Here is a 57,671-nt window from a genome sequence, read left to right as displayed (position 1 = left end):
TGGCTGCCATTTTTGCATGAAAGTGGCCGGAGAGCTTAAAGGTGCATAGCCATATTGTTGGTAGAGGTTATGAGCGTCTCTGGTGGCCAGCAATATTCGTCGTAAACCTTGTAATGAAGGATGATTATGAACTTCCTGCATCAGCCATTTTGACAAGCCTTTACCTCGATGAGCTTCTGTAATAAACACATCCGCCAAATACGCAAAGGTCGCGTGATCCGTTATCATCCTCGCGAAACCAACTTGCTTACCTTCCGATGTAAATACACCAAAACACAATGAGTTATCTAACGCTTTTTTTAGCGTTTCTTTAGGGATACCCTCTGCCCAATAGGTACTTGAAATAAAAGCATGAATGGCCTCTAAATCCATTTCTTGACGATCACTACTGACTCGGTAACCTGATAACATTTTAGTCTCTCTTACGCCAACGACTGAATTTAGAATGCACTCCACGAGTAAAAGCCGACGAATACTCTTCAAGAATATCAACGCCGTACAGTATAGCAACAACAATAATGGACAACTTTATCGCCACATAGGAGTCAACAATGGCAATGCAAACACCAATCGCCGCAAGAGCCCATATCGTTGCCGCTGAGGTCACCCCAATGACAGCACCATCTTTTGATAACATGACACCCGCACCTAGAAAGCCAATGCCTGTTATGACTTGCCCAATAATCCGTGAAGGATCCGTGGTGTCAGCAGCGACAAACATCGAAGAAGCAATAAACACATAAGTGCCCAATACGATCAGCGCCGAGGTTCTAATCCCAACGGGCTTCCCTCGCAACTGACGTTCTAAACCAACAATAACACCACAAAAAATGGCTGTTATTATGGATCCCCAACGATAGGGCGCAATAGAAAATAATAATTCCAAATTCATACAAACTGTCTTAGGACAAAGTCCACGATCAAGAGAATAGAAGACATACAAACCGTTTTTAATGTACTAAATTTTGGGGATTAATACAGTTTTTAATGGGATATTACGTTTAGTCTGGTAAAATTTAAGAGAGGGCAGAAAAGAAGAATATGAGGATAAAAAAAACCTGCCATCCAACTTGGTGGCAGGCGAAAACATCAACTAAATAACCAAATCCAACAAGGCAGAACTCAAACTCTTACCATGTATATCAAGCGCTAAAGAACGAGTCACACCACCCCCTAATGCCTCATACATCACAAAATTCAAGGCTCCAATAGCTGGTAACTCATAGCGAACAACCTCTCCAAAGACAATATCGCTAAACCATTCTTTTACCTTTTCTACCGTAACGACTTCTTTAATAAAGTCATAATCCTTCATGTCATAAGCAATCAAAGAGATGTTAGAAATGTTCCCTTTATCACCGGTGCGAGAATGAGCAATTTCCCTTAACCTCATGATTCTCCCTCCTCTAAGACGGTAATGTTTGCAAGCACTTGATCTCGGGGAATCAAGCAAGAATCCATAGCCAAAACCGCTTTGGCAGACTTAGCCACGCCACCGCCCCCTGCCGGTCCATTGGTATATAAGGTCTCCACTTCGTTTCCCACAAAGATAGCATCCTCCAAGGTAGAGCAACGCACAGCCACACGAGCACGCACCTCGTAGGGGTCACTCTGAGCCGATCGAGTTGCACCATGCAGTGCGTTTAACCCAACCAAGTCATAACGGGCTTCTATCGGGTCAAATCCGCAAACGGTAAAACGCTCTTTTACGATATCAAGCGCTAATTGACCTCGGGCCACCGCATTTGGTCCAGCGTAAGAAATCTCTCCTTCGCCAATAAAACCATCCTTGTAACCAACCGACACTTTTAAGGTTTCAGTTCTAGGAGAACCACTCGCTCCCTTTACGGCAACACGGTTTTCACCTTGCTGCTGAAAAGAAACTTGAGAAAAATCGGCCACGACATCGGGCGTCAAATATTGATCTGGACGATGAATTTCATAGAGCAATTGCTCTTTACAAGTTGCCTCACACACTACGCCACCGGAACCTTCAACCTTGGTTATCACAGCATCGCCTGATGCATCAACTTCCGCTAAAGGAAAGCCAAGTCGGGCTAGCTCACTCACATTCTTTATCCCTGGATCGGCAAAATAACCACCGGTTATTTGTCCTGCGCATTCCAGCAAATGGCCAATGCAAGTACCTTTACCCAATTTGTGCCAATCTTCTTGAGACCAACCAAACTCATGAACCATGGGGGCTAGAAATAAAGAAGGATCAGCCACTCGACCAGCAATCACCATATTGGCCCCCGTTTCTAGTGCCTCAACTAAGCCGTCAATGCCCATATAAGCATTGGCCGATAAAATATCTTTACCACTTTGAGAAACTGCGATACCCGCTTCGTTCAACATAAGATCCAATTGTTGCAACTCAGTTAATACATCATCTCCAGTAACCACGGCGACTTTAAAAGATGCTAAACCTAACTCTTTCGCAACGCGCATCACCAATTGCCCCGCAGCAATGGGATTCGCCGCGCCCATATTAGTCACGATACGTATATTATTCTCATAACAACTTGGTAAAACAGCTTGCATACGCGCTTCTAACAGCTCGTTGTAACCTTTAGTGGCGTCTTGTTTTTTTTGCTTCTGACCGATCGCAATCGTTCGTTCTGCAAGACATTCAAATACCAAATAATCCAATTGACCTTTTTTTGCCAGCTCAACTGCTGGTTCAATTCGATCTCCAGCGTATCCTGCGCCAGAACCTATTCTGATTTTATTCATGCTCTTATTAGATCCAATAAAGTATTAGAAAAACATCGGGATAAGCGCACCACAAAGAGAGCAAATCCCTAATGAGGAACTTACTCTCTTTCAGCTTAAATGCTCAATGCACCTGTAATCACAGCAACTAACGTCATCACCAAAGTCACTAAGAACGCCAATGGAATGGTTTTCTTCTGATGATCCGCCAAATCTACTCCAGCTAAACCAACCAATAGGAAAGTCGATGCCGTCAGAGGGCTAACAGGAAAACCGGTTGTCATTTGCCCAAGTAATGCCCCACGAGCAACCTCGATACCGCTCGCTCCTAGAGCTTCTGCCGCATGAGATAGCACGGGCAACACACCGAAATAGTATGAGTCAGGATCAAATATCAAACTGGCTGGCATAGAAGTAATCGCAGTCAAAAGTGGGAAGTGCGCGCCTAGACTTTCCGGAACAATACTGACCAAAGAGGTAGCTAAAGCTTTAATCATTCCAGAACCTTTTAAAATCCCAGTGAAAACGCCAGCAGCAAAAATGATGGAGATCATCAAAATAGCCGCATGGCCATGAGCGTTAATACGAGCTTGTTGTAGCTTTACATTTGGGTAATTCACCAACAAAGCGATAGGTAAAGCAATGACAAATACGGCCGGTAAAGGAACAGCTTTGGTCACGAGAGCCGTCAAAGCTCCTACTGTGAGCGCTAAGTTAAACAAGAATAGCTTCGGGCGTTTTAAACTCGCTTTTTCTTCATCTTCATTATCATCAATTCCAACAAATGAAGCAGAGCTTCCTCCTAACGGGCCCGCATTTGCAATGCGTGTTTTCTCTTTTTTACCTAACCAAAAAGCCACAGCGAGAACCGTTAATACTCCCGCTCCAAACGCAGGAATGATTGGATTAAACAGCTCTGAAATATCAATACCTAATGAAGAAGAGGCACGTAATGTCGGCCCACCCCAAGGCAGTATATTCATCGTACCCGCACCCAATGCCGCAATACAGGCAAGCACTTTTCGGTCCATACCTAATCGATCATAAATCGGTATCATGGCTGGAATGCACACCAAAAAGGTCGAAGCACCAGAACCATCCAGATGTGCGAGCATGGCGATTAATGCCGTACCAATCGCCACCTTAGTTGGATCTTGACCACCGAATTTAATGATCCCTTTAATCATGGGATCAAACATTCCAGCATCATTCATCACAGAAAAGTATAAGATAGCGAAAGTCAGCATAATCCCAGTGGGTGCGACGCTTTTCAGTCCAGCTAGAATATAGCCACCCAACTCCGAACTTAAGCCCGCCAACAAAGCAAACACGATAGGAACCAAAACCAAGGCCACAACGACCGACATACGCTTGGTCATGATAAGCGTCAACAACACCGCTATGGTGCAAAAACCCCAAAATGCCAACATTGATCAACTCCTTTATTATTATATTTAGCAGCGACGCTCCCGCTTTCGAATTTGATAGCGGACAAAACGTGAGTTTATTTTTAGCATTAAACAATAAATAAAGACCAATCAAAAAAACAAATAAACTTACTCGACATTCAAATAACAAGAATCAAATAATTTATTTATAAAACAAATAAACATATTATATTTATAAATAGATTGGGGGGTAAGAGACCTTATATTTGACGATGAAAGCCTAGCTGGTTAATATCAGCGCGATATGACCGTTAAATAACGCGATTTAAAAACACAAAAAAGAAGAAAAATGAACCTATCAATAAAGCAGTTACGGGCATTTTTAGTGCTGAGTGAACATGACAGTTTTACCCAAGCCGCTAAGCGCTTTAACCTTTCTCAGCCCGCTTTTAGCACCATCATTGCCAGCCTTGAAGATGAAATCGGTTATCGCCTTTTCGACAGAGATACTCGCAAAGTAGAACTGAATGCAAATGGCATTCATTTTATCGAGATAGCGCGACGCCTCATACTAGATTACGACGAGGCCATCAATGAAATAACGGCCCGCGCCTCCGGAAAAAATGGCACATTAACCTTAAGTGTTTTGCCGTCATTAGCCGTAGAATGGCTACCTGAAATCCTCGCTCAATACAGTACGACTCACCCTCAGACGCATATAAAACTGAATGACACTCAATGGAATCAATGCCTTAAATCAGTTGTTAATGGGCAATCCGATTTAGCTCTAACCGCTAGCCAACCCGCAACCAACACCTTTTCTTCCCACTACCTGTTCTCGGATAAATTTTATCTCTTATGCCATGTAAATCATCCTCTGGCACAAAAAAAGAAAGTCACACTAGACGACCTTTATAAATTTCCGTTTATTGGATTTAGTCAACGTACCAGCATACGCCAATACACAGACAAACTTTTTGAAAGCCATGGGAGGCCAATTAAATACTCATTAGAAGTACAACAATTGACCACCATGATGGGGCTTATTTCTGCAAACTATGGCATTGGAATTACAAGTGGATTAACCTTGTTTCAATTTAGACACCAAAATATTGCCATTGTGCCTTTTGAAGATATCGATTTAGAAAGAGATATTTATTTAGTTAGTTTAAAAAACAAAGCGCTACCTAGCCATGTAAAACTGTTTTCAGATTTTATTATTAATGAGGCTCTAAAGTTCAACTCTAAAATACAAACCATACAAGAATAAACACCATAAAAAAGGAATACTATTTAGTATTCCTTTTTAGTCTACCTTAATAAAACAGTAACTAATTCCCCATTAAATCTGCCTTAATAATATAAAGGCGATTGGAATCTACTCTAGTATTATCAAGGTATTTTTGCTGCAGTTTTCCTTTGGTGGACCAAGTAGCAAAATCATCATCATTAAGTACCCCAACATGATTTCTATCAATCACCCACAATCCTTCCATTTTGTCATGTGGATAAGATACGGCCTTAACCATATTAACAACCAATGACTTATTTACCGGTTTTATACCTTTCTTTGCCAATTCAGCCCAGCCATTTTTATTGACAAACTGTTCCAAAGTCAGCCCATCAATCATCAAACCATAATGGGAATCTCGCTTGATTGAGCCAGACTCTACGACAGATGAAAGAGGCGTTCCTGTCATCAAATCAATACGATAAATATGCTTTTGAACATTCGCATTCGCCTTCGCTTCGCCCTTGGGACCACCGAGAAGAAAGCCACCATCTCGTTCTATGATTAAGAATTTATTCGATGTTAGTGTCGCAATTTCAGAATTGGAGTTTTCCGCTTTTTCCTGACGATAAAGATACTGCTCGGTTTGACCATTCTTTAAATTCACCGTGACAATACGCGTCAAATTACCTTTTTGCGCCGCTTTATCAGGATTTCTCATACTTGATTGCATAATGCCCACTAAAGTCGTCTCGTCTGGCGTAACCGCTAAGCCCTCCATGCCACGATTAGCGCGGCGGTTCTGGAATACCGCAGGCAAATGTAATGTGTCACGACTGTCTTCTTTAAAGGCATTAATGCGGCCAATCTCAACACCATTACTATCAAAGTGGACAATATGTGGTCCATACTCATCACTCACCCAAAAAGTCCCATCTTTTAGGGCAACCAGACCTTCACCATCTAATCCGTAATTATCTAACTTAATTGGATTAGACTCTTTATCGTAAGGTTTATTATCATTCATCAAAACAGGCTTGCCATTAGCGTGATATGGCGTTTCACCAGTTCCTCCTAATGCTGAAGTATTTGGTAAACCCGAAATCAAACTCCCTTCAGGTCGTTTCAACAAAATACTTTTGACCATAAAAACAGAACCATTTTCGGCTACTTCAAAGAGTCCAATACGAGGAGTGTAAGACGCCACAGGAAAGCTCTTACCTTTACCATATTCACCCGTATAATTTGCATTTGGTCCACGGTCAGTCAAAGCGTAAAATTGATTCGCTTGATTTGGATTTCCTGTCATTGCCGAGCCAAATCCCCCGTTGCGGATTTCGAAAGGCATATTCGTCTTACCATCCACCAAGTCATCGCGTAACACCGAATAAGGTAGCTCGCTTCCTTGAGTAGGAAAATTATCAACAAAATGCGATCTCGTAGCCGAGTTATTTGCACACCCAGATAAAACACCAACAGAAACCAAACCGACCAACCAAATCTTACTTATCATTTTTTCGCCCTTTTATGTGATAGCACGACCATGCTTTTATACTTCTTAACCAAAGTTAAAGAATAAAGGCATGCTATGACGATTTGATGAATCCATAAGCTTTAGCCATTCACGACTGAATCATTAATGAAAGTTTTTCTTATTTTTTATTACGCTTGTATTTTTAATTAGTGCGGAGTCCGCAACTTTGGTGGGATTGATAGAGGTGAATAGGTTGAACGGAAGGATTAGCTTAATCTATTGATTCGAACTTTATTAACCATAGACTCTAAATCTTCATATAAAAAAGGCTTGCTTAAAAATAAATTCATCCCAGATTCGAAACATTGTCGTTTTACTTTATCTTCTGCATGAGCTGTTAATGCAACGATAGGTGTTGGAATCAACTGTTCGCTATGCTCAATTTCACGAATAGCGGCCGCAGCTGTAAAGCCATCCATTTCAGGCATATTACAATCCATAAAAATTACGTCATAGCGATTCTTAGAACGATTGAACATTTCTAAAGCCATAGTCCCAGTTTCAGCCAAATCAACAGAACATCCAAGCTTGTTTAAAAATTGTTTACAAACCATTTGATTCACTCTGTTATCTTCAGCTAGTAATACATGCAACGCTTTAACATCTAAATCATTTTGTTCGCCGGGAGGAAAAACAGACTCATATGAATCTTCATCAAGAGGAAGTGTAAAAGGAAGCGCAACCGTAAAAGTGCTACCTACACCAACCTCACTCTCAACTGAAATAGTTCCGCCCATAAGCTCGACTAAACGCTGAGTAATACTCAACCCCAACCCAGTACCTCGAATATTTGGGTTAAAATGACTAACCTGATAAAACTGTTCAAAAATTTGCTGCCTGTCTTCAGGCGAAATACCAATGCCTGAGTCTCTAACAGAAAAAGACAAAATCACCGTATTTTCTTCTTGACCGTCCGTGCAAGACACGTCAATAGATATTTCACCTTCATCCGTAAACTTAAAAGCATTTCCAACAAGGTTATAAAGAATTTGATGAATTCTAAAAGGATCACCTTGAACTAACTCAGGAATATCTCCGATTGTAGACCGGAGCTTGATTGGCTTTTTCTCAAACTGTGGGGAAAGTAATAACATCACTTCATTGACGATATTACGCGAACTAAATGGAATTTTTTCTAGCTCAAGTTGCTCTGCATTAATTTTCGAATAATCGAGTATATTGTTGATAATATGCATCAAAGTTCGACCAGCATTATTAATGACGGTCACTTGCTGCTGCTGTTTTTCGTTGAGATCTCCCATTGATAGTAATTGAGCCATGCCAAGCACACCATTCATAGGAGTACGTATTTCATGAGTCATCGCAGCCAAAAAATCCGCCTTCGCCTGCCCAGCAAGTTCAGCGGCTATTTTTGCTTTTTCTAGCTCTTCAGCCTGAAGGGAAAGTTTTAAATTATCATTGAGTGCCTGCCAATAAAAACTGTTTTGCTGCTTTCCAGTAATAAAAATGAACATACCATAGCCAACCACTAAAGCGGCAATAAGCAAATTGCCAGGCTCGTTTAACAGTAAAGCAGCGAAGAAAGCATAGGGAAAACATATCAGCATGAAGTAACTACGCATGATTTTATAAGAAGGTGCTAATACTGTGATCCCCCCCATACTAATGCCTGCGGCAGCCATAACATTTACTGTTACAGCCAAATCTATAGTTGGGTTTACATAAAAAAGCCACGCAGAGCTGCTTGCCCACATAACCGCTGATGAATTGTAGATAAAAGCATAACGAGAAGCGAAAGAACCGATATTAATATTGCTGTCAGAAGTGAGTTGAAAAAATAAAACCAAACGGTAAATTTGCAAAAACAAAAAGCACCCTGAAAAAGCCCCTATAGTACTTAGATATTCACTGGCTGATCCAGAAGTAAAGACAGCGGCCCAAAACGCTAATAAATAAAATATCCCGCCATATCTAGAGCGCCTAGCTAAATCTTTTAAACTAATATCATTGAGTTGATGATCACCCAAGGTAAAACGTAAATTTTTCAATGATGTTCTCAAATTAAATGCACAATAATAGCTTAGGCTGCATCGGCTGCCATAGACTAATTAACTTCATAATAGTGCATTTCATAACTATTGAAAACTAAGCCCAAAAAAGCCAGCAGGGGGAAAACTGCTGGCTTTTCCAATTGCGATTTACCTAATCAAACCGCAAATTGATTCATGGTATTGTCTTTGCCAGAGGCTTTAAGGGCCTGCTCACCAGAGAAATATTCTTTATGATCATCACCAATGTTTGATCCAGACATGTCCTGATGTTTCACACAAGCCAAGCCTTGGCGAATTTCTTTACGCTGAACTTCTTTCACGTAACCCAGCATCCCCATCTCACCAAAGTAGTCTTTCGCCAAATTATCCGTAGACAAAGCTGCGGTATGGTAAGTTGGCAAGGTAATCAAATGGTGGAAAATCCCCGCTTGAGCCGCCGCGTCTTTCTGGAAACGACGAATACGCTCATCCGCTTCCTCTGACAATGCGCTGCCGTCGTAATCTTGAGACATCAGCTTGTCACGGTCATATTGACTCACGTCTTTGCCTTCTTCCATCCACGCATCAAACACTTGCTGACGGAAGTTCAATGTCCAGTTAAAAGACGGACTATTGTTATACACAAGCTTTGCATTTGGCATCACCTCACGAATACGATTCACCAAGGAAGCTATTTGACCAATATGCGGTTTTTCCGTTTCGATCCACAATAGATCCGCCCCATTTTGCAAAGACGTAATACAATCCAGTACCACGCGATCTGCGCCTGTGTCTGGCTTAAAGCGAACCAAACCATTAGCCAAACGCGTTGGTTTGATGAGACGATCCCCCAGTTTGATGGCCATATCACCCGATTTCATTTGCGCCAATGACGTCACTTCTTCACCATCAATAAAGGCATTGTATTGCTCGGCCAAGTCACCTGCTGTTTGAGATACAGGGATCTTTTGAGTCAAGCCCGCGCCCAAAGAATCGGTTCGCGCCACGATCACACCATCCTCTACACCAAGCTCAAGAAAGGCATAACGAACGGCATTAATTTTCGCTAAGAAATCCTCATGGGGAACAGTCACCTTGCCATCTTGGTGACCACATTGTTTAGCATCTGATACTTGGTTTTCAATTTGAATACAGCAAGCCCCCGCTTCGATCATTTTCTTCGCTAGCAAGTAGGTTGCTTCTTCGTTACCGAAGCCCGCGTCAATATCGGCAATAATCGGCACAACGTGAGTTTCAAAGTTATCCACTTTTTGCTGTGCCGCTTGCTCACGCACTTGATCTCCAGCGGCTCTCGCTTCATCCATTTCTTTGAAAAGATGCTGCAACTCACGGGCATCCGCTTGTTTTAAGAAGGTATAAAGTTCTTCTATAAGAGCTGGCACGGAGGTTTTCTCATGCATAGACTGGTCTGGCAATGGACCAAATTCAGAACGCATGGCCGCCACCATCCAACCAGACAAGTACAAGTAACGGCTACGGGTTGTACCAAAATGCTTCTTGATAGAAATCATTTTTTGTTGGCCGATAAATCCATGCCAGCAACCTAAAGACTGAGTGTAATTCGCTGGGTCTTTGTCATAGTTCGCCATGTCTTCGCGCATGATCTTAGCTGTGTATTTCGCGATATCTAGCCCTGTATTAAAACGGTTTTGCAATTGCATTCTAACCACAGATTCTGGGTTCATCGCGGCCCAAGTTGGACCTTGTGAATGGATCGTCTGGCTAGCTTGTTGCGTTTTATTTTTGTAAGTATGCATCGTTTTTCTCGCTCTTTAGGTTGTTTAAGTGGGTACAAATTCTTAACAATTCATTCGTTTTCAGTGCGTGTCCTTTACCTGTATTCGGTAGGCATGTAGCAAGGGCTCTGTATAACCGTTAGGTTGAATAGCACCTTTGAAGATCAAATCCTGCGCGGCTTTGAAAGCGACGCTATTGGCATTGTTCGCCATCGGACGATATCCCTCGGTGGCTTTATTTTGTTCATCGACCACCAATGCCATGCGTTGCATCACCTCATCAATTTGCTCTTTGCTACAGATTCCATGCAGAAACCAGTTCGCCAAGTGCTGACTGGAGATTCGCAAAGTGGCGCGGTCTTCCATCAAGCCCACGTTGTTAATATCAGGGACTTTTGAACAACCAACGCCCGCTTCTACCCAGCGCACCACATAACCAAGTAACCCTTGAACGTTGTTTTCGATTTCACGTTCGATCACTTGCTGCGACAAAGTAAGGTTGCTTGGAATCGTTGGGATAGTTAATAGATCCGTTAGATTCGCTTTTGGGCGGTGTTTAATACGCTCCTGCACTTCAAACACATTCACTTGGTGATAATGCAATGCGTGCAATGTGGCCGCCGTTGGTGATGGCACCCAAGCTGTATTGGCACCCGCTTTAGGGTGAGCAATTTTCGTTGTCATCATGGCCGCCATTTCATCTGGCATTGCCCACATGCCTTTGCCAATTTGTGCTCTGCCTGGCAAACCACATTGCAATCCAATGTCTACATTGCGGTTCTCGTAAGCTTGGATCCAAGGTTGATTCTTGATTTGCTCCTTTGGCAAAAAGGCACCCGCTTGCATGCTGGTGTGAATTTCATCGCCAGTACGATCTAGAAAACCAGTATTGATGAAGAAGACTCTTGATTGCGCCTGACGAATGCACTCTTTCAAGTTCAGGGTGGTGCGACGCTCTTCATCCATAATGCCGATCTTGATCGTGTTTTCGGGCAAACCTAGCATTTGCTCAACGCGAGAAAACAATTCGCAGCTAAACGCGACTTCTTCAGGGCCATGCATTTTTGGCTTCACAATGTAGATACTGCCAGTGCGGCTATTTCTCATTCGGCTATGGGCAGTACGCTGTAAATCCAAAGCGCCAATCAAGCTGGTCACCACGGCATCGATAATGCCTTCGGGAACAAAGTTTCCCAGCTCGTCTTGCATCAAGTCGCATTCCATCAAGTGGCCAACATTACGAACCAATAACAGAGAACGACCATGCAAACGGTATTCTTGGTTATTTAAATCCGTAAAAATACGATCAGGATTCATGCGGCGTGTTTGCGTTTGCCCATCTTTGTTAAAGCTGGCTTCCAGCGTACCTTGCATCAGTCCTAACCAGTTGCGATACACTTCTATTTTGTCTTCCGCATCCACCGCGGCGACGGAATCTTCACAATCAATAATGGTGCTTAGGGCTGACTCAATTAAAATGTCATTGATATTAGCTGGGTCATTTGCGCCATTTTTTCCATTACGATCAAATTGAATTTCAACGTGCAAACCATGGTTTTTTAGCAATATGGCTTCTGGCTCACTGCGCTGCCCATTCACGGCCACCAGCTGACAAGGCTGTTGCAAACCGGTTTGGCTACCATCTTGGAAAAAGGCCAATAAATGGTGGTAATAAACCATGTAACTGATGACGTCATGGTGAGAGCCAGACTCCAATGGAAACACTTGGTCCAAAAAGTCTTTCGCTTTGGCAATAACCGCTTCACCACGAGCAGGGTTGTAACCTTTATTGTCCAAAACAGTCGTTTCTAAGCCCGATGTTTTCGCAATCACATCCGTACCGTAAAAAGCGTCGTACAAACTGCCCCAACGAGCGTTGGCAGCATTCAGTGCAAAACGCGCATTTTTAACGGGCACCACCAACTGAGGGCCAGCAAGACTCGCGATCTCTTCATCGACATTTGAAGTGGTAACGGTGAAGTTTTCCCCCTCTTCGACTAAGTAACCAATCTTACGTAGGAAAGCGTCATACGCCTTGATGTCTATCTCTTGACCTTTGTGGTCAATATGCCATTGGTCAATCTGCTGCTGCATCGCATCGCGAGTCGCCAAAAGTTGACGATTAATAGGCGATAAATCAGCGATTAATTGCTCAAGATCACGCCAAAATTTTGTTGGTTCAATCGTGTGAAGCGGTAGCACTTCTTCATTGATGAAGTGGCAAAACCCTGGATGAATCACACTGTTATTTTTAGCTTGGGGCATATTCATCTCGCTTTCCTTCTTTCTCTTATCGTTCTGATTCTTAGGGTTAGCAATGCGTTTAAACTCTCTAACGATTGCTTGATTTATAGTCTATGCCCGTCTAATCTAAAATTTCACAATAAGAATTACACAGTGTAAATTTTACAAAAATGAAAAATAAAAATAGCCTCAACCGCAAGGCCCATTTTTTGGGCACAAAGATCCGCAACCTGCGTAAACGCAACCGTTTGACGATGGAAGACCTCTCGGCCCGCTGCATAAAAGTCGACGCAGAATCAGCACCATCTGTGTCATATTTATCCATGATCGAAAGGGGAAAACGCATCCCAAGTGAAGACGTTTTGGAAGTGATTGCCAGCGTTTTTCAAAAAGATGTTGACTGGTTTTTGGATGACATTCCGGAAGAAGAAGCCATTACCCCAACCAAAGGATCTGGCGGTGGTATCGATGGCATGGCGTTAGAGCCAAACTTTTTGTTTTCCAAAGAAATACTGCAAATCGCCATCCCTGAAATGCTTTCTCAGACTGGCACCAGCGGTCGTCAATTTGCTCATTTATTGATTCGCGCCCACCAAGAACATCATCAAAATCATTTCCCAGATTTAGAACGTGCGGCGGAAGAAGTGGGACTCAAACGCTTACCATTGAGCCTTGATGAAATTATCGCCATTACTAAACAGATGGGCTTACAAATCAAATGGTTCCGCAAAACACCACTGGCGGTTTTACAAGAAATGGGCATTGATGAAAGCCATGTAGTGACGTCTTTTTTTGATCCGCCAGGCACAATTTACATCAACCAAATCATGAAAAATCAGCCTCAGCGTCTGAAATACAATCTTGCGGTACACATAGGCCACACGGTATTACATGACAAAGACGGACTAAAGAACGTCTTAGTCACTGGGCGAAATGAGATATCGCCACTACAAGCGAAAGCCGCCAAAATTCAATCATCAGGTATGGATGCTCAGGATATTTTGTTTGCTTGGCGAGACTTTGAATGTAGCTTTTTTGCTGGTGCACTGCTGTGTCCTAAAGTGCCATTTAGGCAAATGCTGGACCGCAATGGCTACGAAATTAATACCGCACAACTGGCGGGGGTTTCTGAATCCGTGACCATGCGCCGCATGACAGCGGCGTCACCTTATCCCCACTGGCATTATTTCGATGCTTATGCGCCAGGTAAACTAAAGGCTGTGTATCGTGGTAATGGCATCCCTCTGCCTTGGGGCAATATGAGCATGGTCGAAGACCCGTGTCAGCACTGGTCTGTGTTTCGAAAAATCAGCGAACCAAGTACAGGCACGTCAGCACAAATATCGATTCTTAATGTTGGCGACGAGCCACGCATTTACGCTTGTGAGTCGGTCAAAGTGCAAGACCTTGCAGGCAACAGCCACGTACTTTGCTCTGGCATTGATCTGAACCCCGCCATTGATGCCCAAGGCAAAGACGCCCTCTCCATCGCCGCTGATTTACGGGAAGCTTGCGTTACCAAAGGAGGCTCATCCCAAATCCCGAGAAGCATTAAAAAAGACCTCATGAGCGTGGCGAAAATTCTCAATATTAATTGGGTAGAACGCGGCATAGACAATGACGCACGTTTGATTTGTTCACGCGGTGCCGTTTGCCCAAGGAAACCGAGCTGTTATCAACAGTGTGAAGCAAGATAAAAAATAAGACCCAAAAGACAATTCATTTTTTGGGTCTTATTCAAACAATCCATTTATTTGGCGAAAAGCCGTTTTAAGAACCCGCTTTTAAGCTTTCCAATTTCAAGCCACTTGCGCTTCTATTAGGAAAACCTTTCCAGTAGGTATTATCTGGTTTGTCCATGCCATTTTTGTCTTTGCTCCATTTCCCGTCATTGGATACGGGAACAAGATCAAAGTAACTCGACATGGTGGCATCCTGTTTTAAGTACTTGCCCAGCCAAGCGGTAATGAAATGAGTTGAAATATTGTTCATTCTTACATTGTCCCAAACAGGATCAAGGTAATGCATGCTTAGGTTAAAGCCCAAGTCCGGAGACAGCACATTGGCTTCTTTTGGTGGTGCCATTGGGGCACCTGCATTGTGATTGGCATATTCAAACGTCAGCAAAGAGCGATCCACTCCGCTTGCCGATTTCCATAATGCTCGCACACCCTCTTCGTAGCCGACCACATCGTCTTCTGAGCCAGCAATAAAGAGCATCGGAACTCGAATGCCTTTTGTGGTGTTTGAATCCATAAAGTGTCTTTTCATTCCAGCTGGGGCGAAAGTCACTGCGGTTTTAATTCGCTTATCAGCTAGAGCTAAATATTCTTTGCTGCCACTCAAGTACTGGTCCAAAGTGCCTTTTGGAGTAGAAAACAAGCCTTCTCGTTGATCCAAAGCGTATTGCGTTAAGCCACCGCCCACGGTCACAACCGTACCGTAGCCGCCCATTGAATAAGCAATGATTCCTGTGTTATCGGCATCAACTAAATTATACAAAAAGGACGTTTTATCTTTGGCTAACTGGCTAATTTGATCCAAAACAAACAACTGGTCCTTGGTTCTATTCACCAAACTTGAGCTGACTTTAGACAAGGTGCTGTAGGTAGAATCCGTATGATCAATTGACACGACCACATAGCCTTTTGAGGCAATATTTTCAGCGATCGGCGACATTAAAAAGCGATTACCAGGATAACCATGGGACATAATCACCAAGGGGAATGCTTGCTTTGTACTGGCAGGCTTCGCGCCTAAAATGGCCTTACCATGTAAATCAACGAGTGTTTTGCCATCTCGCATATAGGCTTTAAGCACCCGAGAACCGCTAGAGTTAGCCTGTGCAGGATACCAAACCTCAACAGTTAAAGGGCGATCATAATAGGGAAAGGCATCGCCTTCTTTTCTATTCATATCCGTATTCAAAATATCAATTTGATCTTTATGAATAAAATCTAATTGTCTAACACCAACCGTTTGTTCTCCATAGGCGGCCAGCTCGGGAGCATCCGCGCGTATTGTATCGATTCTGTTTTCCGCTCTTAGTGCAGAAAATGGGATACAGGATGCGACCAATAGAGTTAAGGCGCATCGGGTCATCGGCTTATTTATCATCATAACCATCCTTATTATCTTTATTTTTTGAAGACTAAAACGCTTACCAAGCAGCATTAAATTTCATCATTGGGTAATCGATTAACCAATCAAAGTATAAACAAGGTATTCCTTCCTGCTCAAGCCCTAAAGTATTCCCAACTCAATGAATCAAGCCGCTTGCTTGTTGCCCCAATCAAACGCAGTTAGAATCTTTACACGCCAAAACCTTTACTAAGGATATCTCATGCCGCCCAGCCAACGTCGTAAACAAAAACTCTCAACAAGCAGCAGAGTGTCTTTGGCTATGGTGGCGGCTCACGCCAAAGTATCGACGGCAACGGCTTCGCGTATTATTAACGGCATTACCAACAAGGCATCTGAACAAACCATCATACAAGTCAAAAAAGCGGTGGAAGAACTTGGTTACCGGCCAGCAAGTATTGGCAGAGCCTTGAGGTGTCAAGAAAGCCGCATGGTTGGCGTATTAGCAGCGAGTTTGGCAAATCCAACCATGTCTGCCATAGCCTCCTCAATAGAGTGGTCATTAAGAGACGAAGGCTACATCATGTCCCTTTGTGACACCCATGAAGAAGCCGACATTCAAGACGAATATTTGCGAGAAATGCAGTCTCAACTTGCGCGAGCCGTGGTCATTATTGGTGCCGTGCAAAGTGAACTGTTAAGCGATTATCGTGATAACGGTACTACGCTCCTTTTTGTTAATCGCCCTGCACCAGACCAAACGAACAGCCATTATGTCGGCATCAACAATTACCAAGCGGGTATTGATGTGGCCAATATCCTTTTGCAAAATGGCAAACAACACATTGGGATTATTCATGCGTCTTTGGCATTGACCGCGGCTGCCGAACGGCGAAGAGGTTTGCTAGACAGGTTGGCTGAGGCTGGCATTCTCCCAGAAGATATTCCTCATGCTCACGCAGAAGGACTTAATCATTTGGAAGTTGGCTACAAAAGTATGCAGACTTTTTTGGAGATACCCAAAAGACCTGATGTCATTGTTTGTCTAAGCGATATGCTCGCTTATGGCGCCTATCGTCTCACTCAGGAAATGGGGTTAGATGCTCTGGAAGATATCACTTTTTTCGGTTTTGACGACAACCCGCTTAACCCTTGGATTGCGAGCTGGCTCAACTCAGTTGGCGTTCCTGCTAGCTTGTATGGTCCAGCCACCGTAGCCACCTTAAAAGCCATTTGGAATCAATCACCTCCCACTGACCCCGTGTATCTAGCGCATCAATTTCGCTTGACGAAAAAGATCGTATTGCCCAACAAATAACTAAAAAATACCATTTATCCTCAATCAGCCCTATCGAAAAAAGCCTACAAGTATTAAAATCAGCGCAAATTCCCCTACCCTTAAGTTAAGGATCTCTCATGACTTTGTCGACCGGTCAGGCTACTAATGTCGTCGTTGTTAGTAACTCCTCCGATAATCCTTTTGCAATTGATGTTGCTTATGCAATGGGTCAACACGAAGACATCGCTGATTTGATCAGCATGAAGCAATTCATGAACTCAGAGTTTTGCCCACGTTTTATCTCAGACGAAGCCGATTTTGATAACATTGGCCGTAAACTCAAGGGAAAAGCTGTCATCATAGTAAGTACTGGCAGTCACGTAAAAAGTCGCCAAGAATTAGCAATGTCCAACCTGATTATCGCCCGCGCCGCCAAAGAAAACGGAGCTGACCGCGTTATTCTTGTCGAACCCGACCTTTTCTACAGCGCACAGGATCGTGGTCCTCACCAAAGTTTAGGTGAAACCAGCTTTGAGCGTGACATCCATGATGTGAAAAAATTCGATGGTCAGCCATTCACTGCCAAGCTTTATGCTCAATTATTGAAGCTTTCTGGTGTGGACACTGTAATGACGATTCACAACCATTCTGATTCCGTTCAAAAAATGTTTACCGAAGTGTTTGAAGGCGACTTCCATAACTTAATCCCTTATGAGATTTATGCCCACTACTTGTTAAATTCAAACATTCTAAATTACGGCAAAGATGGTGAAGGTTTGGTGCTGTGCGCCCCAGACAAAGGCGCTCGTGATTTCGTAAAAGAAATGTTTAAAACATTGGGCCTGAGCAAAGCGAAATTCATCATGCTTGATAAAGACCGTACGGCGGAGCGTAAAGTAGAAATCACGCTTCACAAAGAGAGTGAGCATACTTTCGACGGCCTAGATGGTGCGAGCATTGTGTTGTTTGACGATATGGTTCGCACCGGCTCTACCGTCGTGAAATCTTGCCAATTCTTACAACAAATCAACCCTGAGCGCATGGTGTTTGCCGTATCACACTTCTATGCCAGCGATGAAGGTCGTGAGCGCATGGCGCACCCAGCGATTGGTGAAATCTTAACGTTAAATACCTTACCGACTATTTTGAACCGTGACGAACAAGGTCGTTTGCGTAAGAAAATGGTGGTATTAAAAGTTGAGAAATGGCTTGCTCAAGAACTTTGCAACATCCTTGATTTGCCACAAACTCATGAGCCAAATCCATACAAAATTGATATGTCGTCTAAAAACCCTCGTTTTAAACGCAAAATTTGGTTTAGTGAAGAACTATCTGAATTGAAGAGCTAGCGTTAGATGCAGCTCAGCACAAGATGCTGTTGAGCTGCACTTTCTCTGATCAACTAACCTACATAGCTTTGCATCCCTACCACCAATTGATCAAAGACAGCGTTGCATGCAGCATTCTTTCTCAGGTCTTCGTGCATGGTGACCCACGACTCCATGTCAAAACAAAAGTCTTCTTCCAATAAGCGAACCAGATTATCGTCTTGTTCAGCTAAACCAACCTGACACAAACCAATTCCTACGCCCGCACGAGTCAAGGCCAATTGCGCCACATTACTGTCGGTACGAAAACGAAACGTATGTTTATCAATTGGAAAAGGCAGTGTTTTGGTTACATTGCGAATGTAATCGGTCAAGCGATCAAAGCCAATTAGACAGTGGTTTTCAAGATCAGCCAATGTTGTTGGAGTGGCATATTTTTCAAGATAGATTTTATGCGCAAAAAAACCAACGGGAATACGACCAATTCGCCGTGCGATTAATTGAGTTTGCGTTGGGCGAAATAAACGTATGGCAATATCCGCCTCACGATTAAGCAAATCTTGCACCTTGTCTGATAATAATAATTCGATATTGACCTGAGGTAATGTTTCAGCAATTTGGGCTAGAATATCAGGTAACACCTCAATGGCCAGTACTTCGCTGGTAGTGACTCTAACCGTGCCCTGAACACCCTCACCATGACAGGTTGCAACACGCTCCATTGAGGCGGCAACATTTGCCATTTCACGGGCTGGAAGTAATAGAGCATTTGCCGCTTCGGTAGGCATCAAACCGCCTTGAGTGCGGATGAACAAAGTCATATCGAAAGCGCGTTCCAATTCCGAAATATGCCGCCCAATAGTGGGTTGCGTTGAACCTAATGCTCGCGCAGCGCCCGACAACGAACCTTCCTGCATCACGCCCAGAAATGATCGATACCAATCCCATCCAATTTTTTCATTCATACAAAAATGTATAACCGCTCCATTGTTTTCAACAATTTCTTTTAACAAAGAGAATATCTAAGCTTGCTTGATCAATCTAGTTATTTAGCAATTGCCTCTGGAGAAACGATGAAACCACTACAAAACGAAAAACCTAAAGTACTGGTATTAGGTGCCACTGGTGGAATTGGTAGCGAGCTGACTCGTCAACTTAATCAAGCAGGATGGCATATCAATGCACTCAAAAGAGAGACTTCCCAAACACAAAAAAATGACCATATCACTTGGTTTCAAGGTGACGCACTTAATCAATCCGATGTAGAAAAAGCCGCACAAGGCTGTAGTGTAATCTTTCATTGTGTGAACCCTGCTGGCTATAAGAACTGGGACACCTTGGGGTTACCTATGTTAGAAAATACGATTACTGTAGCCAAGAAGACACAAGCTTGTGTGGTGTTCCCTGGCAATATTTATAACTATGGTGAAGACGCTTTTCCCTTATTGCAGGAAACCTCTCCCCAACACCCATCGACAAAAAAAGGTCGTATTCGGGTAAAAATGGAAAACCGCTTAGAAGATTTTGCCAAACAAGGTGGGCAGGTCATTATCGTGAGAGCGGGGGATTTTTTCGGAGCAACCGCGCCAAGCAGCTGGTTTTCTCAAGGCCTGATCAAACCGAACAAAGCAGTAAGAACCATCAATAATCCTTCTAAATCAAACATTGGTCATCAGTGGTCTTACCTACCCGATGTGGCAGCCACCATGGTCAAATTAATCGACACTCGCGATACGTTAAAAGCGTTCTCTACATTTCACATGGCCGGTTTTTGGGATGAAGATGGCACACAAATGGCTAACGCCATTCGTCGCTCAGTGGAAAAAAACACTGGCAGAACACCCAAAATTAGAGCTTTCCCATGGTGGATAATGTCTTTAATGGTGCCATTCAACGAAACACTAAAAGAACTGATGGAAATGAAGTATCTATGGCAACGACCTATTCGCATGGACAACAGTAAGTTAGTTCAAAAGATAGGAAAAGAACCTGCCACTCCCATTGATATAGCGGTAGAAGAAACCTTGAAAGGACTTAATTGCTTCGGTGAAAAACTAAAATAATGTATAAAAAATGCCGCGTATGCGCGGCATTTTTCTTCATTTCGTTTTGCGTTATTTATTAAGCACGAAAAGCTAATAAAAGGATGTCTTTGATTTTACGATCGATTTCTACTTGCGCCGTTTCAAAGTCGGCTTTTTCAACCTTGTATAAGAAAGGCTGAACACCACGCAACTTCTTAATGGCCTGAGGATCTTCTGCCAACAAAACCGCTACATAAGAAAAAGCATCGTAATAAGGAAACGCTTGTTCCTTCAGAGCATTCAAGTAGGAATCCACAGACTCCTCTCCAAACACTTGTTTAATAGCCGTCACCGCACCGAATACAGCCACGCCTTCACATAAAGCCGGTACTTTTGCGCCTTCGTAACCCACTGGATACTGGCCACGTACCATTTCTTGAATCACATCGGCTAGCAACATGACATCATTACTGAAAACTCTTGCTGGCATATGGATTTTGTAGCGATATGGCTCGTCAGCGTGCTCAAATACGGCACTTGGTTTCGCAATGTCATCCCAAACCTCAAAGCCATCAAATTTGGCTTCTTCTACGGCTTCACCAAATAGAAATTCGACAGCAGGCAACCAAGCCGCACGTAGTTTTTCTAATTTATTTACTTCTGTTGCGTAAGCGTCTGCCACAGTCTCACCCTTATTAATTCTGAAAGAAACAGAGTATCAAGCTCATGGCTAAGACACCCATTTATATAGGCGAAACCTTACCATAATGCGGAAGTTCAAGCAGGAAAAATTCATATTTAAATAGGCAGATTCGATGGAGAATACAGGAACGAATATCAATGAAATGTACAAAAATGAGTTGTCGTCGTTATCTTAACTGACTGTCTTTGCTACCTGCACGGTTATACAAAGACGCTCGGCCCTTCTTCTCTTGCTCAGATTGACACTGGATACACAAACGCACACCTTGAATGGCTTTACGACGAGGCTCCGGGATTATTGCGTCACACTCTTCACAATGAGTAAGACTATCACCTTTAGGCATGCTGTTTTTTGCGCGCTCTACTTCGGAATCAACCGTCGCGTCTATTTGATCTTGCACCGCACCGTCTTGCGCCCAGCCGCTTGCCATAATCCCCTCCTCTCCCGCTAAATTGACCTATCGATTACTCAACAATATGCCGCCGCCCATGCTAATAAACAAGCCACCCGTTATTTTAGTAATTTTGTTTTCCATTTTTTTGAGCGAAAAATGCTTTCCTAAACGTGCAATCCCAAAAGCATAACCAATATGTACACAAGTCACGATAGCGCAGATGCTAATAAACATGATCAAAAACTGCATATAGGCTGGCGATTCGAGCGTTAAAAACTGCGGTAAGAAAGCCGACAAAAAAATCAGTGTTTTAGGATTGCTGGCCGAGACCAAGAAAGCTTCACCAAACAATGCAAATCCCGTTTTCGTCGAATTAGTGATAGCCGCTTTATCGATCGAATCAAAAGTCGATGTCTTTTTGGATCTGAGGGCTTTAATACCAAGATAAATCAAATAACTTCCACCCAACACTTTCATCACCAGAAACCATACAGGCAAAGTTTGCAGCAAAGCGCCAACACCCAAAGCAACTAGGCAAACAATTAAAAACTGACAAAACAAATTACCAAAAATCGTGATAAAGGCCGATTCCCAACCGAATTGAATACTATTTTTGAGTACTAACAATACATTTGGCCCAGGTGACAAGGTGGTCACCAAGTAAGCCAAACAAAACAAAGTCCATAAATGAAAGCTCATATTGAATCCTTAAATTTGCTACTAAGTGGCACTCACTTTGTTTTTACCTTGCGCGAGTCTGTCTTTCTCGTAAATAAAGGTAGAGAGGTAACCCGCAAGAGACGCCTACGCTTAAAGTTCCTACAATAGCGATATATCGCCATTTCACTTGGTTCTTTTGACCATCATGGAGAATAAAACCCAACAGAGTAATGGCCGCAACAAACACATCCAACCAGGCAAAAATACTGATGGGATTTGCCATCATTTCAGTGAAAAACTGAGGAATATCAATCCCGTTTTGCATTAGCCAAGGAACAAAAGCGCCATAAGGAATCAAGGTTCCAAGAATAGCTAAGACTAAATAAAACATAACCATCGTTTACCTCCATGTATCTCTTATACATTTAATAAAAATCAACTAAGTATGAACACTCGTACTCACTCTAAAAACAATACCACAAACTAATATTCTCTTTATCTTAATTTTTTGTTTAACCTGAATGATTCGTTTCTACCTAATAACATCATTCAATTTACCCTAGTTTTAGGTGTGTTAGAATCCTCACACCCAGCCGCAAGAGCGGTGGTTCGAACAAACTATTTCGTAAGATCTTATTCATATTTATCTATTTGGAGACAATACCATGCGTTTATCTTCGCTTAAAATGGGATTAGCTGCCCTTGTTGCGGCACTACCTGCTCTTGCATTTGCTCACCCTGGACACGAACATACAACCAGCTTCATGACAGGTTTCATGCACCCAATGGGTGGTTTGGACCATTTACTGGCTATGCTGGCAATCGGTCTATGGGCGGCTAGCCTTGGCGGTCGTGCTTTATGGATTGTGCCTACGGCTTTTGTAGGGACTATGCTAATAGGAGGTGGCTTGGCTATTGCTGGCGTACAAGTTCCTTTCATTGAACAAGGCATTGTCCTATCAGTGATTCTAATGGGTGCTTTATTAGTAGGCGCGGCTCGTTTCCCTGTTGCTGTTTGCGCAGGCATTGCCGGTTTGTTCGCACTTTTCCATGGCGCGGCTCACGGTTTAGAAATGCCTCTAGATGCTAATGGTGCAGAATACGCCTTGGGGTTTGCATTAGCCACAGTGTTATTACACGTAGCAGGTATCGGCTTTGGTATAACAGTTGCACGTTTCCAAGCCCCTATCGTGACTCGTATAACAGGTAGTTTAATTGCCATTGCTGGATTATTTTTAGCACTGGGGTAATTAATCTTCGCTCGCAAAAAACGAGAATAAAAGCGACGATGTTTATGAAAATATCGTCGCTTTTTATTTTTCAAACAAGACACCGATGTTTCTTACTAACACCTAACTCGGAACTTTATAATGATAAAGTCTCAATACTTTTAAAAATTTTATGTGTATGATTTATCTCAATGTACGATTTATTTCAGTGTATCTCTTAACCATTAACTAAAGGGTTATTAGTTGAAGAAAGCAGAGTTTAAGCCGCCTTCCGCCGTGATTTTTTCCTTGATTGCCTTTTGCATAATTGCGGTATTGGGCTGTTATTGGACTCAATCAACCAATACCTCCATTATCAAACAACAAGAATCTCTTTTAAGTGGCCTATCTCGCACTCAAGCTTCTGTTTTAGAACGCCGTCTTTCTGCCGCCTTTACATCCGCACAAATTCTAGCTTATGAAGTAGAGCAGAATCGTGGCAGCGGTGAATGGTTTGACAATTTCGCCGATAAACTTATCAAATCCATTGGCGGCATAGAAAACCTTCAACTTGCACCAGACGGCATTATTTCTAATATCTACCCGCTAGCAGGAAATGAATCCGCTATTGGGTTGGACATACTAAGCAATGAACAATTTCAAGAAGCCGCTTTATTAGCGATTAAAAACCATCAATTAATTGCGATTGGACCCGTTTCCTTAGTACAAGGAGGCATTGCCGTTATTAGTCGAGCGCCTATTTTTTTAAATAAAGGAACTCAACACGAACTTTTTTGGGGATTTGCTTCCGCGGTTATTTATTTAGATAACCTTTTGGAAGCTACGAAATTGAAACAGTTAGAAAGCGAAGGCTATCAATACAGCCTTTCAAGAAAACACGCCACAACAAAAGAAACGATCCTCTTATCTTCTTCAATTACACCACTTGCTGAAATTCAGGCATCAACGAACCTTATTCTGCCTGTAGGTACTTGGACCCTTAAAATTAGTCGGGCATTAGATAATCAATTAAAAGAACGAAAGATAATAGGCTATATGATTAGCCTCATCGTAGCATTCCTATTATCCATTGCTTTATACGCCATCCTCCTACAGCCATTGAAACTCCGCAAATTAGTCAAAGAAAAAACATCTGAACTCCAAGAACTCGCTTACAAAGACCCCCTTACTGGTTTGCCAAATCGGCGTTACTTACAAGACCGTCTACCAGACATCTTATACAAAAATCAGAAACAGAAACGTGTATCTGCTTTTGTATACTTTGACTTGGATAATTTTAAACAAATTAATGACACCATTGGCCATGATGTCGGAGATCATATTCTGAATATTGTTGGAACAAGGCTCAACCAACTGACAAGCACATCAGATTTAGTTGTGCGATTGGGCGGTGATGAATTCGGTATCTTATTAAGTAATATCCTTGATTATAAACAAGCAGAAGAGCGAGCAAACCAAATCTTAGAATGCATTCGAATTCCAGCGAAAGTCGATGATAAAGAATTTATACTGAGTACGTCACTAGGGATTGCCATGATTCCAGAGCATGGCTATGACCTTGTTACCATTATGCAAAACGCGGATATGGCGATGTATCAAGCCAAGCTAATGGGTAAAAATCAGCATGCCTTTTATACTGAAAAAATGAAAATCAGCACCCATAACCTTGTTAAGGCTGAAAGTGATTTAACACTCGCATTGCAACGCAATGAATTTGAAATGTATTTCCAACCACAGTTTGATTTACATACTGATAAAGTATTCGGAGCTGAAGCATTAATTCGTTGGAACCATCCTGAAAAAGGCCTTATTTTTCCTGACGATTTTATTTTCCTTGCTCAAAATACCGGAAAAATTGTAGAACTAGGTTATTGGGTGCTCGAAAATAGCATTGCCTATTTAGCACAACGTCTAGAAGATGGCCGACCAGATATATTGCTTCATATTAACCTTGCTTCAGAGCAATTATCGGACCCAAAACTTGTTAAGGCAGTTCAAGAACTATTATCTAAATATCAAGTTCCGCCTCACCTGATTGGTTTCGAGATCACCGAAACATCGATTCTTCAGGACATCCATCTTGCTAGACATTTACTTCAAACCCTTAAAGATATGGGAATATGCATCGCCATTGATGATTTTGGTACTGGTTATTCGTCCCTTTCTCAGCTTAAAAACCTTCCTGTGGACTTGCTAAAAATTGATCGTAGCTTTGTAATGGACCTAGAAAATGACCCTGATGATCGAAAAATCGTTGAGGCCATTATTGCCATGGCTCACAAGCTAAACATCAAAGTGTTAGCGGAAGGTATAGAGACCAGAGAGCAATGGAAAATGCTTGAAGCATTCCAATGTGACTTTGGGCAAGGTTATTACGTCGGTAAAGCCGTTACAGCAAAAGAATTTAATGAAGGTAAACCAATCAAACATCAGAATTAAGCGCTGACAAAAAAGCCCCAAGTATCAGTACTTGGGACTTTGAATGACAAATAATTTTAGGTCATTAAGACGCTAAACAAATAGCTCGACCATGGTTATGCACTTCAACCAACTCTTTGTGAAGGCTGCAAATGGCTTTTTCGTAGTCTTCTTCATCAACCACAAACTGCATATCTACTTGACGCATAGATTGGTGCATTGCCAATACGTTAACTTCTTGTTCAGCAATCGCTTTCACCGCTTTCGCTAACATACCGGTCGTTTTCATATCACTGCCGATAGCCGATACAATGGCTACTTTACGCTGTGTAATTTCAGCGTCCTCAAAGCGCTCGTGGAGTACTCGCATCACTCGCTTCAAGGTTTTAAGGTTGATCGCCAAATAATGAGTAATGGTATTAGCATTAATATCTTTCGCGATGATATGAGCATTGAACTGTCTTAATACTTTAAGAATATCCACATCGAACTTATCGATATCCCCCGCCATATCTTGATCAAATAGCTCAACCGCAAAGACACCACGACAACCAGCAATAATCTCAACACAAGGCGCATCACTCACATAATCGCCCGTAATAAGTGTACCTGTGTGCTCTGGTTCAAAGGTGTTTTTCACCCGTAACGAGATACCACTTTGACGTAGACCTTTAGCCGCTTTCGGGTGGATGGCCTCCATACCCAGGTTAGCAAGTTGGTCAGCCACATCATAGTTAGTACGACCAATTGGTACGGCGTTGGTTTCGCCAACTAAACGCGGGTCAGCACTGCTTAAATGGAACTCTTTGTGGATAACGGCTTCGTGAGCTTCTGTCAAAACAGCAATTCGGCTGAACGTCATTTCGCTGTAACCACGGTCAAAAGTCGACATCAAGCCCGTTTCACTGTGAGCGTAGCCTGTTGCAATAGGTAATTCTTTGCTCAAATCAATGTCTTTAAACGCATCTAAAATTCGCTCATCTAATGACATATGACTTGGGCTGTTCCAGCCAGTCAAATCAACAAATACCGCATTTACACCATCACGCTGTAGCAAATGCGCGGTATTCCAAGCACTGTGTGCTTCGCCAAGACTCGCCAACATTTCTCGTACGGTAGCAAGATGCTCGCTAATCGAAAAATGGCCATGCTGGCAAAGGCGGTGAAGATCCTCAAGACACTCTTGAGCTTCTTGTAAACGACTGTTTAGAAAGGCGTCAGCTTTATCACGTAACTCACCCGCTTCAAACAAACTGTGGTTAATCTCTAACATGGCGGTACGAACATCTTGTAACGCAGGGAACCAGTTATTTTGCTTACGCTCTTGAGCGAATAAGGCAAACACACCAGCATCGCCTGTTTTCTTGTGTTCTAGCAGCTGATCAGTCATACCAGCGTAGGCAGAAACAACGAAAATACGCTGATATATATTGTTTATTAAAGTAGGTTTGAAAATGATATTGTCACGAACTGAACGGTAGTCACTCATGGACGTGCCGCCAATTTTTTCAACTGTATGTTGTCCCATGATTTTTCCAATTAGTTAAGGGGCTAAAAGCCAACGTATGCCGAAATCTAAAACTGCCGCTATATTGTCATAAGGTTGCGGAAAATTTAAGCATTAATCACATTTTTTAAGCGCTTTAATTAACTTCCTAGCCGTGATGTCTTCAGCCTTTAGTTTGCATTCCTAATGAGTAGATTCACACAATTCGATAAGGCAAGATGGACAAAAAATAAATTTGAGCGAGGCGCTGAGGTAATGTTGCTATTTGAGCAGTGCGAGGCATTACAATTAAACAAAATCATTCTGTCCTCAAAATCATTTTGTTCAATCAATGACGATAAAGAAACGTTATCTGACATTCCAACATTGTCTTTTTAAACAAAGGAAGGTCGTATTTTCATTACATTTCAGCGACTACATAAACCTCAAAAAGATGACTTAAAATCTATCTATTCCATTGAGCTAAAAGCACCGCTTGATGCGGCGCTTTTTGATCTTTTCAGATTAATCCAGCAGCTCGTAAGCGCCTTCTGAGTTGTGTACTTCTTTACCCGTGATTGGAGGGTTAAATACACAAGCCAATTTCAATTCTTTAAACGCGCGCAAAGTATGGGCATCATGCTTATCAAGTACATAAACGACGCCAGGTTTAATATGATGTTTTTGGCCCGTCTCGCGGCTTTCTACTTCACCTTCTCCTGAAATGCAGTACACAGATTCAAGGTGGTTTTGATAGTGCATATCAAAATCTTTTCCTTCGTAAATCGTGGTGATGTGGAAAGAAAAGCCCATATTGTCTTCTTTTAATAAAAGACGTGTGCTTTCCCAGTTACCATCTGGTGAAACAACACGGCGTTCGGTTTTCTCACACTCTGCTAGATCACGTGCAAACATTATTTTCTCCTTATGATCCGAAGATCGCTTAAATGTCGGTAAAGAGTTACCAATAGAAACCTGAGGTTTTTTACTTACAATTTGCTTCACTCAGGTAAAAGGCAAAAGCCGCTTCGCAATAAGACAGCGGCTTTAGTAGAGAAGGAACTAGACAGCGATGTCGTAGTTCTCATCAAAATAGCTTTTCGCTTCAGGCATATCCTCTTCTTTGGCGCAAACATCACGAATAGCTCGCTCCAGAATATCAATACCCTGTTTTAGGTCTTCATCGCTAATAATCAAAGGACAAAGGAACTTAACCACTTGATCATCAGCACCAGAGGTCTCGATCATCAAGCCGTTTTGAAAACATTTTTTGGTAATTTTCTCAGCCAGTTCACCACTTACACAGTTGATACCGCGCATCATGCCTCGACCTTGAACAACGAAATTACCCTCACCAAATTCATTAACAATGGCTTGAGTACGTTGATGAATGTATTCACCTTTACGCTTGATTTCTTTTTCAAACGCATCATCTTTCCAATAGGTTTCGATTGCTGCTTTTGCCGTTACAAAAGCCAAATTATTACCTCGGAAAGTACCATTATGTTCACCTGGCTTCCATTCATCCAATTCTGGGCGCATCAGTACCACCGCAAACGGCAAACCATAGCCACTCAATGATTTTGACATGGTAACAATATCAGGCTTAATACCTGCACCTTCAAAACTGAAGAAGGTACCAGTACGGCCACAACCCGCTTGAATATCATCAACTATCAACAACACTCCGTGCTTCTTACAAACGGCTTCTAAATTTTTCAGCCAGTCAAAGCTTGCTACGTTGATACCACCTTCACCTTGCACCGTTTCAACAATAACGGCCGCTGGCGTATCCACACCGCTACTAGAATCTGACAAAACTTTGTCTAGGTATTCGGTTGTTTCAATACCATCACCTAAATAACCATCAAATGGGACGGTAGAAACACCTGCACCTAAGGTGGTTCCGGCTGCGCCACGGTGGTGTGAATTACCCGTTACAGACAAGGCACCCAAACTGCAACCATGGAAACCGTTAGTGAAACTAATGATATTTTCACGACCTGTAACATTACGAGCCAGCTTAAGGGCGGCTTCAACCGCATTTGTACCTGTCGGACCTGTAAACTGCATCATATATTCCAAGCCACGAGGCTCTAAAATATATTGTTTGAAAGACTCTAAAAACTCCCCCTTGGCTTTGGTATGCAAATCAAGGCCATGAGTAATACCATCTTCCATAATGTATTCGACTAGTTTTTCTTTAAAGACAGGGTTGTTATGACCATAATTCAATGTCCCTGCGCCAGCCAAGAAATCTAAGTATTTATTACCTTCCTCATCAAACAAATGAGCACCTTGTGCACGATTAAAAATTCGAGGGAAAGAGCGGGCATAAGATTGTACTTCGGATTCGATTTCATCAAAAATTTTCATATTTATATCATCCTTATAATTAATAAAAGTTACTTAAGAGTGTGAGGTAGAAGACACATGGAAGAGCGAAAAAAGATTTCTCAAGCTCAACATAAATCTTCCCTTCTTATTAAATTGGGCCAATTGTGACAAGGTGCTCGGTATCATGTTTTCCTTGGAAATGTTCTTCTTTATCAAACATGACAGATTCTTTTAAAGGAGCACCTAAATGCTCAGCGAGACGTCTAAACAAAGCCCAAGAGCCTTCATTTGACGCTGTAATACTGGTTTCGATGTAATGCACACCTGAACAGCTGGATCGTTCAAGCAGTGATGAAACCATTTTTTTGGCTAAACCCTGCCCGCGAGCTTTTTCACTCACAGCGACTTGCCAAACAAACAGAGTATTCATTTTGCTGGGAAGGATATAACCAGAGACAAAACCGGCTAACTCTCCATCGTCCCACTTCGCAGCAACAGACGTATCACTAAAATGACTGGCTTGTAACAAATTGCAGTAAACAGAATTTGTATCTAGAGGAGGACATGCGGCCACCAACTGATTAACTGCCATTCCATCTATTGAACTAGGCTTCGACAACGTTATTTTGTCTGAATTCATAATCATATCCATTAGAAATCAAAGTATTAATATCCAGTTAAACTTATAAATCTAATCAGTAAAGATAGTAGTATCGACTGATATATAAGAACTTAATGTCAATAAACTGGTTCTAAACATCAAAATAATTTGATGTCTAATTATTCTACCTAAAAGCTTTTATATGTCCAGCTTTTATTTAGAGAACTAACCATTACAACCATAAGCTTATAAATTCATCCACTTTCTAATTCCTTAGAAAACCATTAAAAAACAATAGAATTCAGTATAAACATTCATTTTTTGTTGCATATGTAGGGTGAAATTCGGAAAATCCCGTCCCTATTCGGAGCTTTTGCCTTTTCGGTTAATTTTTACTGATTAAATAGGAACCGTAATAAAAGTTAAAAAAGGTACCGAACGCTGTTTATTTATAATAATTTCAACTACTTAGAGATAACTATGAAAAATAAAACTTCTATCCAAGGCTCATGGGCTAGCCGATGGATATTCATTTTGGCAGCAACAGGTTCCGCTGTTGGTTTAGGTAATATTTGGAAATTCCCTTACATCACAGGCGAAAATGGTGGTGGAGCATTTGTTCTTGTTTATCTAGCCTGCATATTATTGGTGGGTATTCCAATCATGATGGCTGAGGTATTTATTGGCCGTCGGGCACGTAAGAACCCTATTGATGCATTGGAAGATGTGGCGGAAGAATCCGAAGGTTCTAAATCTTGGGGCTTAATCGGTTTGATGGGAATGCTATCAGGCATCCTTATCTTTTCGTTTTATTCGGTTGTTGGCGGCTGGGTCCTTCATTACATTAAAGTAATGCTAACAGGTGAAATGAGTGGTATCTCATCTGATGATGCTGGTGCTGCCTTCGGCGCCCTACTTGCTGATCCATCCACCCTTCTAGGCTGGCATACTCTTTTCAGCATCATGTGTATCGCAGTGGTTGCTGCTGGCATCAACAAAGGCATTGAAACAGCAACTCGCATCATGATGCCTGCTTTGTTTATCTTACTTATCATTTTGCTTGGCTATGCAATGACAACAGGCGGTTTTGCGCAAGGTTGGAATTTCATGTTCGAGTTTGACTTCAGCAAGCTAACTTGGGGAGCTGCTTTGGTTGCTCTAGGCCATTCGTTCTTCACCCTATCATTGGGCATGGGAACCATCATGGCTTACGGCTCATACATGACCAAAGATGCTTCTATTGGTAAGACTGTCTTAGCCATTGGCGCACTCGACACTCTTGTGGCACTAGTCGCTGGTTTGGCTATCTTCCCAATTATCTTTTCGAACGGAATGGATCCTGCTGCTGGCCCTGGCTTGATGTTTATTTCTTTGCCTGTTGCGTTTGGTCAAATGCCTTTTGGTCAATTATTTGGTGTATTGTTCTTCGTATTAGTCGGTGTAGCCGCATGGACGTCTGCTATTTCTTTGCTAGAACCTACCGTTGCTTTCTTGGTAGAGCGTTTCAATCTGAAGCGTATTACCGCAACGGTTGGTTTAGGGATTGTTGTTTGGGGACTTGGTATTGCTTGCCTAGGTTCATTCAGCTTTATGTCTGACGTCACCTTCTTCGGTAAAAATACGTTCGACTTCTTAGACTACATTACAGCAAACATCATGTTGCCATTAGGCGGTATATTCATTGCTCTATTTGCTGGTTGGGTTGTTAAGAATAAGTTCGCACAAGAAGAGCTCAACATGTCTGGCGTCTTATTTTCGCTATGGAACCTATCAATGAAGTTCACAGCACCAATTGCGGTAGCTGTTGTATTATACTTCTTGCTAAATCCAATGAGCTAACACTTAAGTCTGCTTTAAAAACAGATAAAAAACCCACCAACGCTATGCGTTGGTGGGTTTTCTTTTTGCTCATAAAAATCACATGGAGCTTAAAGCGTAATTCTCTCCTGCTGATTGAATCGTCTTACTCAACTCGGAATCGACTCCAGCTTGCTGAACCTTATTCCATACAATCTCGTGAAAATAGAAAGCTACGGTATTAATGGCAGGCTCTACAATGGCCACCAAACCACCAACCAATACACTCCCAGTAATAATGTACGCAACAGAAAATGCAATAGAGAAGTGCATAACTGCAAATGTCATAGTCTTAGCCATGGTAAAACCCCTTCTTTAAATATGTTTACTATAGAAGAAGAATAAGCCGACCAATTAAATAAAAAAAATGTATTATAAATATAATTCTAATAGTTTTTCACTTTAAATGGTGTTTTTCTAGAAATTGAAGCACCCCCCTAAAAGGCTCAGAATAAATGCTCACACCATCCCTATCTGCCACATCTGACTCTTGGGCCGACAACCAAAAACCTGCACCGATAGCACCCACTGGCAGTTTCCATTGCTGCATTTGGTCCACCAGCTCCGTTGCTTTATTTGCTAAATCATTATCACAAAAGACTAGAACGAATTTAGCCTGAACCCCTTTAATTAAACTAAGCCAGTCATTACTGTGCTGAACATTAGCAACAACACAACATGACAACCCTTTGTCCAACAACATAGCCGCCGCCATGTAACACCACAAACTGCGTTGAGAGTTCAATCCAGTAACCAACACTTTAGCGGCGCTTTTATTCTGAGATTTGAACGTACTAACACGTGCGATTAAACATGAAAGTATAACCGACTCAGAAAATGCCAAAGCAGCGCCTTTTCCCATTTGCTCAAAACTGGGTAAGAGCCAATCTCGGATAGCAATTTCAGCAGGATATTGAGAAAAAATTTGCTGATACATCTGCTCAATTTTTTCTTCCTGAAATGACTCGGAGGCTTGCACCAAGGAGGTTTGCCAGTCTAGCCATTCGTTAGAATGCACTAGGCTATCTGACGACGCGCCCTTTTCTAACAAAGCACGCACTTTACTAACGGCCACCCCTTGTTGAATCCAACGCAATATTGATTCCACAAGCTGAACATCACTTTGATCATACAGTCGATGACCTTTGCCTGTGCGTTTTGGCTTTAATAAACCATAACGCCGCTCCCAAGCACGTAATGTGACGGAGTTCACTCCCGTTTTTAGAGATAACTCACGGATCGGAAAGTAAGCGGCGCTGTCCAATAACGCCAACTCATCTGGTGTTTCTTGCTGCTGTTTTGCTTTCACATCTTGGTTTGACTGACTCATATATCTTCCAACAAATCACCATTCATCTAAGGCAATAAATCCATTGTGACCTAAACTTCTATAACATCCAAAGATCAAAATAAAAATCTATACAAATATTTTTTTGTACAAGATAGTTGCTTTTCTTGTACAACTTTCTATATTGTATAAGAAAAGCCACTGCATTTCTGGGAAATAATAAAAATGAACACGTTATCGACAGGTCATACTCATATCCCAACCACAGACATTGCCATTATTGGCGCTGGCCTGGCCGGAAGCCTGTGTGCGCATTTGCTCTCACAGATGGGTCAAAGTGTGTGCCTGATAGATAAAAGTCGTGGAAGCGGCGGTCGCGCCAGTAGTAAAAGATTGGAAGGAAATGTCAGTTGTGATCTTGGATTACCTTATATTGTGATCAAACACCCAGATACGATACAACTCTTCAAACAACTAACAGAAGAGCATATAGCGGCCCCATGGAAGCAACTCAGCCACGAAAACGAACAAGCGTTTGTTGGTGTACCAAGAATGAGCGCCATTACACGTTATTGGGGACAAAATGCAAAATTCATCACTGGCACTCGCATCCATCATCTAGATCAAATCATGCCACAAGACGAAACAGAATCTAGCTGGTTGTTAAGAGACGATAAGTACCAACCTGTTGTTATCGCCAAGAAGATCATCATTACAGCTCCCGCTCCTCAAGCCGCCTCCATACTGGCTTCGAACGATAAGTTAGCTGTACTTTTACTTAGGGCTAACCAAGCCAGTAGCTCTTATCAATCACAATGGTCAATGTGGCTTGAAACAGCTCCGAGTGATTTAAACGCTCTACTGGAGCCACAAAATTCTCTGATAAAGCGGATGATTAAAGATAACTACAAGCCCATGCGACAGGATGAAAAAATCGACCGCTGGGTGATTCAAACAGATCCCAATTGGACGAAACAACACCTTGATGCGGACAAAGAATGGATCACACAAACACTAGTGCAAACCTTTGCCGATATTACTGAACATAGGGTATTGAAGCATGGTGAGCCTCATCGTTGGCTTTTAAGTCAGTTCACGGAAAATAAAGGCAATAAAGCCTTTGCTTGGTCCCCAGAGCACAATGTCGGATTGGCTGGAGATTGGTTGTATCAAGGTGACGCCGAAGGCGCTGTACTCAGTGCCATGTCCCTAGTTAAACAAATACAAGACACGAAATAGAACATTCACCTTGTCCATTGGAGGGTTCATCTATGCCACATTCTCACCCATCACCAGATCAGCTAAAAAAGAAAATCCCTGTCGGCATTAGCGCCTGCTTATTGGGTGATAATGTCCGATTTAATGGAGGCCATAGCCATTCTGATTATTGCGATAAAGTGCTCACGGATTATTTCGACTATCAAAAATTTTGCCCAGAAGTCGCCGCAGGGTTCGGAACCCCTCGCCCTACTCTTCGCTTAGAAGGCGATCCTGAGTCTCCCAGAATGGTCTTCAGCAAAAACTCAGAAGAAGATGTGTCTGAGGTGTTTATGGATGCGACCAACAAATACCTAGAAAACCTTTCTCACTTAGATGGCTATATTTTAATGAAAAACTCACCTAGCTGCGGCATGGAACGTATCAAGGTGTACCAAGAAAACGGCCACCCTCATATGCAAAGAAGTGCGGGCCTCTTTACCAAAGCGCTAAAGCAGCGTTATCCATTGTTACCTGTTGAAGAAGACGGTCGCTTAAATGATCCGGCATTGCGAGAAAACTTTTTATTACGTGTTTTCACCCATCATGACTTTCGTCACAGCATGGGAGAAGAAGCTCGTATGAAGGATCTGATTGCATTCCATAGTCGCTACAAATACATGGTCATGGCGCATTCTCAACCTATTTACCGCAAATTGGGGCGAATGCTTTCTGGGGATGATCCAAGACCCTTTAACGAACTAAAAACGGCTTACTTTGAGATTCTTATGACGACACTGTCAAAGCCAGCCAAACGAAAAAACCACTGCAATGTGCTCATGCATCTTGTTGGTTACTTAAAACACGCAGTGGATGTATCCGTTCGCAAGGACATTTTGGACGTAGTTGAACAATATCGTCGTGGCGAAGTCAATCTAGCAACCCCAGTGACATTGCTGCATCACTACCTAAAACACTACGGCAGTGATTACATTAATGAACAAAGCTATTTCATTCCATACCCATCGCCACTTGGCATTCGCAATACAGTTTAAGGTAACCCATTAGTATGAAAATCACACATCTGGTTTGGTTACGAAATGATCTTCGTTCGCTGGATAATCCAGCACTCTATTATGCAGACAAAGAAGCGAGATCAGCCAAGGAAGGCATAGCCGTTTTGGTCACACCCACGCCAAAGCAATGGGAAAAACACCATGAATCGGATGCCAAAACAGGACTTCGTTCAGGGCTGATCAAAAACTTAGCCGCCACTCTGGCTCCTCTTGGCATACCGCTCCACATTCTTGAAGCAGAGAGCTTTGACCAACTACCAGACAGCATCACTCAGTTTTGCCTTAGCCATGACATGAAACACCTTTGGTTTAACCATGACTTTCCAGTACACGAACAAGAAAGAGATCAAGCGGTCTGCGAGCAATTAAAACAACACGATATTGATATTCATATCCAGCCAGCAGATATCATTGTTTCCCAAGAGGTTCTCAGCCAACAAGGTACTCCCTTTAAAGTCTTTACCCCCTTTTTCAATCGCTGGATCACACTACTAGATAAACAGGATATTACTCCCCTTTCTGCTCCTGAAGCTCAGGCAAAAGCACTTCCTGATCCTTGTTTAGATTTTTCATGGGAAAAACCCTTTCGGGACGATCTATGGCCTGCCGATCACAACATAGCCAAACAAAAACTCTGGCAGTTTTGTCATCACAAAGAACGTTACTATCAAGAACACCGAGACTATCCGATTGAACCCGCCACCAGCACCTTATCGCCCTACCTTGCACTTGGAGCACTTGGTCCAAGGCAATGCCTAGAAGCAATCATTTACACCTGTAATAAAGAAGAAAGGCGCTGGCAAGATAGTATCTGGTTAAAAGAACTTGCATGGCGAGACTTCTATCGCCAACTAATGGCGCACTTCCCTTCTCTTTGTAAAAACCAACCATTCAAACCAGAGACCAATGCACTGATATGGCGACATAATGAAGAGGAATTTCAAGCATGGTGTGAAGGCAGAACCGGCTTTCCTATTGTCGATGCCGCCATGCGACAACTCAACCAAACAGGGTGGATGCACAACCGCCTAAGAATGGTCGTGGCCAGCTTCTTTACTAAGCTTCTTTTTGCAGACTGGCGCAGGGGCGAAGCCTATTTCATGAGCAAATTAATCGATGGGGAGTTTGCGGCTAATAATGGTGGCTGGCAATGGAGTGCATCCACAGGTTGTGATGCGGCACCCTATTTTCGAGTCTTCAATCCAACAAGGCAGTCCCAGAATTATGACAAAAATGGTGATTTTATCCGTCGCTTTGTTCCTGAACTCAAAAGCTTAGATGCGAAATCCATTCATGACCCAAAGCCAGAGCAAAGAAAGCAATGCCACTATCCTGAACCTATTATCGACTACAAGCCAGCTAGATTAGCGGCGATCGCAGCATTTGACGAATTAAAAGAGCGTTGAACTGATAGCGTTTATAAAGGGGGTCCATGTGATGTGTTGGCAAAAGCAAGAAAATCCGCCTATACTTTGAGCTGTAATATTTTTATATGAACCTTTTATAGGTCAAAACAAAATCATATAATCCGTCAAATTTTTTTGGATTAACTGCTATGCCTGAGTCACCACAACACTTACACGATGTCCTTGTCCACCTTCGACGCATTATCCGTGCAACGGACCTACAATCAAAACGCGTTGTAAAAGCCTGTGGCCTAACCATCCCTCAAATAATGGTACTTCGTTCCATTGAAGAACTTGGCGATGTCACTGTCAGAAAAATATCTGACAGTGTATCTCTCAGCCAAGCCACAGTAACCACCATATTGAATCGTTTAGAAGACAGAAAATACGTGGAACGAGTTCGCGGGCAAAAAGACAAACGTATCGTCAATGCTCGTCTAACGACACTCGGAATAGAAACATTAAAAACTACTCCCCCCTTGCTACACGAGAAATTTATATCAGAATTTGATTCCCTCGAGGGCTGGGAACAAACTCAGGTCCTGTCCTCGTTACAACGTATTGCGATGATGATGGATGCGGAAACGCTGGATGCCGCACCTCTGTTGGATATAAACTCTCCTGACGCGCTAAGCTAAGATCGCTTATAAAAAATGGCCGCAAAGTAGCGGCCATTTTTATTTCAATCAGATTGATTATTCTAGTACTGTAACCGTGAAAAATATCATTTGAGATTAAGCACGTCCTGCATATCATACAGACCCGCAGACTTCCCTTGAAGCCAACTAGCAGCACGAACAGCGCCTTTTGCGAAAGTCATACGGCTGCTTGCTTTGTGAACAATCTCAATTCGCTCACCTTCTGTGGCAAACCAAACACTATGCTCACCCACTACATCACCTGCACGAATGGTTTCAAAACCAATTTCTTTTTGAGTACGGGCACCAGTTTGACCTTCTCGACCGTAAACAGCGCATTCTTTTAAATCACGACCAAGCGCATCAGCGACGACTTCTCCCATTCGTAAAGCCGTACCTGAAGGTGAGTCGACTTTATGACGATGATGCGCTTCTACAATTTCCACATCATAATCATCACCTAAAATCTCAGCGGCGGTAGCCAGCAACTTCAAGGTTAAGTTGACTCCCACACTCATGTTCGGAGCAAAAACCACAGGGCAGTGCTGAGCCGCTTCGTTTAACTTAGCTTTTTCAGCGTCATTTAAGCCTGTCGTCCCGACAACAATGGCTTTTTGGTGTTGAGCACAAAAAGCCGCGCTCTCTAAGGTTAATGCTGGTGTTGTAAAATCAATAAGAACATCAAAATCATCGATACAATCAGCTAATGAGGCAACAGCGGCAACACCTAACTTACCAACACCCGCAATCTCTCCTGCATCAGCGCCAACCAAACTGCTACCTGGTTTTAAAATAGCCGCTCCTAAAGATACGTCTTTCGCATCATGAATGGCGGTGATTAAATTTTTACCCATGCGCCCTGATGCGCCAATAACTGCTACTCGCATTGATCTACTTCCTCAATTTTGTCTGCGCCAAACCATAACAAAAAAACATTCTAATCTCAGCATTAAATCTGCCTATAACATCATTAAAGCGATAAAAAAAGGGGCCGAAGCCCCTTTAAAACAATTTAAAAAATCTCATTTGGCTTTAATTCATCCAACATATTGCGATCAAACTCAATCACACCATCCGATGGAATGTCATCAACAGTCTTACGCATTTTTGGCCGTGAGGTATCATTTTGTTTAATCACAATTTCAACACGTCGGTTAATAGCACGGTGTGCAGGCGTATCATTTGCCACCAAGGGACGCGTATCTGCATAGCCTGTAACAGCAAATCGACCTTGATCCAGCTGTCCGGTAGCAAACAGCTCCTCTGCCACCGAAATAGCACGAGCAGACGATAATTGCCAGTTTGAACGGAAACGACGACTGTCTATTGGCACATTATCCGTATGACCTTCAACTGAAATGGTTCCTTGAATGCCAACAAGCACATCACGAATCAAATCAATAACAGGGATGAAATCATAATTTAACTCAGCCGAGCCTGACTCAAATGAACCCTGATCTTTAATACGAATAGTGATCGTCTCTTCTTGAGTTTCAATTTCTACTGTTCCCTTTGAGATTTCTTCGCGCATTACCGAGGCAATCATTTGAGCATCGCCTTCTGTTTCTTGAATTTTCTTCTCTTTTTCAAGATCTGCTTTCGATTTATCCACAAAAGTAACCGGCGAAGGAGAGCCTGATTTACTTTGCTGCTTTAATTCTGCATCACCCGGCTTACAAATTACTTCAAGCGTATTTGCAGGAATATTATCTACTTTTTGCCTTACTTCATTAATAGGAGTCGGTTCAGGACGACCTGGGCTAAACTCTTGCGCTATTATCGATGTTCCCATAGGAATAGAATCGGCCTTGATATCCCGCTGAACACCGAATGCCGATTTCATCGAACCCGCAAGTTGCTTGAACTTAATGACATCCATTTCTGAGAATGACAATAAAAGTACAAAGAAACACATCAACAAAGACATGAGATCCGCAAAGGTTCCCATATAAGCAGGCAAGCCCTCTACACATTCAGGGCAGTCTGATTCTTCTTCATCACTCATGCTGACATTCCGTTAACAACTAAAATATTATTCACGTTCTAATCTCTTGCTCTCAGCCATGTAAGCCTTAAGAGCACCATCAAGGATTCGTGGATTTTGGCCAGATTGAATAGCAAGCAACGCATCCAAAATAAGCTTTTGACAAATAAGCTCTTCATCAGCACGGACATTCAATTTAACTTGCATAGGTAGAAACACCATATTCGCCATCATGGCACCATATAGTGTGGTTAAAAGAGCCACCGCCATTGCTGGACCAATTGCTTTTGGGTCAGACATATTGGCAAGCATCTGAACCAAACCTACCAGCGTTCCTATCATCCCCATTGCAGGGCCAACATCACCAAAAGCTTTAAAAATCTTAGCGCCTGCTGTATGTCGAGCATAGGCTTGCCCCATATCCTTAGACAGCTGATTTTTCACTACACTACTATCATGGCCATCCACTAACATCTGAATACCTTTTGATAGAAAAGGATGACTCACTTCCTTCCCTTCAAGTGAAAGCAAGCCCCCCTTACGAGCTTCGTCCGCTAAGCCGTAAATTTCATCGATCAAAGTATCTAAAGGGACACTTTTAAACATAAATGCTTTCGCCGCAACTTTCCCTGCGCTAAGAAACTGACTTAATGGATATTGCATCAATACAACAAAGATAGAACCAACCAGCACAATCAATATCGATGGAATATTGACAAACATTCCTGCAGATCCGCCAACAAAAATAGCGGAAATAATTACTATAAAAGACCCAACAAGTCCTATTAACGTTGCGATATCCACACACGTCTCCTGACAAAAAAGCTATAATACTATCGATACGATTTAATGATTCTATACGAAACAAAGACCAAGAATGAAACCTTCTTGCATGATTTTTGTAATTTTCATCATCATGGGCTCGAACAGTAGGTCATTTTCTGTTACAAAACGTACGTTTAAACAAGAGTAACCATCATGTCTAGAAAAAATAGTGTCCGTCATTTTGAAGAAAACCTCAGTGAATTAGATACGCTTGTGACACAACTTGAATCGAATCAACTTTCTCTTGAAGAAGCGCTAAAAGCCTTCGAAAAAGGTGTTAAACTGAGCCAAGAATGTCAGTCAGTTCTCACCCAAGCAGAGCAAAAAGTTCAAATACTGTTAGAGAAAGAAGATGGTGAGCGCCTTGAAACCTTTGAACCGGAATTGAATTCGTGACTTTAGACGATTTTTCTCAGTACGCTCGCCGTAGAGTCGATGATTACCTTTCGCAAAATTTAAGCCAATATGAGCCAGCCACAAATTTGCAAGACGCTATGGCCTACAGTTTATTTAATGGCGGCAAACGTGTTCGTCCTATGTTGACCTATGCCGCCGCATCACTGTTTGGCGAACCTAATGATCTCACCGATGCCAGCGCAGCAGCGATCGAGTCAATACATGCTTATTCATTGATACATGATGACCTTCCTGCCATGGACGACGACGACCTGCGTCGTGGTAAGCCCACATGCCATATAAAATATGACGAAGCGACAGCGATTTTGGCTGGTGACGCATTACAAACCTTTGCATTTGAATTATTAAGCAGCCCAACCATTCAAAACACCAAGGTTCAACTGCAATTAATTCAAGAACTCGCTCATGCTTCTGGCCGTCATGGAATGGTCACAGGACAAATGATTGACTTAGTCAATGTAGGCAAAAACATTAACATAAGCGAACTTGAACAAATGCATCAGCACAAAACTGGTGCTCTTATTCGAGCAAGTATTCGTATGGGCGCTATCAGTACTGGTGTAAAAAATGAAACCGACCTAACGGCTCTTGATACATATGCTGCTGCTATAGGCTTAGCTTTCCAAGTTCAAGATGACATCATTGATATTACAAGTGATACAGCAACGCTGGGCAAAACCCAATTTTCGGATGAAGATGCGAATAAACCAACCTATCCTAAATTACTTGGTTTAGAAGGTGCCCAAACGCTTGCTCAAACACTTTATGAGCAAGCTATTACAGCAATTTCACCATTTGGAGACGCTGCTCGACCTTTAGTTGAGCTTGCGAACTATATTATTGGTCGTAACCACTGATATACTTACCCGCTTTTTTAGATTAATTAAAATGTGACCAAACCTGTGCCGATGTTCGAAGAGATACCTACTGCGCGACCTGACACGCCGCTACTTGATCAAGTCAACTCACCAGCTGACTTACGCGCCTTTAAGAAAGAGCAATTGCCTACTCTAGTGCGCGAATTACGAGAGTTCATGCTTTATAGTGTTGGACAAACTGGCGGCCACTTTGGCGCAGGCCTTGGTGTCATTGAGCTTACAGTTGCTCTGCACTATATATTCAACACCCCAGAAGATCGTCTCGTTTGGGATGTAGGCCATCAAGCCTACCCACACAAAATTCTCACAGGTCGTCGCGAAGCTTTACTCAATATTCGCCAAGAAAACGGAATCTCAGGTTTTCCAAAGCGTGACGAAAGTGAATACGACACTTTTGGTGTGGGCCACTCCAGTACCTCTATTGGTGCCGCACTTGGCATGTCCCTCGCCGCACGACAATTAAAAACAGACCGAAAAGCCGTAGCAATCATTGGTGATGGAGCGATGTCTGCAGGTATGTCATTCGAAGCATTAAACCATGCAGGCGATGTTAATGCTGACATGTTAGTCATTTTAAATGACAACAAAATGTCCATATCAAAACCCGTTGGCGCCCTATCAAGTTATTTTGCGCGTATTTGGGCAAGCAAAACTTACGATCATATTCGAGAAGGTGGTCGCAAAGTCTTCTCTGGTTTACCTTCTGCTCTGGAACTCGCACGTAAAGCGGAAGAACATATGAAAGGCATGGTATCGCCAGGCATGATGTTTGAAGAACTAGGCTTTAACTATATCGGGCCAATCGATGGTCATGATATGGATCACCTTCTAACCACTATTGCGAACCTGAAAGACCGTAAAGGACCTCAATTCCTCCATGTCATCACTAAGAAAGGCAAAGGTTTTGAGCCCGCTGAAGGCGACCCTATTGGTTATCATGCGATAAATAAAATCGAACCAGACCCAAAACCTAACGTAGAAAAAAACAAGCTACCTAAATACTGTAATATTTTTGGTCAATGGGTATGTGATGCGGCTGAACAAGACGAGAAGCTAGTTGCTATTACACCAGCTATGAAGGAAGGTTCAGACCTGATTGAATTTGCTGACCGTTTTCCAGAGCGATATTTTGATGTTGCCATTGCCGAACAACACGCTGTAACACTTGCTGCTGGAATGGCATGTGATGGTATTAAGCCTGTCGTGGCTATTTATTCCACGTTCTTACAACGTGCTTATGACCAACTTATTCATGATGTTGCACTACAAAATCTAGATGTCTTATTTGCCATTGACCGAGCGGGTCTAGTCGGAGAAGACGGCCCAACACATGCCGGTGTTTACGATCTCAGCTATCTTCGCTGCATTCCCAACATGGTTGTTATGGCCCCTTCTGATGAAGATGAATGCCGTAAAATGCTGCAAACAGGTTACGAATACCAAGGCCCAGCCGCTGTTCGTTATCCTCGCGGTACAGGCCAAGGCGTTGATATTGAAATGGAATTGAGCCATATTGAAATAGGCAAATCTCGTACACTACGCACAGGGCAGTCTGGCATTATCATCTGCGGTTTTGGACGCCCAACATACGATGCACTAGAGGCGGCCAACACTCTAGATGCCACCTTAATTGATATGCGCTTTGTTAAACCTATCGATGAAGAAGTGTTACTTTCACATAGCAATGCGAAGCTTATCGTAACAGTCGAAGAAAATGCCATCATGGGAGGCGCTGGCTCAGCAGTGAGTGAGTTATTACTAGCAAACAACATCACCATCCCAACACTTCACCTTGGACTACCAGACCAATATGAAGAGCATGCTAGTCATGCATCCATGTTAAAACGTGTCGGCTTAGATGCTGAAGGCATTCAGAAGTCCATCGAAACGAAATTAACCTGCCTATGAAGTGATATTTAAAATATCACTTTTGCTTGCTTTTAAAATAAAAATTCGTATCTGAAGTGTCCCCAGTAATTGGACTAATCCAATTACTGGGGACACTTCATTGAACAGCTTTTTTAATTCCCGACGATCAAAGCACTTAAATTACAAGGTTTTCAGTGCAGCCGTTAGCGCCGCCATTTCTTCGTCAGTACCAATAGTGATGCGAAGGTAGTTGCCGATGCGTGGTTTATTGCTGCCAAAGAACCGGACGAGAATACCCTGCTCTTTTAACGCTAAGTAAATTTGCTCTGCCTCTTTCTCGGGATGCGTTACAAACACAAAGTTCGTCGCAGACGGAATAATATTAAACCCGAGAGCTTCAAGGTCTTTAACCGATTGCTTACGCGTTGCGACGGTTTTATCGCAAATTTCTTTTAGATAGACTTTATCTTCCACTGCTGCAGTCGCGCCAGCCAAAGCAATACGGTCGATTGGGTAAGAGTTAAAAGAGTTTTTCAAACGCTCCAAACCTTCAATCAAATCAGCATGGCCTAATGCGTAGCCAACACGAATCCCTGCCAAGGCACGGGATTTAGACAAGGTTTGCACAACCAATAGATTTGGGTATTGGTTAATCAAGGACACCGCACTTTGTGCACCAAAGTCCACGTAGGCTTCATCCACCAATACCACCACATCAGGATTGGCTTGAAGAATCGCCTCGATTTCACTTAGAGGCAGGGCTTTACCTGTCGGAGCATTCGGATTAGTAACCACAACACCCGATACATCAAGATTTTCATAATCGGCGGGGACAATATCGAAACGGTCGTTCAGTGGAATTAATTTTGGCTCGATGCCATATAAGCCGGCGTAGACTTTATAAAAACTATAAGTGATGTCGGCAAAGGCCAATGGCTTACCACCAGTAAAATACCCCATGAAAGCCAACGCCAAGACTTCATCCGAACCATTTCCTACAAAGACTTGGTTCGCATCCAGTTGGTAGTTTTTTGCTAAGGCATTTTTCAGCGTGACACAATTCGGATCTGGGTAAAGACGTAAACGCTCACTGACCTCCAGTGTCATTGCTTCTAATGCTTTTGGGGATGGCGAATAGGGACTTTCATTCGTATTTAGCTTGATATACTTTTTATCTTGCGGTTGCTCGCCTGGTACATAAGGGTCAAGAGAAGCAATTTTATCTGTCCAAAAACGACTCATGGAGTGCTCCGTTCTGCGTCATAAAAAATAAAGTATGGAAACAAAATAAGGCCTCAATTGAGGCCTTATAAATACATTACTAAGTATCAGTGACTATATCCGGCCTTGGATTAGTCCTGAGGCTTCATATGTGGGAACAATAATACGTCACGAATCGAAGGCGCATCAGTGAACAACATCACCAATCGATCGATCCCAATACCTTCACCAGCTGTTGGTGGTAAGCCATATTCAAGAGCATTGATGTAGTCTGCATCATAATGCATGGCTTCATCATCGCCCGCGTCTTTTTCAGCTACCTGACGTTTGAAGCGTTCCGCTTGATCTTCTGGGTCATTAAGCTCCGAGAAGCCATTCGCGATTTCACGACCGCCAACGAAAAATTCAAAACGGTCAGTAATGAATTCATTGTCATCATTACGACGAGCTAATGGTGACACTTCCGCAGGGTATTCAGTAATGAAGGTTGGTTGATCCAACTTATGCTCAGCGGTTTCTTCGAAAATTTCAGTCCAAAGTTTGCCTAAGCCCCAAATTGGCTTCACATCGATTTTCAGTTTCTTCGCGACTTCCGTTGCTTTTTCGATGTTTTCTAAATCCGCCGCCGTTAGCTCAGGGTTATAGTGCAAAATAGACTCAAGCATGGTCATACGCGCAAACGGCGCGCCGAAGTCGTATTCAGAACCTTGATACGTCACTTTGGTAGTACCCAAGACTTTTTCAGCGACCGTACGCAACATATCTTCCGTAAGATCCATTAGATCTTTGTAATCGGCATACGCTTGGTAGAATTCAATCATGGTGAATTCAGGGTTATGACGAGTCGACGTACCTTCATTACGGAAATTACGGTTGATCTCGAACACGCGCTCAAAACCACCAACAACCAAACGCTTCAGATAAAGCTCTGGCGCGATACGCAAGTACATACTCATGTCCATCGCATTATGATGCGTAATAAATGGACGTGCTGTCGCACCACCAGGAATCGTTTGTAGCATTGGTGTTTCAACTTCCATGAAACGACGATCTTCTAGAAAACGGCGAATCGTAGAAATGATTTTTGAACGAGTTTGAAACGCATCACGTGACTCTTCGTTAACGATTAAATCCACGTAACGTTGGCGGTAACGCATTTCCATGTCTGATAGGCCGTGATGCTTATCAGGTAAAGGACGTAGAGATTTGGTAAGCAACTGAGCTTCTTGCATATCAATGTATAAGTCGCCTTTACCAGACTTATGAACTGGGCCAGAAACACCAATGATATCGCCCAAATCCCAGGTTTTTTGATCCGCCAACAATTCAGGACTCAACGCCTTACGATTTACGTACGCTTGAATTTGTCCTGTCATGTCTTGCAACAACATGAAAGCACCGCGATTACGAATGATACGACCTGCGATACTTACCTTATGGTCTTTTTCCTCTAGCTCCGCTTTTTCGAACTCGCCAAACTCAGCTTGTAGATCCGCAGCGTAAGCATTTGGGCGGAATGTATTTGGGTAGGCATTTCGTTCTGCACGAATCGCCGCTAGCTTACCGCGACGCTCTGCTACTAAACGGTTGTCATCAGATTGTGCTGTGGATTCTGTGTTATTTTCGTTAGCCATGGTTTGCTATCTACTCTTTTAAAAATTCTAAATAAGGAACGGCGCTTTATAGGCCCTGTTTTAAACTTGCAATAATAAACTGATCTAAGTTGCCATCCAGCACAGCACCAGTATTAGAAGTTTCCACTCCTGTACGCAAATCCTTAATACGCGACGCATCCAATACATAAGAGCGAATCTGACTGCCCCAACCAATATCAGATTTACTGTCTTCCAATGCTTGCGCCGCTTCAGAGCGCTTCATCATTTCCAACTCGTACAATTTGGCACGCAACTGCTTCATCGCGAAATCACGGTTAGCATGTTGAGAGCGCTGGTTCTGACACTGCACCACGATACCAGAAGGAACGTGAGTAATACGCACCGCGGAATCTGTCGTGTTGACGTGCTGTCCACCCGCACCAGACGAGCGGTAAGTGTCCGTGCGAAGATCCGCTGGATTGATTTCAATATCAACATTGTCATCAATCTCTGGTGACACGAAGACAGAAGCAAACGACGTATGACGACGGTTACCTGAATCAAATGGTGACTTACGAACTAAGCGGTGAACACCAGTCTCTGTTCGTAACCAACCGAAAGCATATTCCCCTTCAAAACGAATCGTAGCGGACTTGATTCCCGCTACATCGCCAGCAGACACTTCCATGAGTTCAACTTTAAAGCCCTTGTCTTCACCCCAGCGCAAATACATGCGCAATAGAATGTTGGCCCAGTCCTGAGCCTCTGTTCCACCAGAGCCTGATTGAATGTCCAAGAAAGCTGTATTTTCATCCATTTCTTTGGAGAACATGCGACGGAATTCTAATTTGGCCAGTAACGCTTCTAACTCTTCGAGTTCAAGCTGAACAGCTTCTACAGAATCTTCGTCATTTTCCTCTACGGCAATATCTAAAAGCTCTTTGGAATCAGTAAGACCAGACTCCATGCTATCTAGAGTTTCAACAACAGCTTCAAGCGCAGCGCGCTCTTTGCCTAGTTTTTGGGCGTATTCTGGATCGTTCCAAATAGCTGGATCTTCCAGTTCACGGTTTACTTCCTCTAAGCGTTCTTTCTTTGACTCGTAGTCAAAGATACCCCCGAAGGGTTAAAGCACGAGCTGAAAGGTCTTTTATCTTAGAAAGTATCGGGTTTATTTCCATATTGGCGTCAATTTGCTATAAACAGTGTGGATAAATGTGATTCCGAATTGTAACGAATTTAGTCGCAGCATAAAATGCCATTCGCTACCCAATGATGGAAAAACAGACCATTTTTTGTGGGCCTTGCTATCAAATGGAGTCAATATGGATAAGCCAACCGTTTCAGTCGCTATACTGGGACAAAATTACAAGATAAATTGCCCGAAAGGGCATGAAGCAGACTTAAAAGAAGCTGCAGAGTATTTAAACAATCAGATGCGCGAAATCAAAGCCAGCGGAAAAATCATCGGCCTTGAAAAAATAGCGGTACTAGCAGCATTGAATATTACTCACGATATGCTAAATAACAGAAAATACGCTCGTTCTAATGAGCAACAGTTGCGAGAACTGACCTCACAGCTTGATGCCGCTTTAGCTCATGAAACAAAGTTGGTTAACGAGTAAACATTTGTGGTTTATTTCTTGAGCGACTTTTCTGATTGCAAGCAAGGAACACGAATTTTCTTCATACAGCCGGGAAAACGATCTGTGCTATTAAGTGATTTCTATAATGAGTTACTCTATACTGGAGTTCGTTTCCTGGGTTGTTCGAAGCGGCTTAACGCCCTTGAGCCTATGAGTAATACCCTGGAAAGAGCCTGTTGGTTTGGTGTGCATGTCCGTGCGTCGGAAAGCCTAAAGAGTCACAGTTCTTTCCACCTTGAACCACTGGGTTCAAGGCCAATAGCCGAAACGGCAACTTGGGAAACTCTTTTATGACCTCTCATCTCGATCCTAGACAAACACTTCGTCGTCAATTACGCCAAGCAAGAAGAAGCTTATCCGAAAGTGAGCAATTTGCTGCGGCATCAGCTTTAGTATCTCGTTACCTAGAATTAATCGAGCAACTCTCCTCAAGCTCACCTAAACGTGTTGCTTTGTACCTGAGTAATGACGGCGAGATATCCCCCCATTTATTATGTGAACATTTCTGGCAACACCAGATCGAAACTTACCTGCCTGTTGTTCAAGGTAAAGAACTAGCATTTGCACGTTATACCAAAGAAACAGCATGGAAAGAAAATCAGTTCGGTATAAAGGAACCTGCCACCTCAGAATACTTACCCTCTCACTGTCTGGATATGGTACTGCTACCCTTGGTTGGCTTTGATGCGAATGGTGGACGACTTGGAATGGGGGGAGGCTTTTATGATAGAACATTTGCTAATAAACGCGCCGACCAGACACCTTTATTGATAGGACTTGCTCATAGCTGCCAAGAAGTAAAGTCATTGCCTGTAGAAGGCTGGGATGTGCCCTTGCAGGCCATAGTTACACCCAATAAAGTAATCTCCGTGTAACCCAAACATTGCTATTTAAAAAGCAAAACCATAGCCCAGCGAGAAATATAAACTACGAGGCAGACTCTCGCCGCTGGCTTTTTCCAGCCCATAGGCAATATCAAAATCTAAACGCCTAAAAAACGTAGCCCCAACAGTTGCATAGCTTAACTTACTTCCAGCGTGATTCTTTCTGTAACCGATGCGAATACCTGGAAAATAAAGATTATCGCTAAAATAAGATAAGGAAACGGTTTTCCACTGATACCTGTCTCCTACAGCATCCTCAACAGGATTCGCATCATAAGAGCCTGATAAGGACCAATTTTGATTAGTAGACATTAGAGCCACGTCTAATGTCAGTTGAGCTTTCATTTTATAAGTTTCTTTAAGATTTAGTTTTCCCTTATTTGATAAGTTAACTGTACTACTACAACTAGCCAACTCTGAACCTGATAAACCACTACAATTACCCAATTCTTCAAAGTCGAACTCTGGCTCATTGATACTGGTCACCGTAGCCCCTAATTGGTAATTAGGGGCAGTCCAAATAGCCCCCAAGTCTAAACTAATTCCCGATTGGACATTTTCTCTATTCATTAAAAAGTCACCAAAAGCATCTGTACCGTTGTCGTCTTTGTTTGTTAAAAAAGATAACTTTTGCCCCAGAGCAATACTATGAAGGTTTATCTTACCACCAAGAATAAGCGCACCACTTACAGGGCGACCAACGGCTTGACTATAGCCAAGACCGACACGAAAGTCCGTTGCCCTTTTAAGAAATACAGCGGTGTCGGATGACAACTCAACATCTTCTCCAGACACTTTTGCAGAAATGTCATCTGATAACACACCTACTCTACCAACGAAGGACACATCAGAATCCAACATGAAAGCGCCACGGTTATTGGTTTTATAGATAACAGGCATAAATGGAACCTGTAGTCCTCCTGACAGTTTAACATAAGCCGTATCACCAATATCACCTAAAATAGTATTTGCTTGCGAAACAGCCCTAGACACTTCAGTATCCCCATTAAGAAGTGCATTACTGATTTCTTCATTAGTTGAGTTCGTCGTTAATCCAAGTTTTGCAAGATCAACCACCGTAAGGCTACTCAAAGAAGAGCTGTAATCTTTTTCCAAAATTGTCTCTAATTGATCAACTTGATCTTTCAAGTCTTTTGCGTCTCCTATTTCATACCCCAAACTTAGGGGACCTAAGAAGCCTGCTCGAAAACTTTGTATATTAGTCATTAAATAAGGTGCGGCAGGATTAGATAAAGAGGTCATCAGAGATTGTCTATTGGCATAACTACCTAATACGGTGCTCGATCCAATAGGTGCAGATGCCATCAAATTTGCACTAATAAGTGCCAATAACAAAATCGAATATCGCATTAGTCGTTTACCCATATCCATACAGTCAAATATCTAAATAACGTACAAAAACAAAAAAAGCCGAAAACCTATAAGGCTATCGGCTTTTTTATCTAAATCTTTATAATTTAGAAGGCAGTATCATAACCAATTGAGAAATAAACACTACGAGGAAGTTCATCACCGTCTTCATCTTTAACTGTATCTAAAGCAACGGCAAGATCTATATTTAAGCGCTTAACAATAGTTAAACCAAAAGTGGCGTAACTTAACTCTGTACCAACCATGTTCTGACGAACACCTGCGCGAAGACCCGGCAAGAAATGTGAATCACCATAATAGGATACAGACGCTACACCCCATTGGTACTCATCACCAACAGGATCTTTGATGGAATTAACATCGTAAGAACCAGACAATGTCCACTGTCTATTTTTTGACGTAACAGCGGCATCTATAGTACTTTGCATTTCCATTGTGTAATCAGCTTTTGCAGGCAAATCACCTTTCGTTTTTAATGTCGCGGCAGTTTTACAGCTCAAAGATGTACCGCAATTTACCCCTAACGCAGCACCATCGAACTCAGGTTCATTAAGGTTTGCAAGTGTCAAGCCGACTTGATAGTAATCAGCAGACCAAACTGCGCCCAAATCTATCCCAACACCAGTCGTACTTACGCCATCATCCTTAATTGCATTTGAAATGGCATCACCCGCATCCGTTTTATCGTCCGTTAATGCAACAAGCGCTCGACCTAAAGTAATTTTATGGACATTGGCTTTTGCACCACCAATAAGAACACCATTTGAGTTTTTCCACATAGCTTTACTGTAACCAAAGCCAATATTAAAATCTGTCGCTGCTTGAGTGTAGAAAGAAGCCGTTGAGTCAAACTTGTTGTCAGTGGTCCGTTTTACTTCGCCTTCAATGAGGTTGCCTTTTATGACTGCAGAAATACTAGAATCAATAGTAAATGCACCTTTATCTTTTGTCTTGTAAATAACTGGCATAAAAGGAACTTGAGCACTCAACATAGCCTTGACATAGGCAGATTGACTAACACCACGTAAAATATTATTCGCATCAGCAACCGCTTTATCTACTTTTTTCGTAATGACATTTTCAATTTCAGTTTCTAGAGCCCCTTTTGCTTCATTAGCAATAGCCTCAAGTTCTGCTTGAGTTTTAGCATTTTGAATCCTTGTTTGATAACCAGCAGCACTACCGGAATTTAAAACCTCAGTTTTAATTGCTTCTATATCTGTTGCATTTAGCCCATCAACAAGATCTTGTACTTTTTCAACTCGATCCTGTAAGTCACTCACATCTCCCATTTCTACGCCAATACTAATTGGGCCAACAATGCCGAAGCGGAAGTTATCATCATCTTGCTCATTTACCATTAAAAAAGGTGCGGCAGGATTGTTAAGTGACGTTGATAGTGCTCTTTGATTAACAGAGCTACCAAGAGTAAAAGAAGATCCTGCTGGAAGATAAGCTGGCGTAACAGCCAAAGCAGCCGTACTTAACAAACTACTGGAAACAAATAAAAGCTTTTTCATGGTTAAATCCTTCAAAAATCAAAATGGCCTTGCTTCAAGCCTAATTGTAAACCATTTTTTTACACATTTTCTACGAAAAATAGACATTTCAAAGAAGGATACTCATAGTATTGAAGATAAAAAGAGCAAGTGACTAGAAAAAAAGATAAATTATTAAAGAAAAAAGAGTAAATGCTTAAATTACACAAAAAATAAGTAAAAAAAACGGTAAACCAATACTAAGGCTTACCGATTAGACAGGACTACTACTGTAAATGGAAAAACTAAATACTGTCCAAAGACAGTTGATAACGAAGCTTTTCTAAGTCTTCAGGTGTATCCACACCATGAGTCGGTAAACTGTCCGCCAATGCAACCTGAACCTTAATTCCTTGATGCAAAAAACGTAATTGTTCAAGCTTTTCCCAGCGCTCTAGGGGTGACATAGGTAAATCCGCGTACTTTGTCAATAAACTGGCACGATAGACATACAAACCGATGTGGCGCAACGCGAGAAAATCAACGGGAAGAAAGCCTGACTTATCAGTGCTAATACTAAAGCCATCTCTATCCCAAGGCATAGGTGATCGACTAAAATACAATGCGCGCTGTTTTTCATCGCAAACAACCTTAACCACATTCGGGTTAAAGAAATCTTCCACTTGATCAATCGCGCAAGCAACCGTCGCCATTTCAGCTTCATGATCTTGATGTAATGCGATGACACTTGAATGAATCAAGCTAACAGGTAAAAAAGGCTCATCACCTTGCACATTGACAACAATTTCATCCCCTAACCACCCCATTACCGCCGCCACTTCAGCAAGACGTTCCGTGCCATTTTCATGGTCATCGCGAGTCATTACGACCGTTGCGCCAAATCCAGAGGCCGCCCTTTGAATGATTTCATGGTCAGTGGCAATGGTTACTGATTGAGCTCCTGCCTTTAACGCCAACTCATAGACCCATTGCAATACAGGCTTCCCACCTAAATCAGCCATGAGCTTTTGGGGAAAACGCTGAGAAGCGTAACGAGCAGGTATCACTATATGGAAGTCAGGTAAAGATTGAGTGGTCATTGTTTTTCAAACTCCGGCTTTTGAGCGAATTCATAGGCATTTTCCAAAGGCATGCGAGAGGCGAGCACCATGTCGGCCACTTCTCTCGCCACACCTTCACCAGCCGCCCTGCTAAGAACAATAGGGCAATGGCGCTTTAGCAAAACATGGGCATCAGCTGGACATAAAGCGACACCAACATTAGGCATCACTTGAAGATCAATGACATCGTCACCTACATATGCCGCTTGCTCAGGAGCAATTCCTAAGCGATCAGTCAATTCATCAAACGCTGCCGCTTTATCATGGCACCCTGGGTAAAAATGCTCCACTTTTAGCTCTTTCATTCTCTGCCGTAACGGCGCGGAGTCTTTCGCGGTAATGACTGCCACATGCACGCCCCACTTCGGTAGCAACTTCATTGCCACACCATCTTTCACATTGAAGCGTTTAATAGTTTCGCCCTGCTCGGTATAGAGCAAACGTCCGTCTGTTAATACGCCATCCACATCAAAAACGACCAACTTCAAGCCTTTCAGCTTGGTTAGCAAACTCTGATCAGACTCAAGTTCAGGATAAGAAGAAAGAAAAGCCGCATCCATGTATTAAACGCTCGTATCCAATACTTCGAATGTCTTAACCAATTCATCAAGCTGTTTCATTTGCTTAAGGAATGGCGCTAATTTACCTAAAGGCAAAGCACATGGACCATCACACTTCGCGCTATCTGGATCTGGATGCGTTTCCAAAAACAAACTAGATAAACCAAGAGACATACCTGCACGGGCTAATTCTGTCACTTGTGCACGACGACCATCGGCTGAATCCTCACGACCACCTGGGCGCTGCAAAGAATGGGTTACATCGAACATGACGGGGTAGCCAAATTTTTTCATTTCACCAAAGCCCAACATATCGACCACTAGATTGTTATAACCCATCATAGTGCCGCGTTCACAAAGCATAAGATTGTCATTACCAGCTTCTTCACACTTAGTAAGGATGTGTTTCATTTCGTGAGGTGCTAGAAATTGAGCTTTTTTGATATTAATTACCGCACCTGTTTTCGCCATAGCAACAACCAAGTCGGTTTGACGAGACAAGAAAGCTGGCAGCTGAATCACATCCGCCACTTCAGCAACGGGAGCACATTGATAAACCTCATGCACATCAGTAATCACTGGCACACCAAAAGTATCTTTGATCTCTTGTAGGATTTTCAGACCTTCTTCCATACCAGGGCCACGAAAAGAGTTGATAGACGAGCGGTTAGCTTTATCAAAGGAGCCTTTAAAAACGTAAGGAATGCCTAATGCCTCAGTGACTTTGACATGCTCTTCCGCAACACGCATCGCCAAATCACGAGACTCCAGTACATTCACACCACTAAACAAAACAAAAGGAAGGTGGTTTGCCACTTCAATTTTGCTACCCACTTTAATGATCTTTGACTCTTGAGCTGACTGCGTCATTGGAACTCCATTTTAATCTAGGTTTGCTTGCTCTAAACAAGTCTAAAGCCGCGTAAAATTCATTAAATCGTACATTATCGGTCGTAAATTTCTAATATTCCGGATAAATTTTCGTCGTCATCTACAACAACTAACAAGGTGATTTTATCACGCAGCATTTTCTCTTCAGCTTGCACTATCATGACATTTTCATTGATGGTTTTTGGGTTCGCTGTCATCAAGCTTGCCATGGTTTTATGTATCATACCTTCGCTTTCTTTGAGCATGGCACGACGTAAGTCACCATCGGTAAAAATACCCAGCAACTTGCCCGCTTCTTGAATCAATACAACGCCCATTCTGCCATGGGTCATGACGGAAATAGCGTCTTTTAACGTTGCCTCAGGTGAACATACAGGTAAATTATCTTTGTGCATTAAATCTTTAACGCGAGTAAGCAGTTTACGACCTAAACTACCACCGGGATGAAAACGAGCGAAATCTTGTGGTTGAAAATTGCGGCACTCCATCAAAGCCACGGCTAAAGCGTCGCCCATAGCGGTTGTCATGGTTGTCGATGTGGTTGGTGCCAAATTATTTGGACAAGTTTCTTTATCAATAGAGAGGTCTAAAACACAATCGCAATGCTTTGCCAAAGTAGACTCAGTATTTCCGACCATAGCAATGCTTGGATTTCCAAAGCTTTTTAGAGAAGGCAGTAAGCGCATCAGTTCTTCGGTTTCACCAGAAAAGCTAATAAGTACCAAAACATCTTCGGGTTGAATCATTCCTAAATCACCATGAAAGGCTTCTCCAGGATGAAGAAAAAAGCTAGGAGTACCTGTTGAAGCAAGAGTTGCGGCGATTTTTTTACCAATTAAACCAGACTTCCCCATACCGCAAATGATCGTACGTCCCTTGCTTGCTAGGATCAAACGAACAGCTTTCGGGAATTCTTCATTAACTTGATTCGCTAAATTTGCTAAAGATTGGGCTTGTGTAGATAAAGTACGTCGAGCACTTTCAATAAGGATATCGGAGTGGGTACTCGAATCGGTACTCAAATTAAATATATCGCTCATAAAGCCTCGCTACTCAATATAATTTAAATAGCGCCATTATACAGACTAGGAAGCAGGTCGCCTACTAAAGAGCAAGTGTTCGTCCATCACTAACTCTTTAGTAGGGAAAGAGGACTTAACCTAAACAGCTAAGGAATTGACCACTTAAACTATCAAGAAATGAGAAATAGGCGTTTTTACCCATTTTCACATTACTGCCAAGTGGGTCTAAAGGCGCTGTTTTTACATCAGAACCTTCGAGCAACACTTTCACAATAGCTGGGCTAAATTGCGGCTCACTGAAGACACACTGCACATTGTGCTCTTCAATTTCATGACGAATTTCAGCCACTTTCTTAGCACCAGGTTTGCGTTCTGGGCTGACCGTAATTTCACCCGCATGACTTAAGCCATAATGCTGCTCAAAATAGCTATAACCATCATGAAATACAATATAAGGCACTTTATTAACTTTGTTTAGCGCTTTACGAATTTCTGTGTCTTTCGCATTTAGCCCATTTTCAAAGGATGCCAAATTATCTTTGTAGTACTTAGCATTAGCGGAATCCAGAGACGCTAAACGAGCAGTCACAGCTTTAGCCAATACCTTAACATTGTCAGGTGACAACCATACATGAGGATCCACACCTACATGATGATGACCTTCGTGGCCTTCATGATCATGATCGTCATGTCCTTCGTGGTCATGGTCATGGTCATCATGTCCTTCGTGATCGTGATCATCATGTCCTTCGTGATCGTGATCATCATGTCCTTCGTGATCGTGATCATCATGATCTTCTTCATCCGCATCACCATGATGATGCTCTTTGGCAAAATTATGTAATGCCATACCATCCAAAGCTAACCATTCAATGGACGAATCTTCTTTACCCGCATTTTCAAGAGGTTTTTCCAAAAATCCTTCTAATGATTCACCCACCCAAACAACGGTATCAGCCTTCATGATTTTCTTTAGATCAGAAGGACGCATAGCAAAATCATGGGGAGATGCGGTGCTAGATACAATCTGTTGAATCTCTGCTCGATCGCCAGCTATCGCGGCAACTACCATAGAAACAGGTTTAATACTGGTAACAATAACAGGTTTAGCCAAAGCCAAAGGAGACAAAGCAGAAACGCCCAAGGCCAATAATAGTTTATTCATGAGTTAACACCATCAGTTTATGTTATAACGTAACAATACGATATAAAAAAAAGAGATTCAAGGGGTCACCTCAAATCTCTTTTTATACACAATACCCTTAACTTACTTAATTAAGAGATAAATCTTCTAACTCGATTGCACGAACCATCAAGCCAGCTCGCTGCCCAATTGGCAAATTGGTGTTAGGAAAGACAATGGCATCCCCCGTTTGATCGATGAAATAATCTCTTTTATCGGAGTGCGCCATAAGATAACCCGCTTCAAATGCCGTAAAATTTTTGACATCGCTAGCAATACTTAGCTCATAACTATCATCATCTTTCACCAAACTATCTAGCACGCGAAAAATACGCAGTTTTTCAACAGGAGCTTGCGCTAATTCACCCTGCTCTAATAACAGAATCAGGCTGGACTGAAGTTCAGAAAAACGAGATAAATCATTCTCCCCAAATGGATACACCTTGCCCAACTCTACGGTAAAAGCATGAGCACCATGCACAGCATAGCTGTAATAAGAAAAAGTGGTAGTCGGTTGATGAGACAATAAAACCGCATTAATTCCGCTGACTGCTAAGAAAGCTAACTGCTCTTTATTATAAATACCATTTTCAACAAACGGATAAACAGCGAACTTTTCATGCACAGAACCACGAATAGCGGTATGTAAATCGTAATGTAAGCGCACTTGACCCACTTTATTCTCACTATGCGAATAAAAGTCGCTCACAGCCTGCTCTAAACGTTTCGCTCTCTTTGCTTCAAAACCCTCATAATTTTGCCAAGCTCCACTAAACAAACGATTCAAATTCACCTCGCAAAATCGCTTCGCAGAATTTGCTGCTACTGGGTTACCAATCAAAA

General features: G+C 42.5%; 52 protein-coding genes and 1 other RNA gene (2 of these 53 only partly in view). 18 read left to right on the top strand and 35 right to left on the bottom strand.

Annotated elements, in window-relative coordinates; translation table 11 throughout:
• The 5 genes from C0J08_RS05075 to C0J08_RS05055 form a co-directional block, all read right to left on the bottom strand.
• Window positions 1-411, bottom strand: partial view of a GNAT family N-acetyltransferase gene (locus tag C0J08_RS05075; RefSeq protein ID WP_212655023.1) — the 5' portion only. 18 nt of this gene lie to the left of the window's left edge; the window shows 411 of its 429 coding nt (coding positions 1-411); the start codon lies at window positions 409-411; the stop codon falls past the left edge of the window.
• 1 nt (window position 412) lies between these two features.
• Complete coding sequence (locus C0J08_RS05070) at window positions 413-892, bottom strand: MgtC/SapB family protein (protein ID WP_212655022.1); 480 nt, start codon at window positions 890-892, stop codon at window positions 413-415.
• A 201-nt stretch (window positions 893-1,093) separates the two neighbouring features.
• Window positions 1,094-1,393: an AtuA-related protein gene (locus C0J08_RS05065; protein WP_212655021.1), complete on the bottom strand. Its 300-nt coding sequence runs from the start codon at window positions 1,391-1,393 to the stop codon at window positions 1,094-1,096.
• Entirely contained in the window at window positions 1,390-2,736 is a 1,347-nt protein-coding gene (locus tag C0J08_RS05060; protein WP_212655020.1) for an acyclic terpene utilization AtuA family protein, read from the bottom strand. The genes C0J08_RS05065 and C0J08_RS05060 overlap by 4 nt, the downstream gene beginning before the upstream one ends.
• Window positions 2,737-2,831: 95 nt before the next feature.
• Complete coding sequence (locus C0J08_RS05055) at window positions 2,832-4,145, bottom strand: CitMHS family transporter (RefSeq protein ID WP_212655019.1); 1,314 nt, start codon at window positions 4,143-4,145, stop codon at window positions 2,832-2,834.
• 307 nt (window positions 4,146-4,452) lie between these two features.
• On the opposite strand from C0J08_RS05055, the gene C0J08_RS05050 reads away from it, so the two are divergent.
• Complete coding sequence (locus tag C0J08_RS05050; protein ID WP_212655018.1) at window positions 4,453-5,373, top strand: LysR family transcriptional regulator; 921 nt, start codon at window positions 4,453-4,455, stop codon at window positions 5,371-5,373.
• Between the two features lie 61 nt (window positions 5,374-5,434).
• Here the strand turns inward: C0J08_RS05050 and C0J08_RS05045 are convergent, their stop codons facing one another.
• From C0J08_RS05045 to C0J08_RS05030, 4 genes are all read right to left on the bottom strand, one after another.
• Window positions 5,435-6,847 carry an esterase-like activity of phytase family protein gene (locus C0J08_RS05045; protein WP_212655017.1) on the bottom strand — a complete coding sequence of 471 codons (1,413 nt, stop codon included), beginning with the start codon at window positions 6,845-6,847 and terminating at the stop codon, window positions 5,435-5,437.
• Between the two features lie 227 nt (window positions 6,848-7,074).
• Window positions 7,075-8,877, bottom strand: coding sequence for an ATP-binding protein (locus C0J08_RS05040; protein WP_212655016.1), 1,803 nt, complete (start codon window positions 8,875-8,877; stop codon window positions 7,075-7,077).
• A 158-nt stretch (window positions 8,878-9,035) separates the two neighbouring features.
• Entirely contained in the window at window positions 9,036-10,637 is a 1,602-nt protein-coding gene (locus tag C0J08_RS05035) for an isocitrate lyase (RefSeq protein ID WP_212655015.1), read from the bottom strand.
• A 60-nt stretch (window positions 10,638-10,697) separates the two neighbouring features.
• Window positions 10,698-12,887 carry a malate synthase G gene (locus C0J08_RS05030; RefSeq protein ID WP_212655014.1) on the bottom strand — a complete coding sequence of 730 codons (2,190 nt, stop codon included), beginning with the start codon at window positions 12,885-12,887 and terminating at the stop codon, window positions 10,698-10,700.
• Between the two features lie 182 nt (window positions 12,888-13,069).
• On the opposite strand from C0J08_RS05030, the gene C0J08_RS05025 reads away from it, so the two are divergent.
• Window positions 13,070-14,557 (top strand): DUF3612 domain-containing protein, encoded by a 1,488-nt coding sequence (locus C0J08_RS05025; RefSeq protein ID WP_249344512.1) that lies wholly within the window; start codon window positions 13,070-13,072, stop codon window positions 14,555-14,557.
• A gap of 73 nt (window positions 14,558-14,630) precedes the next feature.
• Here the strand turns inward: C0J08_RS05025 and C0J08_RS05020 are convergent, their stop codons facing one another.
• Complete coding sequence (locus tag C0J08_RS05020) at window positions 14,631-15,980, bottom strand: alpha/beta hydrolase family protein (protein WP_212655012.1); 1,350 nt, start codon at window positions 15,978-15,980, stop codon at window positions 14,631-14,633.
• A gap of 223 nt (window positions 15,981-16,203) precedes the next feature.
• Between C0J08_RS05020 and C0J08_RS05015 the strand changes: the two genes are divergently transcribed.
• Both C0J08_RS05015 and C0J08_RS05010 read left to right on the top strand, forming a co-directional pair.
• Window positions 16,204-17,259, top strand: a complete 1,056-nt coding sequence (locus C0J08_RS05015) for a LacI family DNA-binding transcriptional regulator (protein ID WP_212655011.1) — start codon at window positions 16,204-16,206, stop codon at window positions 17,257-17,259.
• A 98-nt stretch (window positions 17,260-17,357) separates the two neighbouring features.
• Complete coding sequence (locus C0J08_RS05010) at window positions 17,358-18,569, top strand: phosphoribosyltransferase family protein (RefSeq protein WP_212655010.1); 1,212 nt, start codon at window positions 17,358-17,360, stop codon at window positions 18,567-18,569.
• 53 nt (window positions 18,570-18,622) lie between these two features.
• Here C0J08_RS05010 and C0J08_RS05005 read toward each other — a convergent pair whose 3' ends face one another.
• Window positions 18,623-19,513 (bottom strand): LysR family transcriptional regulator, encoded by an 891-nt coding sequence (locus C0J08_RS05005; protein WP_212655009.1) that lies wholly within the window; start codon window positions 19,511-19,513, stop codon window positions 18,623-18,625.
• A gap of 108 nt (window positions 19,514-19,621) precedes the next feature.
• On the opposite strand from C0J08_RS05005, the gene C0J08_RS05000 reads away from it, so the two are divergent.
• Window positions 19,622-20,611, top strand: a complete 990-nt coding sequence (locus tag C0J08_RS05000) for an NAD-dependent epimerase/dehydratase family protein (protein WP_212655008.1) — start codon at window positions 19,622-19,624, stop codon at window positions 20,609-20,611.
• 58 nt (window positions 20,612-20,669) lie between these two features.
• Here C0J08_RS05000 and C0J08_RS04995 read toward each other — a convergent pair whose 3' ends face one another.
• The 4 genes from C0J08_RS04995 to C0J08_RS04980 all read right to left on the bottom strand — a co-directional run bounded on the left by C0J08_RS04995 (window position 20,670) and on the right by C0J08_RS04980 (window position 22,726).
• Window positions 20,670-21,254, bottom strand: a complete 585-nt coding sequence (locus tag C0J08_RS04995) for a hypothetical protein (RefSeq protein WP_212655007.1) — start codon at window positions 21,252-21,254, stop codon at window positions 20,670-20,672.
• 187 nt (window positions 21,255-21,441) lie between these two features.
• Window positions 21,442-21,705, bottom strand: a complete 264-nt coding sequence (locus C0J08_RS04990) for a DksA/TraR family C4-type zinc finger protein (RefSeq protein WP_212655006.1) — start codon at window positions 21,703-21,705, stop codon at window positions 21,442-21,444.
• Between the two features lie 27 nt (window positions 21,706-21,732).
• Window positions 21,733-22,368: a LysE family translocator gene (locus tag C0J08_RS04985; protein ID WP_212655005.1), complete on the bottom strand. Its 636-nt coding sequence runs from the start codon at window positions 22,366-22,368 to the stop codon at window positions 21,733-21,735.
• A 43-nt stretch (window positions 22,369-22,411) separates the two neighbouring features.
• Window positions 22,412-22,726, bottom strand: coding sequence for a DUF2834 domain-containing protein (locus tag C0J08_RS04980; protein ID WP_212655004.1), 315 nt, complete (start codon window positions 22,724-22,726; stop codon window positions 22,412-22,414).
• A 268-nt stretch (window positions 22,727-22,994) separates the two neighbouring features.
• Here C0J08_RS04980 and C0J08_RS04975 point away from each other — a divergent pair, with 268 nt between their 5' ends.
• Both C0J08_RS04975 and C0J08_RS04970 read left to right on the top strand, forming a co-directional pair.
• Entirely contained in the window at window positions 22,995-23,579 is a 585-nt protein-coding gene (locus tag C0J08_RS04975) for a HupE/UreJ family protein (protein WP_212655003.1), read from the top strand.
• Between the two features lie 222 nt (window positions 23,580-23,801).
• Window positions 23,802-25,997, top strand: a complete 2,196-nt coding sequence (locus C0J08_RS04970; protein WP_212655002.1) for a bifunctional diguanylate cyclase/phosphodiesterase — start codon at window positions 23,802-23,804, stop codon at window positions 25,995-25,997.
• 64 nt (window positions 25,998-26,061) lie between these two features.
• Here the strand turns inward: C0J08_RS04970 and C0J08_RS04965 are convergent, their stop codons facing one another.
• From C0J08_RS04965 to ectA, 4 genes are all read right to left on the bottom strand, one after another.
• On the bottom strand, window positions 26,062-27,504 hold the full coding sequence (locus tag C0J08_RS04965; RefSeq protein ID WP_212655001.1) for an aspartate kinase: 1,443 nt from the start codon (window positions 27,502-27,504) through the stop codon (window positions 26,062-26,064).
• A gap of 483 nt (window positions 27,505-27,987) precedes the next feature.
• Complete coding sequence (locus C0J08_RS04960) at window positions 27,988-28,377, bottom strand: ectoine synthase (RefSeq protein WP_067013657.1); 390 nt, start codon at window positions 28,375-28,377, stop codon at window positions 27,988-27,990.
• 147 nt (window positions 28,378-28,524) lie between these two features.
• Window positions 28,525-29,838: a diaminobutyrate--2-oxoglutarate transaminase gene (gene ectB / locus C0J08_RS04955; RefSeq protein WP_212655000.1), complete on the bottom strand. Its 1,314-nt coding sequence runs from the start codon at window positions 29,836-29,838 to the stop codon at window positions 28,525-28,527.
• A 109-nt stretch (window positions 29,839-29,947) separates the two neighbouring features.
• The gene (ectA, locus tag C0J08_RS04950; protein WP_212654999.1) at window positions 29,948-30,439 is read right to left on the bottom strand and encodes a diaminobutyrate acetyltransferase; all 492 of its coding nucleotides are present in this window, start codon (window positions 30,437-30,439) and stop codon (window positions 29,948-29,950) included.
• 441 nt (window positions 30,440-30,880) lie between these two features.
• On the opposite strand from ectA, the gene C0J08_RS04945 reads away from it, so the two are divergent.
• Window positions 30,881-32,239, top strand: a complete 1,359-nt coding sequence (locus C0J08_RS04945; RefSeq protein ID WP_212654998.1) for a sodium-dependent transporter — start codon at window positions 30,881-30,883, stop codon at window positions 32,237-32,239.
• A 78-nt stretch (window positions 32,240-32,317) separates the two neighbouring features.
• On the opposite strand, the gene C0J08_RS04940 is transcribed toward C0J08_RS04945, so the two are convergent.
• The gene (locus C0J08_RS04940) at window positions 32,318-32,557 is read right to left on the bottom strand and encodes a DUF2061 domain-containing protein (RefSeq protein ID WP_212654997.1); all 240 of its coding nucleotides are present in this window, start codon (window positions 32,555-32,557) and stop codon (window positions 32,318-32,320) included.
• A gap of 97 nt (window positions 32,558-32,654) precedes the next feature.
• Window positions 32,655-33,587 (bottom strand): MerR family transcriptional regulator, encoded by a 933-nt coding sequence (locus tag C0J08_RS04935; protein ID WP_212654996.1) that lies wholly within the window; start codon window positions 33,585-33,587, stop codon window positions 32,655-32,657.
• Between the two features lie 183 nt (window positions 33,588-33,770).
• Here C0J08_RS04935 and C0J08_RS04930 point away from each other — a divergent pair, with 183 nt between their 5' ends.
• The 4 genes from C0J08_RS04930 to C0J08_RS04915 all read left to right on the top strand — a co-directional run bounded on the left by C0J08_RS04930 (window position 33,771) and on the right by C0J08_RS04915 (window position 37,862).
• Complete coding sequence (locus C0J08_RS04930) at window positions 33,771-34,784, top strand: NAD(P)/FAD-dependent oxidoreductase (protein ID WP_212654995.1); 1,014 nt, start codon at window positions 33,771-33,773, stop codon at window positions 34,782-34,784.
• Between the two features lie 32 nt (window positions 34,785-34,816).
• Window positions 34,817-35,797, top strand: a complete 981-nt coding sequence (locus C0J08_RS04925) for a YbgA family protein (protein ID WP_212654994.1) — start codon at window positions 34,817-34,819, stop codon at window positions 35,795-35,797.
• Window positions 35,798-35,811: 14 nt separating this feature from the next.
• Window positions 35,812-37,224, top strand: a complete 1,413-nt coding sequence (gene phrB / locus C0J08_RS04920) for a deoxyribodipyrimidine photo-lyase (RefSeq protein ID WP_212654993.1) — start codon at window positions 35,812-35,814, stop codon at window positions 37,222-37,224.
• A 149-nt stretch (window positions 37,225-37,373) separates the two neighbouring features.
• Window positions 37,374-37,862 carry a MarR family winged helix-turn-helix transcriptional regulator gene (locus C0J08_RS04915; protein WP_212654992.1) on the top strand — a complete coding sequence of 163 codons (489 nt, stop codon included), beginning with the start codon at window positions 37,374-37,376 and terminating at the stop codon, window positions 37,860-37,862.
• A gap of 86 nt (window positions 37,863-37,948) precedes the next feature.
• Here the strand turns inward: C0J08_RS04915 and dapB are convergent, their stop codons facing one another.
• From dapB to pomA, 3 genes are all read right to left on the bottom strand, one after another.
• Complete coding sequence (gene dapB, locus C0J08_RS04910; protein ID WP_212654991.1) at window positions 37,949-38,749, bottom strand: 4-hydroxy-tetrahydrodipicolinate reductase; 801 nt, start codon at window positions 38,747-38,749, stop codon at window positions 37,949-37,951.
• 125 nt (window positions 38,750-38,874) lie between these two features.
• Window positions 38,875-39,867 carry a flagellar motor protein MotB gene (locus C0J08_RS04905; RefSeq protein WP_212654990.1) on the bottom strand — a complete coding sequence of 331 codons (993 nt, stop codon included), beginning with the start codon at window positions 39,865-39,867 and terminating at the stop codon, window positions 38,875-38,877.
• Window positions 39,868-39,894: 27 nt separating this feature from the next.
• Window positions 39,895-40,650: a flagellar motor protein PomA gene (gene pomA / locus C0J08_RS04900; protein ID WP_212654989.1), complete on the bottom strand. Its 756-nt coding sequence runs from the start codon at window positions 40,648-40,650 to the stop codon at window positions 39,895-39,897.
• Window positions 40,651-40,824: 174 nt separating this feature from the next.
• Between pomA and C0J08_RS04895 the strand changes: the two genes are divergently transcribed.
• From C0J08_RS04895 to dxs, 3 genes are read left to right on the top strand one after another with little or no spacing between them, the layout of a single operon-like run.
• Window positions 40,825-41,067 (top strand): exodeoxyribonuclease VII small subunit, encoded by a 243-nt coding sequence (locus tag C0J08_RS04895; RefSeq protein WP_212654988.1) that lies wholly within the window; start codon window positions 40,825-40,827, stop codon window positions 41,065-41,067.
• On the top strand, window positions 41,064-41,945 hold the full coding sequence (gene ispA / locus C0J08_RS04890; RefSeq protein ID WP_212654987.1) for a (2E,6E)-farnesyl diphosphate synthase: 882 nt from the start codon (window positions 41,064-41,066) through the stop codon (window positions 41,943-41,945). Before C0J08_RS04895 ends, ispA begins: the two co-directional genes overlap by 4 nt.
• A gap of 51 nt (window positions 41,946-41,996) precedes the next feature.
• Window positions 41,997-43,874 (top strand): 1-deoxy-D-xylulose-5-phosphate synthase, encoded by a 1,878-nt coding sequence (dxs, locus tag C0J08_RS04885; protein WP_212656242.1) that lies wholly within the window; start codon window positions 41,997-41,999, stop codon window positions 43,872-43,874.
• 141 nt (window positions 43,875-44,015) lie between these two features.
• Here the strand turns inward: dxs and hisC are convergent, their stop codons facing one another.
• From hisC to prfB, 3 genes are all read right to left on the bottom strand, one after another.
• Window positions 44,016-45,077, bottom strand: a complete 1,062-nt coding sequence (gene hisC, locus C0J08_RS04880) for a histidinol-phosphate transaminase (protein WP_212654986.1) — start codon at window positions 45,075-45,077, stop codon at window positions 44,016-44,018.
• A 110-nt stretch (window positions 45,078-45,187) separates the two neighbouring features.
• Window positions 45,188-46,690 (bottom strand): lysine--tRNA ligase, encoded by a 1,503-nt coding sequence (gene lysS, locus C0J08_RS04875; RefSeq protein ID WP_212654985.1) that lies wholly within the window; start codon window positions 46,688-46,690, stop codon window positions 45,188-45,190.
• 46 nt (window positions 46,691-46,736) lie between these two features.
• Window positions 46,737-47,832 (bottom strand): peptide chain release factor 2 gene (gene prfB, locus C0J08_RS04870; protein WP_212654984.1). Its coding sequence is split into 2 segments (ribosomal slippage): window positions 46,737-47,759 and window positions 47,761-47,832, totalling 1,095 coding nucleotides; the frame shifts between segments, so codons are not numbered across the junction.
• 144 nt (window positions 47,833-47,976) lie between these two features.
• Here prfB and C0J08_RS04865 point away from each other — a divergent pair.
• From C0J08_RS04865 to C0J08_RS04855, 3 genes are all read left to right on the top strand, one after another.
• Window positions 47,977-48,276 (top strand): cell division protein ZapA, encoded by a 300-nt coding sequence (locus tag C0J08_RS04865; protein WP_110577302.1) that lies wholly within the window; start codon window positions 47,977-47,979, stop codon window positions 48,274-48,276.
• A gap of 129 nt (window positions 48,277-48,405) precedes the next feature.
• A non-coding RNA gene (gene ssrS, locus C0J08_RS04860) (6S RNA) lies at window positions 48,406-48,583 on the top strand.
• Window positions 48,584-48,587: 4 nt separating this feature from the next.
• Complete coding sequence (locus C0J08_RS04855) at window positions 48,588-49,172, top strand: 5-formyltetrahydrofolate cyclo-ligase (RefSeq protein ID WP_212654983.1); 585 nt, start codon at window positions 48,588-48,590, stop codon at window positions 49,170-49,172.
• A 15-nt stretch (window positions 49,173-49,187) separates the two neighbouring features.
• Here the strand turns inward: C0J08_RS04855 and traF (C0J08_RS04850) are convergent, their stop codons facing one another.
• The 8 genes from traF (C0J08_RS04850) to astE all read right to left on the bottom strand — a co-directional run.
• Entirely contained in the window at window positions 49,188-50,552 is a 1,365-nt protein-coding gene (gene traF / locus C0J08_RS04850) for a conjugal transfer protein TraF (RefSeq protein ID WP_212654982.1), read from the bottom strand.
• A 107-nt stretch (window positions 50,553-50,659) separates the two neighbouring features.
• Window positions 50,660-52,093 (bottom strand): conjugal transfer protein TraF, encoded by a 1,434-nt coding sequence (gene traF / locus C0J08_RS04845; protein WP_212654981.1) that lies wholly within the window; start codon window positions 52,091-52,093, stop codon window positions 50,660-50,662.
• 263 nt (window positions 52,094-52,356) lie between these two features.
• Complete coding sequence (kdsB, locus tag C0J08_RS04840; RefSeq protein ID WP_212654980.1) at window positions 52,357-53,151, bottom strand: 3-deoxy-manno-octulosonate cytidylyltransferase; 795 nt, start codon at window positions 53,149-53,151, stop codon at window positions 52,357-52,359.
• Complete coding sequence (locus C0J08_RS04835) at window positions 53,148-53,732, bottom strand: KdsC family phosphatase (RefSeq protein ID WP_212654979.1); 585 nt, start codon at window positions 53,730-53,732, stop codon at window positions 53,148-53,150. Before C0J08_RS04835 ends, kdsB begins: the two co-directional genes overlap by 4 nt.
• A gap of 3 nt (window positions 53,733-53,735) precedes the next feature.
• Window positions 53,736-54,602 (bottom strand): 3-deoxy-8-phosphooctulonate synthase, encoded by an 867-nt coding sequence (gene kdsA / locus C0J08_RS04830; protein ID WP_212654978.1) that lies wholly within the window; start codon window positions 54,600-54,602, stop codon window positions 53,736-53,738.
• Between the two features lie 74 nt (window positions 54,603-54,676).
• Window positions 54,677-55,663, bottom strand: a complete 987-nt coding sequence (locus C0J08_RS04825) for a KpsF/GutQ family sugar-phosphate isomerase (RefSeq protein ID WP_212654977.1) — start codon at window positions 55,661-55,663, stop codon at window positions 54,677-54,679.
• Window positions 55,664-55,778: 115 nt separating this feature from the next.
• Window positions 55,779-56,810, bottom strand: coding sequence for a zinc ABC transporter substrate-binding protein (locus C0J08_RS04820; protein ID WP_212654976.1), 1,032 nt, complete (start codon window positions 56,808-56,810; stop codon window positions 55,779-55,781).
• 106 nt (window positions 56,811-56,916) lie between these two features.
• Window positions 56,917-57,671, bottom strand: the 3' portion of a protein-coding gene (astE, locus tag C0J08_RS04815; RefSeq protein ID WP_212654975.1) for a succinylglutamate desuccinylase. The gene runs 262 nt beyond the window's last position; the window shows 755 of its 1,017 coding nt (coding positions 263-1,017); its start codon lies beyond the right edge, outside the window — the gene reads right to left on this strand; the stop codon is at window positions 56,917-56,919.

It is taken from the genome of Marinomonas sp. CT5 (assembly GCF_018336975.1).
Taxonomy (GTDB): Bacteria; Pseudomonadota; Gammaproteobacteria; order Pseudomonadales; family Marinomonadaceae; genus Marinomonas.
The sequence above is the reverse complement of the archived record's forward strand: the minus strand, read 5'-3'. Positions and strand labels throughout refer to the sequence as shown.

Excerpts from the sequence above, each read along its gene's own strand:
- C0J08_RS05060 (WP_212655020.1), bottom strand. The coding sequence starts at position 2,736 with ATGAATAAAATCAGAATAGGTTCTGGCGCAGGATACGCTGGAGATCGA.
- dxs (WP_212656242.1), top strand. The coding sequence starts at position 41,997 with ATGTTCGAAGAGATACCTACTGCGCGACCTGACACGCCGCTACTTGAT.
- C0J08_RS05020 (WP_212655012.1), bottom strand. The coding sequence starts at position 15,980 with ATGATGATAAATAAGCCGATGACCCGATGCGCCTTAACTCTATTGGTC.
- ectB (WP_212655000.1), bottom strand. The coding sequence starts at position 29,838 with ATGAAAATTTTTGATGAAATCGAATCCGAAGTACAATCTTATGCCCGC.
- dapB (WP_212654991.1), bottom strand. The coding sequence starts at position 38,749 with ATGCGAGTAGCAGTTATTGGCGCATCAGGGCGCATGGGTAAAAATTTA.
- C0J08_RS04990 (WP_212655006.1), bottom strand. The coding sequence starts at position 21,705 with ATGGCAAGCGGCTGGGCGCAAGACGGTGCGGTGCAAGATCAAATAGAC.
- lysS (WP_212654985.1), bottom strand. The coding sequence starts at position 46,690 with ATGGCTAACGAAAATAACACAGAATCCACAGCACAATCTGATGACAAC.
- C0J08_RS05005 (WP_212655009.1), bottom strand. The coding sequence starts at position 19,513 with ATGAATGAAAAAATTGGATGGGATTGGTATCGATCATTTCTGGGCGTG.
- C0J08_RS04895 (WP_212654988.1), top strand. The coding sequence starts at position 40,825 with ATGTCTAGAAAAAATAGTGTCCGTCATTTTGAAGAAAACCTCAGTGAA.
- C0J08_RS04855 (WP_212654983.1), top strand. The coding sequence starts at position 48,588 with ATGACCTCTCATCTCGATCCTAGACAAACACTTCGTCGTCAATTACGC.
- C0J08_RS05010 (WP_212655010.1), top strand. The coding sequence starts at position 17,358 with ATGACTTTGTCGACCGGTCAGGCTACTAATGTCGTCGTTGTTAGTAAC.
- C0J08_RS04960 (WP_067013657.1), bottom strand. The coding sequence starts at position 28,377 with ATGTTTGCACGTGATCTAGCAGAGTGTGAGAAAACCGAACGCCGTGTT.
- C0J08_RS04820 (WP_212654976.1), bottom strand. The coding sequence starts at position 56,810 with ATGAATAAACTATTATTGGCCTTGGGCGTTTCTGCTTTGTCTCCTTTG.
- C0J08_RS05050 (WP_212655018.1), top strand. The coding sequence starts at position 4,453 with ATGAACCTATCAATAAAGCAGTTACGGGCATTTTTAGTGCTGAGTGAA.
- C0J08_RS05035 (WP_212655015.1), bottom strand. The coding sequence starts at position 10,637 with ATGCATACTTACAAAAATAAAACGCAACAAGCTAGCCAGACGATCCAT.
- C0J08_RS05030 (WP_212655014.1), bottom strand. The coding sequence starts at position 12,887 with ATGAATATGCCCCAAGCTAAAAATAACAGTGTGATTCATCCAGGGTTT.
- ectA (WP_212654999.1), bottom strand. The coding sequence starts at position 30,439 with ATGAATTCAGACAAAATAACGTTGTCGAAGCCTAGTTCAATAGATGGA.
- C0J08_RS04905 (WP_212654990.1), bottom strand. The coding sequence starts at position 39,867 with ATGAGTGATGAAGAAGAATCAGACTGCCCTGAATGTGTAGAGGGCTTG.
- C0J08_RS05065 (WP_212655021.1), bottom strand. The coding sequence starts at position 1,393 with ATGAGGTTAAGGGAAATTGCTCATTCTCGCACCGGTGATAAAGGGAAC.
- C0J08_RS04825 (WP_212654977.1), bottom strand. The coding sequence starts at position 55,663 with ATGAGCGATATATTTAATTTGAGTACCGATTCGAGTACCCACTCCGAT.
- C0J08_RS04915 (WP_212654992.1), top strand. The coding sequence starts at position 37,374 with ATGCCTGAGTCACCACAACACTTACACGATGTCCTTGTCCACCTTCGA.
- C0J08_RS05000 (WP_212655008.1), top strand. The coding sequence starts at position 19,622 with ATGAAACCACTACAAAACGAAAAACCTAAAGTACTGGTATTAGGTGCC.
- C0J08_RS04980 (WP_212655004.1), bottom strand. The coding sequence starts at position 22,726 with ATGGTTATGTTTTATTTAGTCTTAGCTATTCTTGGAACCTTGATTCCT.
- C0J08_RS04865 (WP_110577302.1), top strand. The coding sequence starts at position 47,977 with ATGGATAAGCCAACCGTTTCAGTCGCTATACTGGGACAAAATTACAAG.
- C0J08_RS04935 (WP_212654996.1), bottom strand. The coding sequence starts at position 33,587 with ATGAGTCAGTCAAACCAAGATGTGAAAGCAAAACAGCAGCAAGAAACA.
- kdsA (WP_212654978.1), bottom strand. The coding sequence starts at position 54,602 with ATGACGCAGTCAGCTCAAGAGTCAAAGATCATTAAAGTGGGTAGCAAA.
- C0J08_RS05055 (WP_212655019.1), bottom strand. The coding sequence starts at position 4,145 with ATGTTGGCATTTTGGGGTTTTTGCACCATAGCGGTGTTGTTGACGCTT.
- hisC (WP_212654986.1), bottom strand. The coding sequence starts at position 45,077 with ATGAGTCGTTTTTGGACAGATAAAATTGCTTCTCTTGACCCTTATGTA.
- C0J08_RS04940 (WP_212654997.1), bottom strand. The coding sequence starts at position 32,557 with ATGGCTAAGACTATGACATTTGCAGTTATGCACTTCTCTATTGCATTT.
- C0J08_RS04945 (WP_212654998.1), top strand. The coding sequence starts at position 30,881 with ATGAAAAATAAAACTTCTATCCAAGGCTCATGGGCTAGCCGATGGATA.
- traF (WP_212654982.1), bottom strand. The coding sequence starts at position 50,552 with ATGCGATATTCGATTTTGTTATTGGCACTTATTAGTGCAAATTTGATG.
- C0J08_RS05045 (WP_212655017.1), bottom strand. The coding sequence starts at position 6,847 with ATGATAAGTAAGATTTGGTTGGTCGGTTTGGTTTCTGTTGGTGTTTTA.
- C0J08_RS04925 (WP_212654994.1), top strand. The coding sequence starts at position 34,817 with ATGCCACATTCTCACCCATCACCAGATCAGCTAAAAAAGAAAATCCCT.
- C0J08_RS05015 (WP_212655011.1), top strand. The coding sequence starts at position 16,204 with ATGCCGCCCAGCCAACGTCGTAAACAAAAACTCTCAACAAGCAGCAGA.
- C0J08_RS04835 (WP_212654979.1), bottom strand. The coding sequence starts at position 53,732 with ATGGATGCGGCTTTTCTTTCTTCTTATCCTGAACTTGAGTCTGATCAG.
- C0J08_RS05070 (WP_212655022.1), bottom strand. The coding sequence starts at position 892 with ATGAATTTGGAATTATTATTTTCTATTGCGCCCTATCGTTGGGGATCC.
- kdsB (WP_212654980.1), bottom strand. The coding sequence starts at position 53,151 with ATGACCACTCAATCTTTACCTGACTTCCATATAGTGATACCTGCTCGT.
- phrB (WP_212654993.1), top strand. The coding sequence starts at position 35,812 with ATGAAAATCACACATCTGGTTTGGTTACGAAATGATCTTCGTTCGCTG.
- traF (WP_212654981.1), bottom strand. The coding sequence starts at position 52,093 with ATGAAAAAGCTTTTATTTGTTTCCAGTAGTTTGTTAAGTACGGCTGCT.
- C0J08_RS04965 (WP_212655001.1), bottom strand. The coding sequence starts at position 27,504 with ATGGGACAACATACAGTTGAAAAAATTGGCGGCACGTCCATGAGTGAC.
- C0J08_RS04930 (WP_212654995.1), top strand. The coding sequence starts at position 33,771 with ATGAACACGTTATCGACAGGTCATACTCATATCCCAACCACAGACATT.
- C0J08_RS04985 (WP_212655005.1), bottom strand. The coding sequence starts at position 22,368 with ATGAGCTTTCATTTATGGACTTTGTTTTGTTTGGCTTACTTGGTGACC.
- C0J08_RS04975 (WP_212655003.1), top strand. The coding sequence starts at position 22,995 with ATGCGTTTATCTTCGCTTAAAATGGGATTAGCTGCCCTTGTTGCGGCA.